Genomic DNA, 57671 nt, shown 5'->3' on the forward strand with positions numbered 1-57671 from the left:
CCCCAACTATTATCACACGATGAAATACCTCTACCATTACCTTTTTCTTACAACCAGCTTAATTTTGCTGGGCAACTGCACCAAGGACACCCTTCCCGGCACGGACACGACAACGCCTCCTTCCCTCGAAACCGATACGGGAGCAGAGGCTTTCGAAGGATGGATCCGGGTCAAATTCAAATCCGGCAACGATGAAATCGCCCCCGTTGTGACCAAAAGCGGCGCGCTCTCCACAGGTCTGGCTTCTGTCGACAATGCCGCACTGGCACTCGGAGCCAGGCAGATGAAAAGGGTCTTCCCACCCGCCGGACGCTTCGAGGAGCGTACCCGCAAGGAAGGACTGCACCTGTGGTACGACCTCTATTTCGACGAGAGTATTCCCGTAAGCAAGGCCGTCTCGGATTTTCGGCAATTGCCGGAAGTGGCGGTCGCCGAACCGATCTATAAGGCCAGTCTGATCCACCCCTCGGCTCCCGTCGAGGTTTCGGAAACAACGACGATATCCAGAGCCTCGCAAAACGCGCCTTATAACGATCCCCTGCTATCGAACCAGTGGCATTACGACAACGACGGCACCCTTCCCGATGCGCTTGCGGGAGCCGATATCAACCTGTTCCGGGCCTGGGAAATTACACAGGGTTCCCCGGAGGTTATCGTAGCCGTCGTGGACGGAGGCGTGGATTATGCCCACGAAGACTTGCAGGGCAATGTGGTCAATCCGGCGGAGCTGAACGGACAGCCCGGTATAGACGACGACGGAAACGGCTACATCGACGATTTTTACGGCTGGAATTTCATCGAAGACAACAACCAAATCGAGGTGGACAACCACGGTACCCATGTGGCCGGTACGATAGCTGCCGAAAACAACAACGGCATCGGAGTCTGCGGTGTGGCCGGCGGGCACGGCAACCATACCGGCACGCGAATCATCAGCTGCCAGATTTTCGGCACCCGGAACGGACAGGAGGTTTCGGGCAATTCGGCCCCGGCGATCAAATACGCCGCAGATGCCGGAGCGGTTATCTGCCAGAACAGCTGGGGTTATACCAACGCCACGAGCATGCCCCGCTCGGACCAAGAAGCGATCGAATACTTCATCAAATACGCCGGGACCGACGAAAACGGGAACCAGACCGGCCCGATGAAGGGCGGCATCGTGATTTTCGCGGCAGGCAACGAAGACCTCGACTACAAGACCTATCCGGCCTGTTACGAAAACGTCCTTTCGGTGGCGGCCATCGCCCCTGACTTCACCAAAAGCTGGTACTCCAACTATGCAGACTGGGTCGATATAGCGGCCCCGGGCGGCACTTATACCAGCGGCGGCAAGTATGCCACCGAATGCGCCGTTTACAGTACCATTACGAACAACAAATACGGTTACCTGCAGGGAACGTCGATGGCTTGCCCGCATGTATCGGGGATAGCCGCGCTAATCGTTTCGAAATTCGCCGCTCCCGGTTTCACCCCCGATCAGGTATGGGCGCATCTGACCAAACGCACCAGGGCGATCGGGCTCTACAACCCGTCTTATTTGAACAAACTCGGATCGGGACTGGCCGATGCATACATGGCCCTGGCCGAAGACCAGGGAATAGCCCCGGAGAAAGTAGCCCGCCTCGAATGCAGCCAAACAGCCGGGGCTATGGCCGTTACCTGGCCCGTATCGGCCGATGAGGACGATGGTACGGCGGATCACTACCTGCTCTATTGGAATACCGTTCCGCTGGAAAACTTTGACCCCGATAATCCGCCCGCAGGTACCCAATCGGCCTCTGTTCCCGGGACGCGGAACCTGCAACCCGGAGAATCGATGTCGCATACCCTGACCGGAATTGCAGGAGAGACCCGCTATTACGTAGCGATCATTGCTTCCGACGCATGGGGCAACCGCTCGGCCGCAACGACGACTTCAGTCGTCACACCGGTCAACGAACCGCCCGTCATCACGCGAGAAAGCGGAGACGGGATCATTGCGGTCGGATACAACCAGACCCGAAGCGTCACTTTCCGGTTATCCGATCCGGAAGGATACGGTTGCACGTACACGCTGGACGATCCTTCGGGCAGTTCCACGTCGAAAGAGGAGAACGGACGCGTACGCATCACGATCACCAATTACAAACGTCCCCCCGGCACCTATACGATGCGGCTGACCGCTACGGACCTGGGGGGAGCCGTTACCACACTCGACATTCCGTTAACGCTGGAAGCCAACCAACCTCCGCAGCTCACCGCTCCGCTGGAGAATGTCTATTTCAGCTCTTTACAGGAGGTGCAAACCCTCTATTTTTCATCGAATTTTTCCGATGAACGGGGTGCCGCTGCCATTACATACACGCTCGATTATGACGACCAGGCGCTCTATATCACCCCGCAAAACAGAGGTTTCAAAATCGCTCCGCTGAGGTACGGACCTGCCGAAGTGACTGTCACGGCACGCGACGAAGAGGGACTCACGAGCACCGCCTCATTTCAGGTTATGTCCCGCGACTATACCCGCGAAGTGGATCTCTATCCGAATCCCGTACAGGATAAACTCTCGATCCGCATGGGTAAGGAGGTTTCGGGTGAGATTCGCATACGGGCCGTCGCTCCCTCCGGACAGATCGTCTGGGACGGACAGGCCGCCATTTCGCCGTTCGCGCCCGCTTCGGTCGACCTTTCCGCACTGAGCGGCGGCAGCTATACGCTTTGGATCGAATACCAGGGCTCCAAAATTTCCCGGAATATCATCAAATTGTAACCTGACAAAACAGACCCGACGACAATGACCCGATCGATCTTCATACCCGGTATCACCTTATTGACGACTCTCTTGTGTACACTACCCGCACCGGCCCAAACAGGCAGCGGTTCGTTCCTGGAAATCGTTCCCGACGCACCGAGCGCCGGTATGGGCGGAACCGGAACGGCTTTACCGGCAAACGCCTTTTCTGTTTTCCACAATCCGGCCCAAACTCCGCTGACGGAGAAACAGGGGGAAGTAGGCTACAACATCGCCCCCTGGCTGCGCGACCTGGGGACAGGTCGAATCCAGCATACAGTCGGGGGATTTTACCGCCTCGGTGACAAGCAGGCCCTTTCGGCCGGTGTCCGGCTGCTGACCCTGCCGTCGAGCGACCTGACCGATGATTACGGGAACCAGCTCCGTACCACGCATCCGTACGATCTCTCCGTAAACGTCGGCTATTCCCGCACGGTAGCCCGCAATCTGGCCGTAGGGGCAACGGTCGGGTATATCCGTTCGTCGCTTGGTGAAAACCTCTCGGCAAACGGAGTAGCATTCGATGCAGGCGCCTATTACCGGCACGCGATCAGGGGATTGGGTGGCGAATCGAATTGGGCGCTGGGGCTCACCCTCGACAATATGGGAACGGCTCTCGATTACGGCGGCGGGAGTGCCCCGCTCCCGTGGAAACTACAACTCGGCGCAGCGGCCACTCTGGAGTTCTCCCCCCGGCACAGGCTTGAAGCGACGGCCGAAGGAGGTTACCGCTTCCGGCCTTCCGGCAACCGGAGTTTAAGCGGAGGCGTGGGTGCCGGTTATACCTTCGCCCGGCTGGCCACGGTACGGGCCGGTTATCATTTCGGCGACCAGGAGAAGGGAGACCCCCGGTACACGTCCTTCGGATGCGGTATCCATTTCTATCATTTCCATCTGGATGCCGCCTATTGGCTCAGCGGCACCGACTCCCCGGTACGCAACACCTGGATGCTGTCGCTGCGGATCGACCTGGGGCGGCGAAGCCGGCCGTAATCCCGGTCGCAATACCGATCCCGACGCTCCTACTTGGCGGCACTGATCCAGGTGCGACAGAACGATTCTGGCGGCATATTTGCAGGTTAGCGGTGATTACACACCGGCCGCCCCATGAAAAACGCTTTTACCCAAGAGGTCAACCAACTGCTCGTCAAACTCGGACTGCATCCCAATGCGGCCGACCTGCTCGACCGCCTCGTAATCATCGTGATTATCCTGCTGATAGCCTGGCTGGCGGATCTGTTCTGCCGCTTCGTGATCGTGGGAGGGATCGGGCACATTATCAAACATACCAAAGCCAAATGGGACGACGTTTTGCTGCATCCCCAGGTACTGCGCAAACTCACCTATCTAATACCGGTACTGATCGTTTACATGCTGCTGCCGCTGGCCCTTTCGGACAAGGCCGAAATCCTCGGCTGGCTCCGCAAGCTCTGCATCATTTACGGCATCGTCGTCGTACTGGTTTTCATCAACATTTTCCTGAAGGTACTTTTCGGCATCTTCCGCAACCAGGAAGCTTTCCGCGACAAACCGCTCAAAGGACTGGTACAGATCATGCAGGTAGGACTGGTCTGTATCGGCATTATCCTGACCATAAGCACCCTGCTCAACATATCGCCGCTGCACCTGCTGGCCGGACTGGGGGCTTCGGCCGCCATCCTGATGCTGATTTTCAAAGATTCGATACTCGGTTTCGTATCCGGCATCCAATTATCCATCAATGACATGCTCCGGGCCGGAGACTGGATCAGCATGCCCAAATACGACGTCGACGGCACCGTCCTCGACGTCTCGCTGACCACCGTCAAGATCGAGAACTTCGACAACACGGTGACCACCATCCCGCCCTACACGCTCACCAGCGATTCGTTCAAAAACTGGCGGGCCATGTCCGAATCGGGCGGACGGAGGGTGATGCGCTCGGTAAACATCGACATCAACAGCGTCCGTTTCTGCACGCCCGAAATGCTGGAAAAATACAAACGCTTCGCGCTGGTACGCGATTACATCGAACAGGAGGAAAACAAGCTGGAGACGCAACGAGCCAAGCTGAACCTCGATCCCGCAACGACATTCGACACACTGCGGCAAAGCAATATCGGCATTTTCCGGGCTTACCTGAACCTCTATCTCAAAAACCTAAAAGTGGTCAACCACGACCTCACCTGCATGGTGCGGCAATTGCAACCCACCGAAACAGGTATCCCGATACAACTCTATTTCTTCTCAAATATCAAGGAGTGGGTCGCTTACGAAGGGGTACAGGCCGACGTATTCGACCATGTAATGAGCGTTATCCGCGAATTCGACCTCTATATCTACCAAGGCTTTTCGGGGCAGGACCTGCAACAATCCATCTCCGGCACAGGTTTCGCAACCGCCCCCGCCCCGTCCCGGAGTAGCGCACTGTCATCCGCTCAGGCGACGGTCACCCCGGCCGATTCTTCCGGAACTTCACCCGCCGAGATATCCCGACCTGCGCCGCCGGAAACGAAATCTCCCTCCTCGTCCGATCCATCTCCCGCACGGACTTAAAACCGGAATAAAATCGTATCTTTGGATAGTGTTAACCCAAAATCCAAAACATATGAACCGACTATTCCCTCCCGTGACCTTACTGGCATTCTGCCTGTGTACCGGCGCTACCGCACAAACGGCAGCAAAGACATCCGCAACACCCTCTCCGAAAACAGCTCCGGCCGTGGTCACTCCCGCCCCCGGCGACGTGCTGATCCCGGCACCGTCCGATGCCCAGGTACTGTTCGACGGCAAAGACCTCGCGCAATGGTGCCGCAAGGACGGTTCACCCGCGGCATGGACCGTCGAGAACGGCGATATGGTCGTCAAGGCCAAAAGCGGAAATATCCAGACCAAACGCAATTTCGGGGATTGCCAGCTCCATATCGAATGGTGTACGCCCGAAAACGTATCGGACACCGGCCAATTGCGCAGCAACAGCGGAGTTTTCCTGCAAAGCCTTTATGAAGTGCAGATCCTGGACAGCTACCTCAACGACACGTACTGGAACGGACAGGCCGGCAGCATCTACAAGCAATACGCGCCGCTGGTCAACGCAACCAAAGCGCCGGGCCAGTGGAACGTCTACGACATTATCTATACCGCCCCGCGTTTCAACGCCGACGGTTCGCTGCTGTCGGCCGCCCGGATCACCGTCCTGCAAAACGGCGTTCTGGTCCAGAACAACACCACGATCAAAGGCACGACTTTCCTCGAACATCCCGCCTACACCGCACACGGCGATGCTCCGATCATGCTGCAGGACCACGGCAATGCCGTCCGCTTCCGCAACATCTGGATCCGGGAACTGTAGCCCCCGGACAGGGATAAACGTTCCGCGAACGCGTATAATCCAGACCATCACACCCGGCAGGCACCTATGTAATTTTTCACCCCGTTAACCTTCAAACCCGATTTCCGATGAATATCAGGCCGATTGTTTTTTATCTTTTTCTCCTGACCCTGATCCTCACTTTCCCCTGTCTTTCGCAAGCCCAAACCATCGGCGACTACGATGTGGTGTGGCGCTCTCCCTCCTCCGATGCTTCGGGAGCCATGCCGCTGGGCAACGGCGAACTGGGAATCAACCTGTGGGTGGAACCTTCGGGCGACCTGCTGTTCTACCTCTCCCGGACCGATTCGTGGAGTGAAACGGGCCGCCTGCTGAAATTGGGTAAAGTCCGGGTCAGCCTGTCGCCCAATCCGTTTGCAGCGGGTTGCGCTTTCACTCAACGGCTCAACCTCCAACAGGGAACGATCGAAATCACCGGCGAACAGGGAAAAGAGCGGACGAAACTCACGGTCTTTGCCGATCCCGGCGCGCCAGTATTGCACCTGCTCTGCACATCGAGCCGCCCGGTAAATGTCACGGCCACTTCGGAACCGTGGCGCACCGCGCCGTACGACATTCCCAAAGAGGACAGCCTGCTGGGGATCAACTCTGCATGGCCGCGCACAGGTACCTACGATTACACACAGGCGGTAGAATCAGCCGACCAGACCCTGTCCGATCCCGATGCCGTGGTGTGGTACCACCGCAACGAACACTCGACCTATCCGCTGACGCTCGACCTGATGGAACTGCATTCGCTCGCGTCCCGGTTCGACGATCCGCTGCTGCACCGAACTTTCGGGGTGCGGATGAGCGGCGCGGGATTCGTCAAGCGATCGCCGCTGGAGATCGCCACCGCCTGGCCGGTCAAGCATTTCGACCTGCGGCTGGTAACCTGTACCGCACAAACACCCGATATCGCGACCTGGGAACAGCAGCTCCGGGCAACCGAGCGGAGTGCGGCAAACGGCAGGAAGGCTCTGGCAGCCAACCGGCAATGGTGGAAAAATTTCTGGGACAAAAGCTTCATCTTCGTCGAAACGCCGGACATAGACACGGGATTCCGCATCACACAATCCTATTTGCTGCAAAGCTGGATGTCGGCCTGCGGCGGCCGGGGAGCCTACCCGATCAAATTCAACGGGGGTATCTTTACGGTCGACCCGGTCTTTACCGACACGAAAATCAGGGCGAATGCCGATCACCGCAACTGGGGCGGCGACTACTGGTGGCAGAATACCCGGCTGATGTACTACCCAATGCTCGCCTCGAGCGATTTTGAAATGATGCTGCCGCTGTTCAGATTCTATCAGGACCGCCTGGCCTCTTTCCGCACGATTGCAAACGAATATATGGATGCCGAGGGTGCGGTAATCCCTGAAACGTCGTCGATCTTCGGCCTCTACCGTCCCGGCGACTACGGCTGGGACCGAACCGGACGGCAGAAAGGCGACATCCGGAACATGTATGTCCGCCATGCCTGGAACGGCAGTCTGGAATTGGTATCGATGATGCTCGATTACTACGACTATACTGGCGATACGGCATTCGTCCGGACACGACTGGTTCCGGTAGCCACCGAAGTGCTGCGCTACTTCGACACCAAATTTCCCAAGGATGCCGACGGCACGATCCGCATCACGCCGACCCAGGCGCTCGAAACCTACTGGTACGACATGGTCAACGACCTGCCCTGCGTAGCCGGACTGCACGCCGTGCTGCCCCGGCTGCTGGCGCTGCCGCACGGAACGGCCGCCCTTCCGGAGCAGGCCCGCTGGAACCGGATGCAACGGCAACTGCCGCCGATGCCCGTTGAAATACGCGACGGACAAAAGCGATTCGCCCCGGCCGAACAGTACGACCCGAAAAAGAACAATACGGAAGTACCGGAGCTTTACGGCGTCTTCCCGTTCGACCTATGCAATTTCACCACGCCCGACGCACAAATCGGAATCGACACCTACAACGCCCGTACCGAACGCGGTTTCTACGGTTGGCGGCAGGACGGCCAGATGGCCGCCCTGCTCGGGCTGACCGAGCAAGCCGCCGAATGCCTCGCGCACAAGACCGAGAATTCGCACCCGAATCACCGTTTCCCGGCCTACTGGGGGCCCAATTTCGACTGGACTCCGGACCAGAACCACGGAGGCAACCTGCTCACCACCCTGCAAACTATGGTCCTGCAAAGCCACGGCAACAGCGTCTACCTGCTGCCAGCATTTCCCAAACGCTGGAACGTACGTTTCAGGTTGCACACACGGGGAAGAGGCATCGCAGAAGGCTCCTACCGCAACGGAAAATGGGAAACGGAACCGGCACTGAAAGGTGCATCCGGTTACACGTTGAAAAGCGCCCCAGGTTTCGAACGGGCGCGTGAAATCGAATGAAATATCCGACGACGATCCTCAGCCTGTGATTTTCTGTCCCCGATGAACCTTCCGTTCACCGACCGACGCGGAATCGCCAACACGATCGAAGCATCTCTCAACTGCCGGTACCGGGTTAAACCTCATGTTATAGATTTACTATAATATTAACCCCTATAGAGGTTCCGGTTCGATTCAGCGGATCCCCCGCCGGTTCAATGCACGGGCATAGGCCTGCGCATTGCGGTTGTGTTCGGCCAACGTCCGAGCAAAGGCATGCGCGCCGGACAGGTCGTCTTTCGCACAGAAATAGAGGTAATCGTGGTTCTCGAAATCGACAACGCCGTCCAACGCATCGATCGACGGCATACAGATCGGACCGGGCGGTAACCCGGGATATTTGTAGGTATTGTACGGAGAATCGACCTCGAGATGGCGGTTCAGCACCCGCCGGAGCGCAAAATCTCCTACCGCGTACTTTACCGTCGGATCGGCCTGCAGCGGCATACCCCGCTTCAAGCGGTTGACATAAACCCCGGCCACGCGCGGCATTTCATTCTTGCGCTTGGTCTCCTCATAAACAATGGAAGCGAGGATATACGCCTGCTGCCGCGTCAAGCCGCTGCGCGAAAGCTTCGCATCGCGCGATGTCCAGAATTTGTCGGACTCCTGCCGCATGCGTTGCAGGAATGTATCGGGAGAGGTATTCCAGAAGAATTCGTACGTATTGGGAATACAGAGCGTCAGGATCGTCTGTGGCGTAAGGCCGTATACCCGGGCAAGCGAATCGGAGGTCAGCGCCGCGAGCCATGCGGCGGAATCGGGTTCGAGCTTACGCGCGAGGACACCGGCCAACCGGTCAGGTGTCCGGATGTTGTTGAACGTCACACGTACCGGAACTTGCCACCCAAGACGCAGCATACGGACCGTACGCACGTAACTCATCCCCTCTTTGAGCTCGTACCGCCCCGCCTTCAGTGGCGTATCAAGCCCGTGACGGCGTGCCATACGGGCAAAAGCCGTTTCGTTGCGCAATACCTCGTGACGGCGCAAAGAGTCCATCAGCTGGGTAAAACTCGCGCCGGTCGGAACATAAACCACACCGCTGCGCTCCACCGCGGTCGCCCAGTAATAGCGGCCCAGCGAAAGCCCCGCTGCCCCCAGCACGGTTACGATAAGTATTAGGCTGCCGAGCAGCACCCACCCTTTGCGGTTCAATCTCTTTTTCATCCGTTTGTCCGTTTGTTTTTTCGTTCGGGCAACCGTTCTCCAACGCGCTGCAAAAGCCCGGCCCGGATCGGGAAATTCCGTCCACTCCCGGTTACAGGATATGACCGCCGGAATATTACCGGGCCGTTTCCGCTGCAAATGTAGGAAAAAAGAGGATTACGACGGGAAATTGTTTGGCGAATGGGATAAAATTGCCTACTTTTGTACCGGGTAAGTCTTATACGACCAGCTCCTGCTGAATCCCCCAGGGTCGGAAGACAGCAAGGGTAGGCGGTTGTAGCGGTGCGATATAAGTAGCTTACCCATTTTTTATTTCGGCAATTTGCGGTAACTTAGGGCCGTTTAACCCTGACTCCATGCTGATCAGAATTTATCCGGAAAATCCCAACGAGAAGGCGATAGCCCAAGTGGTGGATATCCTGCGCCGCGACGGTGTGATCGTCTATCCGACCGACAGCGTCTATGCTTTCGGCTGCTCGCTGCACAGTACCCGCGCGATCGAGCGCATCCGCACGCTGACCGGCAAGCAGGGCGACGATTTTTCGATCATCTGCCACGATCTGAGCGGCATCGCCGCTTATGCGCGTGTAGACACGCCCACGTTCAAGCTGATGAAACGGAATCTTCCGGGTCCCTTTACCTTCCTGCTCAGTGCGTCGAACAAAGTCCCCGACAAATTCCTCGACCGCAAAAAGACGGTCGGCGTCCGGATCCCTGCGAACGGCATCCCGCTGGCCATCGTCGAGGCATTGGGCAATCCGTTGGTGACCGCCTCTGTCAAAACCCCCGGTCCCGAAACCGAATACACGACCGATCCCTCGCTGATTTACGAACGCTACGGCGACCGCGTCGACATGGTGGTCGACGGAGGCTACGGCAACGCCGAGCCGAGCACGATCGTCGATTGCACGGGCGATGAGCCCGAGATCATACGCGAAGGGATCGGCGAACTGATATAACAAACGACATCATGACACCGAACCATACTCAAAATTCTGTCCCGGTCGATCCGAACCGCAAAAAGCTGGTCTGGAAAGAGGCCGCTACGGGCGGGCTGTACCTCGGCCTGGCACTGGTCGCCGTGATGGTGATCAGCTACCTCGGGCGCATGGACGCCACCCTCTCCTGGGTGCCGGGCCTGCTGAATTTCGCCGCACTGGTGCTCTTCATCCTTTTCTACGCGCGCAAAGTCTCCCACTATTACGCTTCGACGGGATTTTACTATCCGCAAAGCCTGGCGTTCATCCTCAAGATGATGCTCTTCGCCGGGGTCCTGGCGGGCGTCGGACAATTCATCCTGCAAAATTACGTCGATCCCGGTTACTACACCTCCGTAATCGAAACGACGCTTAAGGAGAGCGGCTTTAAAGAGGAGGACATCAGCCTGACGATGGAAACCGGCGTAATGAGAAATCCTATCGTCATGGCACTGAGCGGCGCAATCAGCATGCTGCTTTACGGCGGCATGATCGGGCTCGTCGTATCGGCATTCGTCAAACGGCCGCCGGCAGCTCCCGCACCCAAGCAGGAACCGGACCCGTCCGATTCAAATCCTGGTAATTCCACTTCCCATGGCAACGACTAATCCCGACATCTCCGTAGTAGTCCCGCTGTACAACGAGCAGGAGTCGCTTCCCGAACTGCTCGCGTGGATCCGGCGTGTGATGGAAGCCAACAGCTACTCGTTCGAGGTGATTTTCATCGACGACGGCAGCAGTGACAATTCGTGGAACATCGTCCGTTCGCTGCGGCGCAACGATCCGAACGTCCGGGGAATCCGTTTCCGCCGCAATTACGGCAAATCGGCCGCGCTCTATTGCGGATTCGAAGCCGCACGGGGGAACGTGGTCATCACGATGGACGCAGACCTGCAGGACTCGCCCGACGAAATTCCGGAGCTCTACCGCATGATCACGCTCGAGCGCTACGACCTGGTGAGCGGTTGGAAAAAGCAGCGCCACGATCCGCTGGGCAAAACCCTGCCGAGCAAATTCTTCAACTTCTGTGCTCGCACCGCTTCGGGTATCCGCCTGCACGACTTCAACTGCGGTCTGAAAGCCTACCGCAATAAAGTGGTCAAAAGCATCGAAGTTTACGGCGAAATGCATCGGTTTATTCCGCTGCTGGCCAAAAGCGCCGGTTTCCGGCAAATCGGGGAGAAGGTCGTCCAGCACCGCGCACGCAAGTACGGGGTGTCGAAGTTCGGCTGGGAACGCATGATCAAAGGGTACCTGGATCTGGTAACGGTCATGTTCATGTCGAAATTCGGCAAAAGCCCGATGTACTTTTTCGGAGGGCTGGGTACCCTGATGTTCCTCGTGGGCGGGAGTACGGCTATCGCACTGATCGCCGACAAACTTTACAAACAGGCCCATGCGCTGCCGATCCGGGGCGTAACCGACCAACCGCTGTTTTTCATCGCGATTACCGCCGTGATCATCGGCGTACAATTATTCCTCGCCGGATTTCTGGGCGAACTGATCGGACGAAACTCTGGCGAACGGAACCGTTACCTGATCGACGAAAGGATCGAGGCGGGAGAGAGTCAAGACGCCGATACGGAAACCCCGACTACGGCGCCATCCGAACGCAAAAAGTCCGGCAGCAAAAACATGGCGCCACCTCCCGGCAGTAACGATATACCATCCCCCGCACAGACAGAGCGGGACTTGTTTTCGATCTAAAAACACTAACCCATTTCCACTTAACCGGTTTTCACCATGATCCAACGAGTCCAGACCTTATACCTGCTGATCGCCGCCATCTTCACGGGTATTTTGTTATTCATGCCGATGGCCTCCTTCTGCGGCGTAGTTTTGGCAGGCGACCTTACAGCGTGGCAGATCGAATTGACCGATGCCGCCGGCAATACGCTGATTCAACCGATTCACCTTCTCGGAATCCTGTTACTTTGTGCCGCGCTACTACCCTTAATCACGATCTTTCTCTTCCGGAAACGCAAATTGCAAATGCGGCTATGCCTGATCGAAGTCTGTTTATTGATCGCTTCGTTCGGCACTTTCGCTTACTACTACACGCAGCAGAACAACGACGAAATGGAAAAAACGGTTTCACCGCTGCTGTTCCTGTTGATCGTAGCCATCGCCTCTGTGCTGATGGCACGCTGGCGTATCGCCAAGGACGAAGCGCTCGTCCGCTCGCTGGACCGCATCCGCTAAACGTTCCGGCAAAGAACCCCGGCAAAAAAATCAACGATTAGAGATTTCCCGAATTTACCGCATACAACAGGGGCTGTGCAAAATGCACAGCCCCTGTTGTATGCCAACGATAATACCGGACGGAGAAACCTGCCAAAGAAAAGGACAAAACAGGAACCATCCCCTGGCCAGCACAAACTCCTCCGGCAACGCATTACCGGAAATCGATCACTTCGACCCCTTTGTGTTTGCTTTTATCGAATGTAAAGGCGGCAGCCTGCGCCGGAACATTCGGCGTAATCTTCCGGATCGTAATGCGGGCGGCATCCGAATCCTCCATATTATAGACCACTCCCAACGGCAATTTCGTTACGGGGTCGAGCTGCAAAAGGATCGAAGCATATCCGGATCCGGACTGTTTCGGGGTCAGCCGCACCACCTCGGCATTTTTACCGCCGACAATAGCCGTTCCCTGATAAACGTGGTTGAAATCCTGATCATAAAGCCGGAAAAAACGGGCCGGATTCGACAAAATGTTATTGTCCGAAGGGTCGGGCGTCTCGATGACCACTTCGTTATCGCGCGAATTATAGGTCTGGCGCACTTTGCCGTCGAAAAAGACCTCAGCCCCGTTCACGCTCACATAATAACGATTCCCGCTCACGACGATCCTCCCCGGCATGTCACCGAACTCCTGGTCCATCCTCACCGTAAACTGCACCTCATAGCTGTTATAACCGTTCATCCGGGTAGTCAGCGCATCGAGCAGGGTTTTGGACTTGGCATCGGCATAGGCCGCACCGCAGGCCAGCGATCCGGCCAACAACAGGCAAAGGAATCGGTATAACTTCAAATACGGCTTCATCTCCGGTGCTTTTAATCGTTCATATGCGCGAGCAAATGCTCCAGCGACATGACGTCCTGAATCAACACCTCACGCGGTTTGCTCCCTTCGGCACGGCCCACGACACCCGCCATCTCCAACTGGTCCATGATGCGTCCCGCCCGGTTATAGCCGATCGAGAAACGGCGCTGGATCGACGAAGTGGAACCCTGCTGGTTCTGCACGACGAAGTGGGCTACCTCATCGAACATCGCATCGAGCTGCGAAAGGTCGTTCGCCCTATTGCCGCCCGCCGAACCGCCGTTATCCGCCGAATCGGGATTGTATTCGGGCAGTTCGTAAGCACCGAGATACCCGCGTTGGTTGCTGATGAATTCGGTGATCCGTTCGATTTCCGGCGTATCGACGAATGCACACTGCACACGCGTCAGGTCGTTGCCTGTCGAGACGAGCATGTCCCCGCGGCCGATCAACTGATTCGCTCCCGGCTGGTCGATAATCGTCCGCGAGTCGATCATCGAGGTGACGCGGAAAGCGATACGCGCCGGGAAGTTCGCTTTGATTACGCCCGTGATGATATTCGTCGTCGGGCGCTGCGTGGCGATCACCAAATGGATGCCCACCGCACGGGCCAGCTGCGCGATACGCGCGATCGGCGTTTCGACTTCACGGCCGGCGGTCATGATCAGGTCGGCAAACTCGTCGATCACGACGATAATATAGGGTAGAAACCGGTGTCCCTTCTGCGGGTTGAGCTTGCGGTGCCTGAATTTGTCGTTGTACTCCTTCACATGGCGCACTTCGGCCTTACGCAGTAGGTCGTAGCGGGCGTCCATTTCGATACAGAGCGAATTGAGCGTATAGATCACCTTGTGCGTATCGGTGATGATCGCATCGTCCTCACCCGGCAACTTGGCCAAAAAATGGCGTTCGAGCTTGCCGTACAACGTCAGCTCGACCTTCTTCGGGTCCACCAACACGAGTTTCAGTTCCGAAGGATGTTTCTTGTACAGGAGCGAAGTAATGATCGCATTGAGGCCGACCGATTTACCCTGCCCCGTAGCACCGGCCACCAGCAGGTGCGGCATCTTGGCCAGGTCGATTACGAATGTTTCGTCCTGAATCGTCTTACCCAGTACGACGGGGATATCGTAGGTCGACTCCTGGAATTTCGCCGATTTAATGACCGAAAACATCGAAACCACCTTCTTGTCCTTATTCGGCACCTCGATACCGATCGTACCCTTGCCGGGAATCGGCGCAATGATACGGATACCGAGAGCGGAAAGACTCAGCGCGATATCGTCCTCCAGGTTCTTGATCTTAGAGATCCGCACGCCGGGCGCCGGGACGATCTCGTACAGGGTAACGGTCGGGCCGATCGTCGCCTTCACCTTGTCGATCTTGATACCGAAATTCTCCAGCGTCTCCTTGATCCGGTTCTTATTCTCAACGATCTCTTCACTGGTCACGCTCACCTCCACCGTATGGTCCTCGAGCAGTTCGAGCGGCGGCCGTTGGTACGACGACAGGTCGAGCGTCGGGTCGTACAGCGCATTCTCGATCTCCTCCTCCGACAAAATCTTATCTCCCGGCAGGCGGTCGACGGTCATATCGGCCGAACTCTCGATCGCGGTATCCTGCGGCACCGCCGCGACAAAGTCGGCTCCGCCCGCAGACGGCACATTTCCGGACGCCACTCCGGACGGACTGTCCGCCGTTTCCGCAAACGGAGGAACAGGATCGGCCTTGAACGGATTATCGGTTCCGTCATTTCGCCTGACGGGATAATCGCCGGGCATCGCACCCGCCGCCGGGGCATCCGGCCAGCCTCCTGCAGACACACCTGCCGGCTGTTCCGGCTCTCCGTCTCCGGCAGCGTATTGGATGGTGAAACCGTTTTCATCCACTTTTTCGAATGCTCCGGAGCTTCCGTCCGCCGCAGTGACAGACATGCCCGATCCCGAAATTTGAGCGTCACTGCCCGTCCCGAAAATCCCGGTCAACCCGGGCGCCGATGCATCCGAATTTTCAACCGGCAGGCCGGTAATCTCGAATCCGTTCTCATCCACCCTCGTAACCGGCTGTAAAGGCTGCACGTTAGAATCAGACTCTTCAACGGGCTTAATGATCACAAAACCGTCTTCATCGGTCTGTTCGGCCACACGCGGTACCTGATCGTAAAAATCTTCGCCGACCGTGTTCGGCACCGACGCCCCCGGAATAATCACCGAAAAGCCTTCTTCGTCGGTAATCACGCCCGGTTGGCCCCCGGACGGTGCCAAAGGCGAACCGGGGCAAGACGCAGATGCCCCGGCACTCTCTCCTTCTCCTGTTTGTTTCGTTCCGTTTTTGCCGGCAGAAACATCCGCTCCGACAACATTGTCAAACGATTCATCACCCTCTTTGCGCGAGTCGTGCGGCAATAAATCCGCAGCGGTCGAAGTAATCACTTCACCGAGCTTCTTACTGTTGTCGACCATCCCTTTGCCAAGGCGGTTGATCACGCCGATCGTATTGCGGTTGATATAGACGGCATAAATTACGAAAGCCAATGCCAGCAGCAGTCCGGTGCCCAGTACGCCGATGAGCGAATTAAGCCATCGGGCGACATAGATCCCCTGCGCACCACCGAGCCCGGTTCCGAAAACGCCCCATGCATCTCCGAAAATATAGCCGAGCGCGAGCGACCCGAGAATCATCAGCACCAGCATAAGCCGCACCGACTTGCGCAGCAGCATCGGACGGTAACGCATAATCCGCAGGGAAAGGACGATCAGCACGATCGGGATACAAATCCCGAAGAGGCCGAACCATTCGCCGACGATATAATTCGCCGTTACCGCACCCAACTTGCCACCCCAATTGCTCACCGGATCCTGCGTCGCATCGAACACCTGCCCGAACCTGGCGACAGCCTGGTCTTTGCTCCAATAGATGAAATAGGAGACGACGGATACCAGTATGAACAAGGCCACGGCCAGCAATGCAAAACCGTACGACCACCGCTGGGTGTCGCTCAGTCCCTGTTGCCGGGGTTGTCTCCCCTCCGCCGCTGCGGGCTTCTTTTTTGCCGCTGTCGCCATATATTCGGTAAAAAACTAAAAGATATTTTTCGATAAATTTATGGAATACCACGCCTGTATCCGCCCATTCCGCTGTCCCGGCAAACCGTTATCCGAAGAGGTCCGCAGGTCGAGATCCATTCGTCGGAGCCCTACGAGCCCCTCAGTCGAGATCCAATGTTTTGGCCCGCTCGCTCTTGGCGATCAACCGGGAGAGGTACTCCTCGTCCGCACTGGTCATAAAACTGTACTCGGGCTCGTGATCCTCCGCGGCCGCCAACGAGAACTCCTCCAACAGCACCTCTACGCGCCGTTCGATAGCAGGTGCGGGATTGACCAGCCGCACGTCGCGGTCTCCGATCACGCGCCGCATCGCACCGGAGAGAAACGGATAATGCGTACAACCCAATACAATCCGGTCCACCCCCTGTTCGAGCATCGGCCCGAGCAGTTTCGATACGGTTTCGAACGCCTCGGGAGTATCCTCGCGATCGCTTTCGACCAACTCGACGAACCCTTCGCCCACCTGCTCGATCATCCGCGCCCGGTCCGCATATTTGCGGGAAGTCTCGCGGAAAAGCCTGCCTTTGAGCGAAGCGGCCGTGGCCAGAATCCCGACCACACCGCTACGAGAAGTGAGCACCGCCGGTTTAACGGCCGGTTCGAGCCCCACGAACGGCACGTCGTAAGTGGTGCGCAAGTGGTCGATAGCCGCTGCGGTCGCGGTATTGCACGCAATCACGACCATCTTCACTCCCGCCGACAACATGCGCCGCACGGCATAGTCGGAATATTCGACTATTCGTTCACGGGGCTGGTTCCCGTAAGGACAATTTTTGCCGTCTCCGTAATAGAGCAGCGATTCGTGCGGCAATCTGCGGTACAGCTCGCTCCACACGCTCAATCCTCCCTGGCCCGAATCAAAAACGCCTATCGGTGCATTGTTCATGCTATTTGTTCCTCCTCTGCTCAATCCATTTGCGGGCATTGACGAACGCCTCGATCCACGGGCTCACCTCATCAGCGGCCCGCTCTTCTGGATAATAGGCCCAGTTCCACGGACGCAGCGAACGTTCGATATGGGGCATCATCGCCAGGTGGCGTCCGTCGGCCGAGACGATCGCAGCGGCGGCATAGTCGCTCCCGTTGGGATTGCCCGGATACTGGTCGTAAGCGTATTTCAGCGGAATGCGGTAACGCTCCTCCTCGTACGGCAAGCGGAATTTACCCTCGCCGTGCGCCACCCAGATACCCAGGCGGCTACCGGCCATGGAATCGAACAACACCGAACCCGTCGGTTGCACCTCGACATTCACGAAGCACGATTCGAATTTGTGCGAATCGTTGTGCAGCATGCGGGGTTTCTGCTCATGGTCGGGCGTGATCAGCCCCAGTTCCGCCATCAGCTGGCAACCGTTGCAAACACCCAGCGAAAGCGTATCTTCTCGCGCATAGAAACGGTCGAGCGCCTCCTTGGCCCGTTCGTTATAGAGGAATGCGCCGGCCCAGCCCTTAGCCGAATTCAGTACGTCCGAGTTGGCAAAACCGCCGACAAAAACGATCATATTGACATCCTCCAACGTCTCGCGGCCGCTGATCAGGTCTGTCATGTGCACATCCTTGACATCCATTCCGGCCAGGTGCATACACCACGCCATCTCGCGCTCGCTGTTCGAGCCCTGTTCGCGGATCACCGCGGCTTTGATGCCGCTCGGCGTACGGCGGCTCGCCTCGAGCCCCCACTGCGACAGTTTGCCGGTGAACGTCTCCGGGAATTTATAGCTGAGTTCCTGATTTTTGTAATTCGCAAAACGCTCCGAGGCCTTCTGCACTCCGCTCTGGCGGCGATCCAGCAGGTAAGAGGTCTTGAACCACGTATCCCGCAACTGATCGATCAGCAGCGAGAACTCGACCCCGGCATTGGTCACCGTGAAGCGGCGCTCCTGGTTCACATCGCCGATCACATAGGCGTCGATCCCGTCGAACTTGAGGTTTTCGCACACCTCCGATCCGTTCTCCACCTGCAGCACTACGGCCGGTTTTTCGCTGAAAAGCACCTTGATCAGGTCTTTTTCGGCCAGCGCCGCAAGGCTCAGGTCCATACCGCTCCGGTTGTCGGCGAAGGTCATCTCCAGCAGTGCGGTAATCAGGCCGCCCGCCGACACGTCGTGCCCGGAGAGCACTTTTCCCTCTTCGACCAACTGCTGTACGGCACCGAACGCCCGGGTAAAGTAGTCGGCCGAAGTGACCGTCGGGACATCCATGCCCACGCTGCCGACCACCTGGGCGAAACTGCTGCCGCCCAAACGGAACCCGTCGCGGCTCATATCCACGTAAATCATCTGGCTGCGGCGGTGCTTGAGCGCGGGAGAGACCACTTTCTTCACATCCGACACTTCGCCCACGGAGGTAATGATCACCGTACCCGGAGCGTACACCTGTTCGCCGTCCTTGTATTTCTGCGTCATCGAGAGCGAATCCTTGCCGGTGGGAATGTTGATCCCCAAAGCCAGCGCATAGTCGCTCGCCGCCTGCACAGCCGCATAGAGACGCGCATCCTCGCCTTCGTTCTTGCAGGGCCACATCCAGTTGGCGCTGAGCGATACCGACGGCAGTCCGCCGTCGATCGGAGCGAAGACGATATTCGTCAGCGCCTCGGTGATCGCGAGCACCGATCCCTTACCGGGGTCTGCCAGTGCGGCGACCGGAGCATGCCCGAGCGCCGTAGCGATACCGCGCTGCCCCTGGTAATCGAGCGCCACGACGGCACAGTCATTCAGCGGCAATTGGACGCTGCCAGCCGTTTGCTGCTTCGCCACGCGGCCCGTCACCGAACGGTCGACCTTGTTGGTCAGCCAGTCCTTGGCGGCCACCGCTTCGAGCTGCAACACATTTTCGATGTAATGTACCAGTTTTCCGGCATCGTACTGCGGTTCTGCATAGCTCTCCCGTACGGTACGGTCGTTCAGCACCGTGCGCGGCGCCTTGCCGAACATATCCTCCAGTTTCAGGTCGATCGGCTTATCGCCCGTTTTGTTGTTGACAAAAGTAAACTGCATGTCGCCCGTCGCCTCGCCGATCACATAGAACGGCGAACGTTCACGCTCGGCAATGCGGCGCAATTTGTCGATATTCTCCTCTTTGACGACGAATCCCATGCGCTCCTGCGACTCGTTGCCGACGATCTCCTTCGCGCTGAGGGTAGGATCGCCGATAGGCAGGTTCTCCATGTCGATCCGCCCGCCGGTCGCCTCGACCAGCTCGCTGAGACAGTTCAGGTGACCGCCCGCACCGTGGTCGTGAATCGAAATAATCGGGTTTTCAGTCTCCTCCGAAGCGGCCCGGATCGCATTGTAGGCTCGTTTCTGCATTTCGGGGTTCGAACGCTGCACGGCATTCAGTTCGATCGCACCGGCATACTCGCCCGTGGCCACCGACGAAACGGCACCGCCGCCCATGCCGATGCGGTAGTTGTCACCGCCCAGCAACACCACTTTGTCGCCCGGCTGCGGTTCGTCCTTGATACTGTCCTGCTTACGGCCATAACCGACACCGCCAGCCTGCATGATCACCTTGTCGAAGCCGAACTTCTTCCCGTTTTCGAAATGCTCGAACGTCTGCACACTACCGCAGATAAGCGGCTGGCCGAACTTGTTACCGAAATCCGAAGCCCCGTTCGAGGCTTTGATCAGGATATCCTCCGGAGTCTGGTACAGCCATTCGCGCGGAGTGGTGAACTGCTCCCACTCGCGCCCGCCGTCCAACCTCGGATAGGCAGTCATGTAAACGGCCGTCCCGGCCACCGGGAACGCGCCCTTACCGCCGGCGATGCGGTCGCGGATCTCGCCGCCCGTACCGGTTGCCGCGCCGTTGAACGGCTCGACGGTGGTCGGGAAATTGTGCGTCTCGGCTTTGACCGAAATCACGCTCTCGAAATCCTTGATGCCATAGTAATCCGCCGTATCCGGCGACGCGGGGGCAAACTGCTCCACCACGGGACCTTGCAGGAAAGCGCAATTATCTTTATAAGCCGATACGACACGGCCCGGGTTGGTCTTTGTCGTCTTTTTAATCAGGCCGAAGAGGGTCGAAGGCATCTCTTCGCCGTCGACGATGAACAGGCCGTTGAAAATCTTGTGCCGGCAATGTTCCGAATTGACCTGCGAAAAGCCGAACACCTCGCTGTCGGTCAGCTTGCGGCCGATCCGCCGCGAAAGTTCGTTCAGGTAGGCCATCTCCTCATCGCTCAGCGCCAACCCTTCCTGTTGGTTGTATGCAGCGATGTCATCGATGTAAATAACCGGATCGGGCTGCTTGCGGATCGTGAAGATATCCTGATCGATAGAACGATACATACGGCGCAACATCGGGTCGTACGGTGCGTCTTCGCTCTTGACCACCTCGAATTCCTCGATACGGGCAATCCCCTCGAGTCCCATGTTCTGTGTGATCTCGACGGCATTCGTACTCCAGGGGGTGATCATCTCGCGGCGCGGTCCGATAAAAATACCGTTGAGCACCTCGGCGTCCAATTGCTTCGCTTCGCTGAAAAGCCAAGTCAGTTTGGCGATATCTGCTGCCGGGAGCGACTTGCGGGCATCGACGGCATAAATGATGTTTGCTTTCCTGAAAAAGAGTATCATTCCTGATTGGATTGGGTTATTGGAGTAATCTTAATTGTCGTGGCCGATCCTGTCTATTTTCCCTTGACTACGTCGCTGAACATCGATTTGACGTGATCGTACGGGAGCGAATAGACAAACAGGCCGAACGAATAAGGCGCGATCTCGTACTGGTTGTAGATCATCACCAACCCGACCGAATCGAAGCCCATATTCTGCGGCAAAGGTAGTTCATCCGGCGAAACAAACAAAGCCTGTTTCGGGTTGGTAATGCCTTTACCCTCCAGATAAAGATTGAAGGCCTTGCGGTTCAGTTTGCACAATTCGGCGGTATCTTTGAAAAGTTGGTCGTTGGTCAGCCGGCGTCCGTTACTGTAGTCGAAGTTGAAAAATTCCGACGGGGTCATACCGTGCGCCCCTCCGGTAAAAATGTAACGCTGTATCCAGACCGTAACCACGTTGTCGTAGCGGAAAGCGGTACCTTCCGAAACGAACGTGTAAGGCATCTTGCGCAGATATTCGTCGTTATTCTTGTAGGCCATCATCGAATCGATACTCTGGTCCAGGGTGTAATCCCCGCGCAGCGAATCCTGCTCATCGAACGAAGAACGGATCACTCCCATCACCGTCCGGTTGATCGAGTCTGCCACGGCTCCCGTATCCGTCAGCACCGGATAGACCATATGAATCAGCAGCGTACTGTCGCTCATACGCACCAGCGAGTCGGTCTTCCAGGCAAGAGAGGTCTCCTGCTGCGATCTTCCGCATGCAACCAGCATGCAGAGTGTCAAAACGATCATAACATGTTTCATAGCTGTTCTCTTTTAGGTTGACTATTCTCCATATACATCTCCACGTGCCGTGCCACATACTCGTCGCTCATCGAGTCGCATGCGACGATCAGCCGTGCACGCGAATAAAACGGCTCGCGCCGCTCGAGGTTCTCACGGATATATTCGACCAGCTCCTGCTGCGACTTTCCGCGCAGCAGCGGACGCTTTGCCTTGCCGTGTTCGAGCCGTGCGGCGAGCTTCTCGGGAGCCAGTTTGAAGTATACGGTCACCCCCGCGCCGTTCATCAGCTCCATATTGTCGAAAAAACAGGGCACGCCCCCCCCGGTGGCCACAACGGTATCTTCAGCTGAAGTGAGTTCCCGGAGCAATTCGCGTTCCAAACGGCGGAACGCCTCTTCGCCCCGGTCGGCAAAGAACTGCTGCACGCTCACACCGCAGCGCCGCTCGATCTCGGTGTCCATATCGACGAATTTCAGCCCCAGCCGTTTGGCCAGCGGCCGGCCGATCGAACTCTTGCCGCACCCCATATATCCTATCAAAAACAATAACATGCTGCGAATTCCCTCTTTCGGGCCCCGACCGCCCTGTACCGCCGTCGACACCAATCGCCCTGCGCAAACCGGCCAAGGCCGGTTTGCGCCAACTTTACAATATAATAAAAATTTTCCAGACGTTCCGTTTTCGTTTTCCGGGGATATGCAGGAAGAAGACAGACTACCCGCTCCCCTGCAGAAAGGCTCTCAGAACAACTCCATCTGCGATTGTTCGCCCTGCTCCTCATCCTCGGCGGCAATGTCGAACTCGACACTCTCGCCCGCCACATAACCTTTCGCCGGTTGCACAGGTTTCGGCGGACGCTGCGAAACAGAAGCCGCCGCAGTTTCCTGCGGACGACCGTTCCCTTGTGCGGCAGACCCGGCCCGCCGTGCCTCATCAACAGCCGTAGCCGAAACGTCCGATACACCCGGCACATTCCGCATACCAGAGTCATCCCCCGACCCGCTTGAAACAGGAGCTCCGCCTCCGGGCATCTCATCCACATCACTATCATTGCGGCCATCTCCGGGCTCTTCCGGGCCTTTATCCAGCGGCTCCACGAATGCGACGCGGTCCACGGTCAGCGTCGTAATGCGCTTGCCCCTGGCCCGGTGGCTCTTCACCCCGATAAAAGCATCGACATCGATCCTCTCGGCCGGACGTCCCGCATGCGGGCCGCCGTAGGTCACCTCCAACTGGGGATAACGGTCGCGGCTGATCGCCTTCATGACCGTCCCGGGAGTTTCGTCGACGAAATTCTGCATCTTGTCGCTCTGCTCGGCAGTAAAACGCTTGATGTAATAGTATTGTTGCTCACCGTCGTAGTAAGCCACCGAATAGATGCGCTGCGGATCGTACTTCGCCACCCGGATCGTATCTTCGGGGAAATGGAGCCCCAGGTCGTACAGCGTCGTATAGTACTGCCCCCTGGCATTCATCACGATCAGCCGGTCGTCGCCGACGAATTCGCCGAGCAACTCGCCGCGTCCGTCGGTATTGAGCCTGCGGATTTCGTCGTCGTACCAGACATTCTGCCCGGCCAGGGTCGAAGCGCCCCGCTCCTTGAGTACGATCTTGTGGATCGCATAGCGTGAGAACAGGTTGCCCTGCGACTGACGCCCCTTGATCGCCAATTCGCCGAAGTTCAGGTCGACGATCAGTTTTTTGAGCCTCGGACGCGGTTTGAAGTAGATTTTCAACACCTCGGCCTCTCCGTTCGGGTTCACGCTCATATACAGGATTTCGCTTTTGGCCGTGCCTTTGGTTATGTCGTACTCACGGTCTCGGGTAATGCCTTTGATCGCACAGCGCTTCATCATCAGCGGACCGGTGCGGCCGTCCCGGTAAAGCACGTTGTAAATCGTACGTTCGTCATTGCGCTTGAATACCCCTATATAATAGATGTTCTTTGCAAAGAACGCCTTGTCGGAGACCTTCGTGATGATATATTTACCCTCCTTGGTGATCACGATCACATCGTCGATATCCGAGCAGTCGCAAACGAATTCATCCTTGCGCATGGCCGGCCCGATACCGAAGAATCCCTCCTCACGGTCGACATAAAGTTTCGCATTGGCGACGACCACTTTGGTCGCCTCGATCGAGTCGAACTCGCGCAATTCGGTCTTGCGCTCGCGCCCTTTGCCGTACTTCTCTTTAATCCGGGTAAAATGAGCGATCGTGAACTCGGTCAGCGTCTCCAGGTTGTGTTTCACCTCCTTGATGTCGCGCTCGACACCGCGAATGTGTTCGTCGGCCTTGAAACTGTCGAACTTGGAGATGCGCTTGATCTTGATTTCGGTCAGGCGGATGATATCCTCCTGGGTCACTTCACGGCGCAGGCGGGGTTTGAACGGATCAAGCCCTTTGTCGATCGTCTCCAGGACACTTTCCCACGTGGTACACTCCTCAATATCATGAAAAATCTTCTCCTCGATAAATATTTTCTCCAACGACGACATGTGCCAGTCCTGCTCCAGTTCGCCCAGCCGGATATTCAATTCGGCCTTGAGCAGTTCGCGCGTATGGTCGACACAACGGCAAAGTATCTCCCGCACGCCCATGAAGTGCGGCTTGTCGTCCATAATCACGCACGCATTCGGCGAGATCGACACTTCGCAATCCGAAAAAGCGTACAGCGCGTCGATAGTCTTGTCCGAAGACTCGTCGTTGCTCACATGGATGATAATCTCGACCCTGTCCGAAGTATTGTCGTCGACCTTTTTGATCTTGATCTTGCCCTTGTCATTGGCCTTGATGATCGACTCCTTGATCGATTCGGTCGTCGTGCCGAACGGAATTTCGGTGATCGCAAGCGTCCGCTTGTCGATTTTGTTGATCCTCGCACGCACTTTGACCGCACCGCCGCGCAACCCGTCGTTGTAACGCGTCACATCCGCCATGCCGCCGGTCGGGAAATCGGGATAGAGCTCGAACTCCTCGCCGCGCAGGTAAGCTACGCACGCATCGAGCAGTTCATTGAAGTTATGCGGCAGGATTTTCGACGCAAGCCCCACGGCGATACCTTCGACGCCCTGGGCCAGCAGCAGCGGGAATTTGAGCGGCAGGGTCACCGGCTCCTGGTTTCGCCCGTCGTAAGAGAGCATCCATTCGGTGATCTTCGGGCTGAAGACGACATCGAGTGCGAATTTCGACAACCGCGCCTCAATGTAACGCGGTGCCGCCGCCCCGTCGCCAGTCAGGATATTTCCCCAGTTACCCTGGCAGTCGATCAGCAGCTCTTTCTGTCCCAGCTGTACCAGCGCGTCGCCGATCGAGGCGTCGCCGTGCGGATGGTACTGCATCGTCGAACCGATGATGTTCGCCACCTTGTTATAGCGCCCGTCGTCGAGCTTCTTCATCGCGTGCAGGATACGCCGCTGTACGGGTTTCAACCCGTCCTCGACATGGGGCACGGCACGTTCGAGGATCACATACGAAGCATAATCGAGGAACCATTCCTTGTACATGCCGGTGAGTTTCTTGCGCCCGGCCTCTTCGCCGGTCAGCCGGCCGAATTTGCCCTCCGAGGCCGAACGGATCTCCTTGTCGGTCATCTCCTCGGCCACAGCGGCTTCCTCCTCCACCGTCAGTTTTTCCACATCCTGCTTATTCTGCTCCCCGGCGCGGACACTCTCCTCCGAAACGGTTCCGTCAGCCTCCCGGTCTACCGGATGGCCGGCAGGTTCTCCCGCACGGGATGGATGCCCGCCGTCACCGGCAGGCACGTCCCGGTCTATCTTATCGTTCAGTTCATCGTTCATATCTGCTTGGCTGCTTCCGCTAAATCAATTCTTCCACATAATCGGCCTCGATGCGCAGGTTGCCGATGATAAATCCCTGCCGCTCCATGCTGTTCTTACCCATATAGAATTCCAACAAGTCGTGGATCGGGTCGTCCTTGGTCATGCGCACCTTGTCGAGCCGCATCTTCTCGCCGATAAACTCTTTGAATTCGTCGGCCGAAATCTCGCCCAGACCTTTAAATCGGGTGATTTCCGGATTGGGCCCCAACGCATCGACCGCCTTGAGGCGCTCTTCTTCGCTGTAACAGTAACGCGTCTCCTTCTTGTTGCGCACGCGGAACAGCGGGGTCTGCAGGATGTAAAGATGCCCCGAGCGGATCACGTCGGGAAAGAACTGCAGGAAAAAGGTCATCAACAACAACCGGATGTGCATCCCGTCGACGTCGGCATCGGTCGCGATGATGATCTTGTTATAGCGCAGGTTGTCCATATCCTCCTCGATGTTGAGCGCCGCCTGCAACAGGTTGAACTCTTCGTTCTCGTAGACGATCTTTTTCGTCAGCCCGTAACAGTTCAGCGGCTTGCCCCGCAACGAGAAAACGGCCTGCGTATTCGCATCCCGCGATTTGGTGATCGATCCGCTGGCCGAGTTACCCTCCGTGATGAAGATCATCGACTCTTCGGCGCGAGCATGCTTGTCTCCCAGATGGATACGGCAATCGCGCAGTTTTTTATTGTTGAGGCTCACCTTCTTGGCAATTTCGCGCGCCTTTTTCTGGACGCCTGAAATCGCCTTGCGTTCCTTCTCGCTTTCGACGATCTTTTTACCCAGGATATCGGCCGTCGCGGGATGTTTGTGCAGGTAGTTGTCAAGGTGCTCCTTGAGGAAATCGACAATGTAGTTACGTACCGTCGGGCCGTCCTCCTGACGCTTGTCCATCTGCTTCGAACTGAGCTTGATTTTAGTCTGCGACTCAAACTCCGGATCGAAGATCTTGACGCTGATGGCCGCAACGATCGACGTGCGGATATCCGACGCATCGTAATCCTTATGGTAAAACTCGCGGATCGTTTTGGCGATCGCCTCACGGAACGCGCTTTGGTGCGTCCCGCCCTGCGTCGTATGCTGGCCGTTCACGAACGAGAAGTAGCTCTCGCCGTAACCGGTACCGTGCGTAATGGCCACCTCGATATCCTTACCGGTAAGGTGGATCGGTTCATAAAGCGGCTCTTCTGTCATGTTCTCATTCAGCAGGTCGAGCAATCCGTTTTTCGATGAATAACTCTGTCCGTTGAACTTGATCGTGAGGCCCAGGTTGAGGTAAGTATAATTCTTGATAAGGGTCTCGACATATTCCAGGTTATAACTGTACTCGCCGAATACCTCTTCATCGACCACAAAGCGGATCAATGTACCGGTACGTTCGTTCACGCCGCTCTCCCAGATGTCGTCCTGCTGGATACCTGCGGCGAAATGGACCGTGTGCGCCTCGCCGTCGCGTACGCTGCGCGCCATAAACTCGCTCGAAAGCATATTCACGGCCTTGACGCCGACCCCATTGAGGCCGACCGTCTTTTCGAAAGCGGCCGAACCGTATTTACCGCCGGTATTCATCTCCGAGACCGCCGCAGCGAGGCTTTTCAGCGGAATACCGCGCCCGTAATCACGGATCGTCACCGCTTTGCCTTCGACCGTGATCTCGATCACCTTGCCCGCGCCCATGATGAACTCGTCGACCGAGTTATCCATCACCTCCTTGATCAGCACGTAAATACCGTCGTCGGGCGCCGTACCGTCGCCCAACTTGCCGATATACATACCCGGCCGCAACCGGATATGTTCACGCGGACTCAGGGTTTTGATGTCGTCGTCCGTATAATTTGCAATACCACTCATTCCTGTCTGCTTCCTATCTTTTCTTTTTCTATCTTCCTTTTATACCCTGCAGGCTTCCCCGCCCTGCGGAATCGCCCCGTCCGCATACAGGTCGGGATTCATGCCGCGATGCACCTCTTTCATCAGGGCTTCTACCTCCGCCGTCAGCTCGCGAACGCCTTTGGATGCAACCTCTTCGGGCGGAATCGGGTCCAGCACCTGCACACGGAAAGTGTGCGGCATCCGCAGCTTCCAGCCGTTCTGCACCTCGAAATTACCGTCGTGCACCACCGGAAGTATTCCCACTCCCGCACTTTTCGCCATCAGGAAAGCTCCCTCCTTGAAACGGCCCATACGGCCCGTTTTCGTGCGCGTCCCCTCCGGAAAGAGAGTCACCGACGTGCCGCGCGAAAGGTAATCATCAGCCTCTTCCATCATGTGCCGTGCACTGCGGCTCGAACCGCGCTCGATGGCAATGTCCCCGTGCATCTGCAGCACCCAGCCGAAAATCGGAATCCGCATCACCTCGCGCTTCGACACCCATTTGAAATTGAGCGGAAGCACGTACATCAGCGGCACATCAAGCATCGACTGGTGGTTCGTCACGATCACATAGGCCTTTCCCCGGTCGATTTTTTCCCGCCCCGCCACCTTCAGCCGCCACAGCGGACACAAGCGGTAAATACCCATCGACCAAATCCGCGACACCCGATGGAGAACCACCCTCTCCCGGTCGAACTTCACCGTCAGCACATAAAGCAACGCAAAGGGAATGAAGCAGAGGATCGTAAACAGCAGGAAAAAGAGGTAATAGAACACAGAGGCCATCGCACGACGGATTTTACCATTTTAAACTCTGCAAGTTTAACACATTTTTTCCGTTTTTCCGTCCCGGAGCCGCACCAATTATCAACAATTAATCACAGCTAAAGCCACCTATTTCGGGCTTTCAGCCCAGCCGGAGATCTCATTCCGGCACATCCGGAAACAAGCCGCGAAGCTCCACACCCCCTCTTTCCGCACAACACTCCTCACACCGGCCGGAATGCGCCCCGCACACGCTCCGGAAACACATCCCGAAACGGCATCACCCCCTCCCGGAACGCGAATGGCGAAAAATGTGTATCTTTGCTCCGGTCTCGGGGAGCCGCACCGAAAAGGCAGTTCCGGCACAACAGACTACCATTCGATCCGATAACAGCAGCAAAACGGCACCAACAGAAAAGATATTTAACCCCAAAACATCAGAGAGATGAAAGCATTCGTATTCCCGGGCCAGGGCGCCCAGTTCGTCGGCATGGGCAAAGACCTGTACGACAACGTGCCCGCAGCCAAGGAACTGTTCGAAAAAGCCAACGAAATCCTCGGCTTTTCGATCACCGACATCATGTTCGCCGGAACCGACGAACAGCTCAAACAGACCAAGGTTACGCAACCCGCTATTTTCCTGCATTCGGTGATCCTCGCCAAATCGCTCGGCGCAGAATTCGCCCCCGAAATGGTCGCCGGCCACTCGCTGGGCGAATTCAGCGCACTGGTAGCCGCCGGCGCCCTCGGCTTCGAAGACGGCCTGACCCTCGTATCGAAACGCGCAATGGCCATGCAGAAGGCCTGCGAACAGAACCCTTCGACGATGGCCGCCATCATCGGCCTGCCCGACAACGTCGTAGAAGAGATTTGCGCCTCGATTCCCGGTGTGGTCGTCCCGGCCAACTACAACTGCCCCGGCCAGCTGGTGATCTCCGGCAGCAACGAGGCCGTCGACGCCGCCTGCGCCAAACTGACCGAAGCCGGTGCGAAACGCGCGCTGAAGCTGAACGTCGGCGGTGCGTTCCACTCTCCGCTGATGGAACCCGCCCGCGTGGAGCTCGAAGCCGCCATCCAGGCCGCTCCGTTCACGAAACCGGTTTGCCCGGTCTACCAGAATGTCGATGCGAAACCGCACACCGACCCCGCCGAAATCAAGGCTAACCTGATCGCACAGTTGACCGCTCCGGTGCGCTGGACCCAGATCGCACAGAACATGATCGCCGACGGCGCCGCTTCGTTCACCGAACTCGGCCCCGGAACCGTCCTGCAGGGCCTGATCAAAAAGGTAAACCGCGAAGCACAGGCCACTTCAAAACAGTCTTTGTAAATCCTCAGCGGCCCGCCGAGGCCGCCAGAACCGGTTTATAAGTTTTTTATAAAAAACCTTTCCCCGGAACCGACCGCATCCCGCAGTCGGTTCCGTTGTTTTCATTCCAAACCCTCTTATATCGTAAATTATTTTATAAATATTTTTGCATTATTGCGTTTTTTTATTTTCTTTTGTTAAAGGAATTCAAAAAACAATTTTTCCGGCTACCACCCACCATATCCGAAACGTATGAGCTCGTTACAGGAATTTTTCAACCGTCCGGAGCACGACCACGCCAAGGGCATCGTGCAAAAAAACAACATCATCAAACGCAGCATCATCGCCTACATGGCCGTTCACGGCGAATGTACGCTGGCCGAACTGGCCCGGGAACTGCACATCAGCATTCCGACGGTCACCAAGCTCGTCGAAGAGCTCGTGCGCGAGAAGATCATCAACGACAGGGGCAAAATCGAAACTAGCGGCGGACGGCGCCCGAATGTCTTCGGACTGGCCAATTCGGCGATCTACTTCGCCGGCGTCGAGATCAGCCGCGACCAGATGGTAATGGTAATCACCGACCTGCAGAACAACCTCATCACCACACACCGCTGCGCAGACTTCGCGCTCGAGGACACCGAAGAGTGCCTCAACCACATCCGCCAGGCAACCGAGAAATTCCTCTCCACCTGCGGCGTAGACCGTTCGAAACTGCTGGGCGTGGGAATCTGCATCGCAGGCCGGGTAAATCCGGAAACGGGCCGCAGCTACAAATATTTCACGGCGAATCCGCAGTCACTCTCCGAGATGATCGAATCCTTCATCGGCCATCCGGTGCTGATCGAGAACGACACGCGCGCCAAATGCTACGGCGAATATTCGAAAGGATGCACCGGCAACGAGAAGAATATCATCTACCTGAACCTGGGACGCGGCGTAGCGATCGGGATCATTGTCGACGGTAAAATCTACTACGGACGCTCGGGTTTCGCCGGAGAGTTCGGACACACCCCCTTCTTCGAAAACGAAATCATCTGCGATTGTGGTAAAAAAGGGTGTCTGGAGACCGAAGTATCGGGCATCGCCATCGAGAACAAGATGATCGCGCAGATTCAAAAGGGGCGCAACACGATCCTGATGGACAAGTACAACCGTACGGGCAAGATCCACATCACGGATATCATCCACGCCGCGCGTAACGACGACAACCTGTCGATCGAACTGATCGAGGAGGCGGGCGAAAAGATCGGCAAGAGCATCGCCTTCCTGATCAACATCTTCAACCCGGAACAGGTGATCATCGGCGGCTACCTGGCCGGCGCGGGCGACTACCTGATGCTGCCGCTCAAATCGGCCGTCAACAAATTCTCGCTGCGGCTTGTCTACAACGATACGCTCTTCCGCACCACCAAGCTCGACGACAACATAGGCGCGCTGGGCGCGGCCATGCTCATCCGCAATAAAATCATCGGATTATAACCTGAATCATGGCAGACCTGCTTCAAAGCGAACTGATCAAACTGCGGGCGATGGAGCCCGAGGACATCGAAATCCTCTACCGGTGGGAAAACGACACCGACATCTGGAAGGTAAGCAACACGATCGCGCCGTTCTCGAAATACGTGCTGCGACAGTTCATCGAGAACCAGAGCCGCGATATCTACGAGACCCGGCAGTTACGCCTGATTATCGAGTCGCGCACCTCGGGAACACCGGTCGGGGCGATCGATCTGTTCGACCTCGACCCCTACAACCTGCGCGCCGGGGTAGGCATCCTGATTTACGACAAAAACGACCAGAAGCGCGGATTCGCCTCGGAAGCCGTCGCACTGCTGATCCGCTATTGTTTCCAGATACTGGGACTCAACCAGCTCTATTGCAATATACCGGCAGACAACATCGCCAGCCAGGCTCTGTTCAAAAGCAAAGGGTTCCGGGTAATCGGACTGAAGAAAGAGTGGATCAAAACCACATCGGACTGGCAGGATGAATATATGCTCCAGCTACTCAATCCCAAAAAATACTGACAGGTCGGGGAAATTACCCAACGGTGCGTAACGCCCCGCCCGGGCGTCCCATTCGAAACACAGGTGCCGCCTGCCGTTGGTAAGCAGCACGTAGCGCGCACCCACAACGCTGTTATAGCGTACGGCCTGGGCCAATACATTCCGGGCCACCCCTTCCTCTTCAAGCGCCACATCCGGCGCCTTGCACTCCGCCAGCAGGCACGGTTTCCCGTCCCGGCCGCACACCACGATGTCGGCCCGTTGCGACATACCGCCCAACAACACCGGGTACTCCTGCGAAACATACTGCGGCACCGCCCCCATCCGCTCGCTAAGAAACCGGATCAGGTGCTGGCGCACCCATTCTTCGGGAGTCAGCACGAGCCACATTCCCCGAAGCGCATCCCACACCTCGTATCCGCCGCTGCCGGAGCGCAGGCGAAAACAATATTCAGGGAAATTTAACACGGGAAAAGCACCCATTATTAAAAAATATTATTATCTTTCGGGGATTGTTTTTTTTTGCGCGAAAAAAGACCGCAAACCCAAGCAGGACAAGGGTTGCGGCATCTGTGTTGCAAAGATAACCAAATTTACCAAGAACGTATAAAATCAGTCAAATAAAAACGAATGATACCGGAAACTAACATGGAAACAGACAAAAAAAGCTTGAGGGACGAAGCGCTGGCCTATCATGCCGAGGGCAGACCCGGCAAGATCGAGGTAATCCCAACCAAACCTTACAGTACGCAGAAAGACCTTTCGCTCGCCTATTCGCCCGGCGTAGCCGAACCGTGCCTCGAGATCGAAAAAAATCCCGACAACGCATACAAATATACCGACAAGGGAAACCTCGTCGCCGTCATCTCCAACGGGACGGCCGTCCTGGGGCTCGGCGACATCGGAGCCCAGGCCGGCAAGCCGGTAATGGAAGGCAAGGGGCTTTTGTTCAAAACCTTCGCCGATATAGACGTATTCGACATCGAGGTAGACACGAAAGATACCGAAAAATTTATCGAAACGGTCAAGAATATCTCGGTCACTTTCGGCGGCATCAACCTCGAGGACATCAAGGCCCCCGAGTGTTTCGTGATCGAGGAGCGGCTCAAGGAGGAGCTTTCGATCCCCGTCATGCACGACGACCAGCACGGCACGGCGATCATTTCGGCCGCCGCGCTGCTCAACGCGCTCGAGATCACAGGCAAGAAGATCGGAAAGGTGAAAGTGGTCGTCAACGGCGCGGGCGCAGCAGCCGTTTCGTGCGCGAAGCTTTACATCGCGCTGGGCGTCGAGCCTAAAAACATGGTGATGTGCGACAGCAAAGGAGTGCTTTCGGTGCGCCGCAAGGATCTCAATCCGACCAAAGCCCGTTTCGCCACCTCCCGCGACGTCAACACGCTCGAAGAAGCCGTCAAAGGGGCTGATGTATTTCTCGGGCTCTCGGTGGCCGACGTACTGACTTCCGAAATGGTGCAAAGCATGGCCAAAAACCCGATCGTCTTCGCGCTGGCCAACCCGAACCCGGAAATCCGTTACGAAGTAGCCCACGCGGCCCGTCCCGACATCATCTTCGCTACGGGACGTTCGGACTACCCCAACCAGGTAAACAACGTGCTCGGCTTCCCTTATATCTTCCGCGGTGCGCTCGACGTACGGGCCACGAAGATCAACGAGGAGATGAAGATCGCCGCGGTACGCGCGCTGGCCGAACTGACCAAGGAACCGGTACCCGATATGGTAGCAGCCGCCTATAACGACAACAACATCACTTTCGGCCGCGAGTACCTGATCCCGAAAGCACTCGACCCCAGGCTGATCACACGCATCTCGATGGCCGTCGCCAAAGCGGCGATCGAATCGGGCGTCGCGCGCAAAACGATCACCGACTGGGACGCTTACAGCCAGGAACTCGAAAACCGCATGGGACGCGACGACAAACTGATGCGCTCGATCCGCTCGATGGCCCGCACGGCCACCCCGCGCAGGCTGGTCTTCAGCGAAGGAGACAGCCTCAACACGATCAAGGCGGCGATCCACCTGCTTTCGGACGGCATCGCCACCCCGATCCTCATTGGCAGCCGCAGTAAAATTCACGCACTGCTGGACGAGCACAAACTCTCGCTGGACGACAAATACATCCTCGACTTCCGCAGCGACGAAGAGGAACCGCGCCGCCAGCGGTACGCCACGCTACTGTACAGCAAAATGAGCCGCAAGGGTATCAACCACGCCGAAGCGCTCAAATACATGATGCAACGCGACTGGTTCACGCTGATGATGGTCGCTTCGGGCGATGCGGATACTTCCCTGCTCGGTTTCGGGCACAGCTACATCCAGTCGCTCGAACCGGTGCGGCAGGTATTCAGCCTCCAACCGTCGAACCGGCTGGCGACAATGCAGATCGTCACCACCAAGCGCGGCCCGATGTTCTTCGCCGATACGGCCGTAATTCCGTCGCCGAGTGCCGAAGACCTCGCCGAAATCGCACTGATGGCCGCCAAGACGGTACGCCGGTTCGGTATCGAACCGGTTATCGCGATGCTCTCCTACTCCAATTTCGGCACCGACGAGGAACCGCTCGCGCTGAAAGTGACCAAAGCGGTCGAAATCCTGCACAACCAGTACCCCGAACTGCTGGTGGAGGGTGAAATGAAGGCTGATATCGCACTCGACCGCGAATCCCGGGTCCACCTCTATCCGTTCAACAAACTGGGCGACCGCGAAGTCAATACGTTCATCTTCCCGAACCTGTCGGCCGCGAACATCTCCTACAAGCTGGTCGAAATGCTCGGAGGCGCCGAAATCAACGGTCCGATCCTGATGGGACTGAGCCGCGCAAACGTCCACCTGGTGTCGGAAACGGCCAGCGTGCGCACGCTGATCAACCTCGGCATGATCGCCGCCGCCGAAGCTACCCCGGCGAAATAAACCCGCGACGTTTTCGGAATCCATCCGAATGCGTATATTTGCAACATATCCCCACAAAGGCCCGGATGCGGGCCTTTGTGGGTAATGGCGACCACAAACGTCTCAGAAAAACGTCCGACCATGAAAGGTTTTATTTATTCGGTATGGCTCAGCTGCCTCGCCTGTACGGCGGCGGCACAGGAATCCCAATCCGCCCCGACACAGGAACTTCCGCCGTTACAGAACCCTGAACAGGTTTCGATCCACCGGGAAGCGCCCCGAACGCAACTGTACAGCTACAACAAAAAAGAGTTTGCATTGGCCGGCGATACCAGTTCCTCGACCTACATGCAAAAACTCGGCGGCGAATGGAAAGTAAAAACCTTCTCCGCCCCGACCCCGATCGATTCGGTACAGGTCACCGCCGACGCGTCGTTCTGGCCCGGCATCACACCGCCCCAGAAGGGTGATAACGGTGCATGGGCGGCCATTTACCGCCATGAATTCAAAATGCCGTTCGCGTGGATAGACCGCGAAGTATTCGCACATGTCGGTCCTGTGCACCGCGCCTATTACCTCTACATCAACGGACGGCTGGCCGGTTATCACGAGGATTCGAAAACCCCGGCCGAATTCGACATCACCAAGCTGGTCACCGAAGGTAAAAACCACATGGCGATCGTAGCCTATGCAGACCCCGTCTCGACGACGCTCGAAAACCAGATCCAGACGAAGGGAACGGCTCTTCAGGGCGACGTCTATGTTTTCGCCCAACCGAAAGTACGGATGCGCGATTACGTAATCGACACGCGCTTCGCACCCGACGGCACGAGCGGACTGTTCAACTTCGGCGTGATCGTCAAATCTCACCTGCTCAATCCCAAACAGGTGACCGTTTATTACGACCTGTACGGTCCGGACAGCACGCTGGTCCGCTCGGGCAAACGCGACGCGCGGTTCGAGATGCGCCTCGAAGACACCGTACGCTTTTTCGAAAACATCCCGAACATCGAATCGTGGAGCCACGAAAGCCCGAAACTCTACACCGTTGCGCTACGCATCCAGCATGAAGGCCGCTTTACCGACTACACCACGCTGAAAATCGGTTTCCGGGACGTACAGTTCTCGGACAAGGGCATCACGATCAACGGGCGTCCCGTCGAATTGCGCGCGATAGACTACCTCTGCCCCGACGACGAAGCGACGCTGTGCAACGACCTGCTGAAATTCCGCATGGCGGGGATCAACCTGCTCCGCGTAGAGCGCTATCCGCAAAGTAAACGTTTTTACGACCTGTGCGACCAGTACGGGATCTACGTCTGCGACCAGGCCAACCTCGATACGCACCTGAGCGGCGAATCGCTCCAGGCAGGGGGTACTCCGGCCAACGACACGCTCTGGCAGCAGGCTTACACCGACCGGGTGCTGAACATGTACCATTTTTCGAAAAACCACCCGTCGGTGATCATGTTCTCGCTGGGCGGCAAAGCGGGACGCGGCTACAACATGTACGAGGCTTACCTGGCACTGAAAGCGGTCGAAAAGAACCGCCCCGTGATTTACGGGGCGGCAGGGGCCGAATGGAACACCGATATGGTGGTGGGCACGCCCGGGGGACGCAACGCCTCGGATACACGCTACACGCTGCAATTCGGCACGCCTTCACAGTGGCAAACTTCCCCGGCTACACCGGCAGCGATCACCGTCGAGCCGATCGACATCGAGCATGGCAAAGCAGTCATCCGCAACGGCTTCACCCTTGCGAACCTGCTGAACTTCGAGGTAGCTTATACCGTTTCATCCAAATCGAAGGTGATCCTGCAGGGCCGGCTCAACCCCGACATCAAGCCCGGCAGCAGTTCCCCGGTCGAAGCGGCGTTGGATGCGTTGAAACCCGGCAAATACACGCTGACGATCTTCGTTGCGCACAAAGATGCAATGCCATGGGCTAAGAAAGGTGAACGACTGGCGGAGCAATCCTACCCGCTCGTAATCCCGAAACAGCCGAAGGGAAAATAACGGCAGGACAAACCCGGAAAAACAATGAAGCGGGAGCATCTTTCGATGCTCCCGCTTCATTTACTCCTATTTTATTCCTTGCCAGCTCTATTACCCGGACCCGCTGTTTTATTACTCGCTAGTTCTCCCCGCCCACCCGCGCAAGCGGGAGAAAGTTCACCCGTTTAATTGCGGCGTGCAAACCCGAGGTAATAAATCAGCGTTGCGATAGCCGACAGGGCGGCTACCAGGTAGGTGCGCGCAGCCCATGACAGGGCCTCGCGTGCCTGCGCAACCTGCGCCCCTTGCAGCGTATGCGTGCTCTCAAGCCAATCCATCGCGCGTGCCGAAGCATTGTACTCGACCGGAAGCGTTACAAGGCTGAAAAGCGCCGACAATGCGATCATCGCGATACCCACCCAGAACAGTGCCGGGAAAGTATTGATCAACAGGATACCTGCAATAATCACCCACGTAGACCACATCGACGAGAACTGCACGATGGGCACCAGCGCCGAACGCATCTTCAGCGGCGCATAATCGCGTGCATGCTGTACGGCATGGCCGCACTCGTGCGCCGCGACGGCGGCGGCCGAAACGCTGTTGCTGTTGTAGACGCTCTCGCTCAGGTTCACCGTCTTCGTGGCGGGATTGTAATGATCGGTCAGGTGCCCTTGGGTCGCTGTCACCTTTACATCGTAAATACCGTTGTCGTGCAGCATCTTTTCAGCCACCTCGCGGCCCGTCAGGCCGCCGGGAAACATCACTTGCGAATACTTCTTGAAGACCGATTGCAGTCTGGCCTGCACGATCATGCCGACCACTGCGATTACGATAATCAGTATAAAACCGGGATTCCACATATTTTCAAAATCAAATTAGGTTTACAATAAAACGTCCGGAGTGCAAAATTATTATTTTTTCCCTAACCGCCATACTCCGGTTACTCGACCGCCCGGTAACGTTCGCGGGCTTCGGCCCGCGTCATGGCGTTAAAATGCCACCATTCGCTGCGCAGCGGACGGAAACCTGCCTGCCGCATCACCTTGCGCAACAGCAGCCGGTTGTCGAGTTCCTGCTGTGTGATCCGGCCCTGAGCAACCAGTTCGTCCTCGCGGTCGATATGCGCCTCCTGACCGAAATAGTCGAAAGGCGTTCCCATCGGCAACGGGGCACTGTTCCCATCAGCCAGCGTCAGGTCTACGGCCGCGCCATAATTGTGGAGCCCCCCGCCGTTTGCAGGATTCGACACGTAAATGTATTGCGGAGTCCCTTTGACCAGGTTCCACATTTCACGCTGGACCGACATCGGACGTGCGGCATCGTATATCAGCAACCGCAGGCCGGGACGCTCGCGCCGCAAACACTCCGAAGCCCGGTACAGCATCCGCGCCGCTTCCGGCAGCAGGTAGGCGCGCCGCAGGTCGGTATACAGAACTTTGCCCGTAAAATTCTCAGGGGTAGCATAAACCAAATGCACCAGTATCGCGGTATCGTCCGGAACGATCTCAGTCAGTCCCGCCTCCGCCAACCGCCGTTCGGTCGGCGAAAGTGCCCCTGTTTCCCGTTCAGGTTCAGCACCGATAGCAGAAACTGTATCATAATCATAGCCGGTAACAGCCTCCACCGGCACCGTATCCGCCGAACTGGTGAGGGCAGTATGGATCGCACCGCGTCCGCGACATGAAATCAATAGTACGACGCATCCCAGCGCCAACAGTGATACAGGACGGCCGTAAAAAAACTCCCGATGAAAAACCTTCATCCGCGGTTACGGTTTACGGTCCGTATAGTGGGCGTCCGCCTGCTGGGTCGGCATCACCAGGATATCGTTGACGTTGACGTGCGGCGGAAGCGACACGATCCAGCCGATCACGTCTGCGATATCCTCCGCACTAAGGGGCTTCACCCCTTCATAGACCTTATCGGCCCGTTGCCGGTCACCGTGAAAACGAACGACCGAAAATTCGGTCTCGACCATACCGGGACGCACCTCGGACACCTTAATACCGTGCTTCAGCAAATCGATCCGCATCCCTTCGCTCAACGCATGCACGGCATGCTTCGACGCACAGTAGACCGCCCCGTCGGCATAAGTCTGGCTTCCGGCAACCGAACCGATATTGACGATCAGCCCTCCCTGGCCGCGCTCGATCATCATGCGCGAAACGACCCGGGTGATATAGAGCAATCCCTTGACGTTCGTATCGATCATCTTGTCCCAGTCCAGCGGATCACCCTCGTCGATCGGTTCAAGGCCCGAAGCCAGCCCCGCATTATTAATCAGGACGTCGATCGCGCGGAAATGCGCGGGCAACGCCTCGATCGCAGATTCGGTCTGGATGCGCTCGCGGATATCGAATCCCAGCGCATGTACTTTGATGCCGTACTTCTCTTCGAGTTCGTCGCTCAGTTTCTGCAGGCGGCCGCTCCGCCGCGCCGTAATGACCAAATTGTACCCCGCAGCGGCAAGTTTCCGTGCGACAGCTTCGCCGATCCCCGACGAAGCGCCCGTAATCAATGCTGTCTTACCCATAACATTCTCCTTTCGGTATAAGGCAAAAGTATGGATTTTTTGCGTTACTTTGCACGGGTTTCCCCGGAAACTTCTATCTTGCAGCAACGATGAGCCGAATCAACCTGGAATACTTTCTCGCCCGGCGGATTGCCTTTACCCGCGGCGGCCGCAAAAACAACGTGATGGTCCGCATCGCGACGCTAAGCGTAGCCGTAGGCATGGCCGTGATGATCGTTTCGCTGGCGGTGATCTTCGGTTTCAAGCACGAAATCACGGCGAAGCTGACCGGTTTCGGCTCGCATGTGCAGATCGTCAACCTCGACGGCAACACCTCTTACGAGACCGTCCCGATCTCGAAAAACCAGCCGGTCGTGCCGTTGATCGAGAAACTGCCCGCTTGCGGAGAAATTCATCCGTACGCGATCAAAGCGGGCATCCTGCGCGGCGAAGAGGCGATGCAGGGCGTCGTGCTGAAAGGGGTGGGCCCCGACTACGACTGGTCGTTTTTCCGGGAGAATCTCTCCGAAGGTTCGATTCCCGTCCTCTCCGACTCGGTCCGCAACAAAGACGTACTCATTTCGCACAGGCTCGCCTCGATGCTGAAACTCCGGGTGGGCGACCCGCTCGAAATGCTCTTTATCCAGAATCCGCCGCGGCGGGACCGTTTCCGCGTAAAAGGCATTTACGACACGCAGTTCGATGAACTGGACAAAGTGATGGTGCTTACCGACATCCGCAATGTCCAGCGGCTCAACGGCTGGGATTCGACCCAGATCACCGGCTTCGAAATCACGACCACCGATTTTCCCCGGCTCGAAAAATTCACCGATGCCGTGGACGAGCTGATATTCGACACCCCGCCCGCCGAAGGCAACACGCTGCGGGTGATCAACGTCCGCGAACGGTACCCGATGATTTTCGACTGGCTTGACGCGCACAACGTCAATGCCGGGGTCATCATCACCGTCATGCTGATCGTAGCCCTGTTCAACATGATCGCCGCGCTGCTGATCATCCTGCTCGAACGCACGTCGATGATCGGCGTACTGAAAGCCCTGGGCATGGGCAACCGTTCGCTGCAAAAGATGTTCGTGATCCGCTCCTCGTTCATCATCCTCAAGGGAATGTTCTGGGGCAACCTTTTCGGCGTGGGACTCTGCCTGCTGCAGCATTGTACCGGCCTTGTCCGGCTCGACCAGGCCGGTTATTTCCTCACCACGGTGCCGATCTTCATCGACTGGGGATGGTGGGCGCTCTTAAACCTGATCACTTTCGCCTTTATCGTCTCGCTGCTGGCTTTGCCGACGATGATAATTTCACTAATTTTGCCGGAAAAGAGCATCCGGTTCGAATAGCCCAGCATGAAACCTTACAACACGACAGAAAGCAAAAAAGAGCAGGTACGGTCGATGTTCGACGCGATCGCATTCCGTTACGACGCACTGAACCACCTGCTCTCGATGGGCGTGGATCGCTCATGGCGGCGCAAAGTGGTCCGCCGCGTACACGCGGCAAAACCGGCAACGATCCTCGACCTGGCCACCGGCACCGGCGACCTGGCAATCATGCTCGCACGCAAATGTCCGCAGAGCGCCGTTACCGGCATCGATCTGTCCGAGCAGATGCTCGCGATCGGGCGCCAGAAAGTCTCGCAGGCCGGGCTGGAACAGCGCATTACACTCATGCAGGGAGATGCCGAAAACCTGCCGGCGGAAGACAATTCGTTCGATGCCGTGACCGTCGCCTTCGGCGTGCGCAATTTCGAAGATATCGCCCGGGGAGTCGCCGAAATCCACCGCATCCTGCACCCCGGCGGAATTGTCTGCGTACTGGAATTCGGCATGCCCCGAAACAAGATATTCGGTACGCTGTACCGTTTCTATTTCCACAGGATACTCCCCGCAGTCGGACGGATGCTTTCGCACGACAAGAGCGCCTATACATACCTGCCGCAATCGGTAGACGAGTTCCCTTACGGCGAAAAGTTCCGCGGCATGCTCCTACAGGCGGGATTCACGGACTGCCGCATCACGAACCTCTGGAGCGGAATCGCCCAGATTTATTACGGACGGAAACAGGCATGAAAAAATTATTATTACTGGCCGCCCTCGGTGCGGTGACACTGTTGGGCTCGTGCATCAGGCCCGAAAAACTGTCGTTCGAGGGCATCGAATCGATCCAGGTGAAGGGAGCCACCACCTCGCAGGTGGGTATCGACCTGGGCATCAAAGCCACGAACGCTTCGGGCAGCAACCTCACACTGACAGACATGCAGCTCACGATCAGCAAAGAGGGGCGCAGGATCGTCGACATCGTACTGCGCGACAAGGCGCGGCTGCCGCGCAAGAGCAGCGGCGTCATGACCTTGCCGCTGGCCATCCGCTTCGACGGCCCGCTCGGCGCATTGGGGGTCTATTCCGCATTCTCGAAAGGATTGCAGAACACCACCCTGTCGGGCTACGTGACAGCCCGGGCGGGCTGGGGCAAAAAAAAGATCGAAATCCCGGAAATGCCGCTTGACCAGATGGCCCGCCAATTCGGGTTCGATCCGGCGGAACTGCTCAAAAACATGTAACGACCGTAACCGAAAAAACAGCCGATGATGAAAAAATTTGGATTTGGGTGCATCGCCCTGTTGCTCGCTCTGGCATCCGCCCCGCTCAGCGGGCAGACCCTCGATCAATTCAAACGGCAAGCCGCACAGGCCGATCCCTCCTACAACAGCCGCGTCGTAGCGACCGAACACGGCAGCGCGGCAACTGTCGTACATTCGATGCAGGCACAGCCTTCGGGAACCAAAATCCCGGGGTACCGCGTCCGGATTTTCCTCGACAACGGACAGAACGCTCGTGCGTCGGCCAACGGGGCCATCGCCCGTTTCCGCGAAATATATCCGGATATTCCGGCCTATTTGTCGTATGAGAATCCCTATTTCAAGGTGACGGTAGGCAATTGCCTCACGTCGGAAGAGGCGATTATCCTGTTGGGAAAAATCAGGGATGCTTTCGACCGTGCGTTCCTCGTACGCGAAGAGATCTCGCTGTCGCTTTTCGGCGAGACAGCCTCGTCAATTCCCACCAGCAACGGCACTTCGGAGCCGGCAATCTAATCCGGCACAGCCTCATTCCCGCTGTATTTTGTGGCAGCATCCGAACCCGGCGACACAATTCCCGGACGGGCGGAATACTGCCTCGGCTTATAATAAACGAAAAAAAAACGTCATTTGCAAATCTCAGGACAAGAAAAAGCATTTTTCAGTAAAAGTTTCTCGAAAAAAAGTTTCTTTTCTTGATAAACATTTATACCTTTGCCCCGAATTAAATAACTAACTAATTTTCTTTTACTATGAAAACTTTTACTAAATCTGTACTGATGCTGGCCGTTGTTGCTGCATTCGTTTCTTTCGCTTCTTGCGGTAACGCCGGTGCCCAGAAAGCCGCTGAGGATTCTATCGCCGCTGCAAAAGCTGCTGATTCGATCGCACAGGTTGAGGCTGCTGCCGCTGCCGCCGCTGCTGCTGATTCGACCGCTGCTGACTCTACCGCCGCTGCCGCTACGAAATAATTCAGCGACCGACAGATTTACAGACAAAAATAGTAAGAGGCTCCCGATGGAGTCTCTTACTATTTTTATACCCGTTACCCTTCTTATTTTATCTTACAGTATTCTCCTATTCCCCTCATATCTTATCACCATATATATCATCATCCTTAATTATTTTTTCCGCTTCCCTGTGTTCCTCTTTGCTGTTTACCGCCTCTCCAACGGTTCGCAAATCACCGGATCACAATAAAAAACCGCTCCCCGAAGAGAGCGGCGATCTTTAATCCTTATCCGTTACCCGAAATTCGCATCCGGCATTCTCACACGATCGGAGAGCTGCCTGCGACACTTTGGAACAACCTCAATCCCCGGATATTCCCCCATCCAAACACATTCCGAGTGATCCGGATTATTTCGTATAGCGATATTCCGCACCATCCTTGCGGATCGTAACCTGCGCGCGGCCGGACGCTTCGACCCGGCCGATCACCTGCGCATCGACGTCAAACGAACGCGAGATGCGGATAATGTCGTCGGCTACCGACTCATCGACATAAAGCTCCATGCGGTGCCCCATGTTGAAAACGCTGTACATCTCGCTCCACGGAGTCTGCGACTCCTGCTGAATCAACTGGAACAACAGCGGGGTTTCGAAGAGGTTGTCCTTAATCACATGCAAATTGTCGATGAAGTGCAGCACTTTGGTCTGTGCCCCGCCGCTACAGTGAATCATACCCAGGACATGTCCCCTGTAATCCTTCAGTACCTCACGGATAATCGGCGCATAAGTGCGCGTCGGAGAGAGCACCAGCTTACCCACCGTCAACGGGCATCCCTCGATGCGGTCGGTCAGGCCGTAACGGCCGGTATAGACCAGATCGGACGGCAGTCCGCCGTCGAAACTCTCCGGATACTTCTCCGCCACGGCTTTCGAAAAGACGTCGTGGCGTGCGGACGTAAGGCCGTTACTGCCCGTTCCGCCGTTGTACTCGCTCTCATAAGTGGCCTGCCCCGACGAGCTGAGGCCCACGATGCAGCACCCGGCTTTGATATTCGCATTGTCGATCACATCGCTGCGGCGCATACGGGCCGTCACGGTACTGTCCACGATGATCGTACGCACCAAATCCCCCACATCGGCCGTCTCGCCGCCGGTAGAATAGATCCCGACACCCAGGTCCCGCATACTTTGCAGGAACTCCTCGGTTCCGTTGATCACGGCCGAGATCACCTCGCCAGGCACCAACCGCTTGTTGCGGCCGATCGTCGAGGAGAGCAGTATATCGTCCAGCGCACCGACGCACAACAGGTCGTCGGTATTCATCACCACGGCATCCTGCGCAATTCCTTTCCACACCGACAGGTCACCCGTCTCGCGCCAGTAGGCGTAGGCCAGCGAGGATTTGGTGCCCGCCCCGTCGGCGTGCATAATCAGGCACGCCTCAGGATCCCCCGCGAGGCGGTCGGGGATAATCTTGCAAAAAGCTTTGGGATAAAGGCCCTTATCGATATTCTTTATCGCGGCATGCACGTCCTCTTTGGAAGAGGAAACGCCGCGTCCGGCATAGCGGGACGAAGTGGACATAATGACTCTGGATAATATTGGAATTTAGTCCAAAGATAGGGATTTTATTTCGTTTGTTGCCATTTTTTAGGTATTTTTGCTCAAATCGAAGCACCCTAACATGGCAGCGACCCCAAACAAACAGGAACCGGTATTCGAACTGATTCGGAGCATGAGTAAAGCCGAAAAGCGGAACTTCAAGCTCTATGCCACCCGTCTGGCCGGAAACCAGGAAGCGAAATTCCTCACGCTGTTCGACTGCCTCGACTCGCTGGACGAATACGACGAAAAGCGCATACTGCAGCGCTGCCCGATCAAAAAGGAGCAGCTGCCCAACATGAAGGCGCATCTTTACAAACAGATACTGGTGAGCATCCGGTTGCTCGACGTGCAACGCACGGTGCCGATGCAATTGCGCGAACAGATCGATTTCGCACGTATCCTCTTCGACAAGGGACTGTATCGGCAGAGTTCGAAACTGCTCGACAAAGCCGCCGAACTGGCACTCACCAATGAGCAGTACACGATGGCCATCGACATCGTCGAAATGCAGAAAAAGATCGAAACGCTGAACATCTCGCGGGGCATCCTCTCCAAAAGCGAGAGCCTCAGCCGGCTTGCCGGCACGATGTGCGACAAGATCGTCCGGATCAACGACCTGTCCAACATCTCGATGCAGCTCTACGGGCTCTACCTCAAACTGGGTTACACCCGCACGCAGAAAGATATCGACCTGATCATTCAGGTTTACGGCCAAAAACTGGCCAAGTACGAGGCCTGCGACGAAGGGGAGCTGTCATTCACCGAGCGTTTTTTCCTCTACCAGGCCAATGCCTGGTACAACTACATTCTGCACAACCTGCTGCTGTGCTATAAATATGTCTGCCGGTGGATCAGCCTGTTCGACGAACACCCGCACATGAAGCAGTTGATGTACGATGCCTACCTGCGGGGCTATTCGCGCCTGCTGGACAGCCTTTTCCTGCTGCGCAGCCACAAACGGTTCGTCTCCACGCTCAGGGCTTTCGAAAAGGAGATCGGGGAGATCGGGAACATCAGCGACAACGCCCGCATGATCGCCCTGCAAATCCTCTACACCAACCGGATCAACAACTATTTCCGCGAAGGACTCTTCAGCGACGGAATCAAGATTATTCCCGAAGTCGAAGAATTTATCCGCAACTATTCGAATCAGCTGGACCTGCACCACCGCATGGTGCTTTACTACAAGATCGCCTGCCTCTACTTCGGCAACGGCAACTACGGCCCGTGCATGGAGTACCTCAAACGGATCATCAGCACGCGTGATCCGCAAATCCGCCGCGACCTGCAATGCTATGCGCGCATCCTCAACCTGATCTGTTCCTACGAATCGGGAATCGACTACAACATCGACTACCAAATCCGCTCGGTGTACGTATTCCTCGTAAAGATGAACGACATGCAGCAGGTGCAGCTCGAAATGATGCGTTTCCTCAAACGGCTCAACACGATCTATGCCGGCGACCTGAAAGAGGAATTCCGCAAACTTTACGAAATCCTCAAGCCGTACGAGCAACATCCGTACGAACGGCGGACTTTCTATTATCTCGACGTCCTTTCGTGGCTGCAAAGCAAGGTCGAAGGAATCCCCGTAGCCGAAGTGATCCGCCGCCGTTTCCTGTCCGAAAACAAATAACGCCCCGCCGAAGCCGCAGCTTCCGGTTCAGCCAGTCGGTCGCTCGTTCCCGATTCACCGCTTGCATCGCTCCCGTTACCCACCCTCTTACCAGTCCTGATTCACCGTTCCCAAGCCTCCGACTTCATCGTCCTGATTACCTTATTCTCCCACATCCGGTTCGCCTGCTCCGATCGGCCGGATCCGCCCCGCCCTTTCCCAAATCCACCGGATCGGAGAGATCCGTTAAAATCTTTCCTAAAAATTTTTACGAATTACAATCCGGGGCGATCGGACCCTTGTAACTTACAGTTTCGAAGCAAACCACCGGACACACACGCTATCCGTTAATATTTCTCGTGTGCAAATTTTAACATTAATATGCATTTTAATTGTTTTATAAAACATAAATTTGCAATTCCTAACGCTTTATTTTATTTTTGTCAGCATCCAATCGAAAAATTAAGAGGAGTTATGGAAAAACATGTTCGTCAGTACGTGGATGATTTCATGGCCGGAATCATCGCGAAAAACCCCGGGGAGAAAGAATTTCACCAAGCCGTACACGAAGTGATCGAATCACTGGCCCCGTACATCCTGGAAAATCCGGTTCTCGCCAAGATGAAAGTTCTCGAACGGATCGCCGAACCCGAGCGCGTGGTAATGTTCCGCGTGCCGTGGCTCAACGACAAGGGCGAGATCGAGATCAACCGCGGTTACCGCGTACAGATGAACAGCGCGATCGGTCCCTACAAGGGCGGACTGCGCTTCCATGCTTCGGTAAACCTCAGCATCCTGAAGTTCCTCGCGTTCGAACAGGTGTTCAAAAACAGCCTTACCACGCTGCCCATGGGGGGCGGCAAAGGAGGTTCGGACTTCAACCCGAAAGGCAAGTCCGACAACGAAGTGATGAAATTCTGCCAGTCGTTCATGACCGAATTGCAGCGCCATGTAGGACAGGACACCGACGTTCCTGCCGGTGACATCGGCGTAGGCGGCCGCGAAATCGGCTTCCTGTTCGGCCAGTACAAACGGCTGCGCAACGAGTTCACCGGCACACTGACCGGCAAAGGGCTCGGCTGGGGCGGCAGTCCGCTCCGCCCGGAAGCGACCGGCTACGGTGTCTGCTATTTCGCACAGGAGATGCTCGCCACCAAAGGCGAAAGTTTCAAGGGCAAGACCGTGGCCATCTCCGGTTCGGGCAACGTCGCGCAATACGCTGCCCAAAAGGCTACCCTGCTCGGCGGCAAGGTGGTTACGCTCTCCGATTCGTCGGGTTATATTTACGACCCGGAAGGAATCGACGCCGAAAAGCTGGAATACGTACTGGAACTGAAAAATATCTTCCGCGGCCGCATCAAAGAATACGCCGAGCGCTACCCGGCAGCCACCTATTACGAAGGCCAGCGTCCCTGGAGCGTCAAATGCGATATCGCACTGCCGTGCGCAACCCAGAACGAAGTGAGCGGCGAGGAGGCGAAAATGCTGGTCGCCAACGGCTGCATCTGCGTCGCGGAGGGGGCCAACATGCCTTCCACGCCCGAAGCGATCAAAGCCTACCAGGACCATAAAATCCTCTATGCGCCGGGCAAGGCGGCGAATGCCGGGGGCGTAGCCACTTCGGGCCTCGAAATGACGCAAAACTCCGAAAGGCTCCTTTGGACGGCCGAGGAGGTGGACAACAAGCTCCACTCGATCATGCGCAACATTCATGAAGCCTGCGTCAAATACGGCACTGAGCCGGACGGCTATATCAACTACGTCAAAGGAGCGAATATCGCCGGCTTCATGAAAGTGGCCAACGCGATGCTCGCACAAGGCTGCGTATAGCGGAGCGACGATACCGGGAAAATAATCCGGGACACATGCGAGCATGGTTGCCTTACATCCTTTTGAGGCATTATTTCCCTGCACCACGAATATTCCCCGGATACCCGATACCGAAATATCCCTGTCCACACCCGGATGCATGCGACTGACAAACGGGGAAGAGTGATTATAGCGCTCTTTCCCGTTTTTTTATTACCTTTAGTCCCCGGCCGGATGCTCCACGGACATACGAAGCCGCTGCAATTATCCCATGCAAAAGCCCCCGGAAGATTACCGCAACCGGCCGTAACACCCGCTATCGACCGACCATCAACCGATTAACTGCAACCTGCCAGCCATGATGAAACCTTATGCACTCCTGCTTGCGGCACTGTTGAGCTGCCCCGTTCTTTTTGCCCAAAAGCCCGACCGCGTCCCGCCCGAAGTGATGCGTCAAACGTACGAAGAGGTTAAAACCCCGTACAAATACGGACTGATCATGATCCCCGAACCGGGTAAGATGATCGACAGCCCGTCCATCTTCCGCGACAACGGCAAATGGTTCATGACTTATATCGTTTTCGACGGCAAAGGTTACGAATCGTGGCTGGCCGAGAGCGCAGACCTGCTGCACTGGAAAACGATCGGCCGGATCATGTCGTTCACCGACGGCACCTGGGACGCGACGCAGAAAGCGGGCTACATCGCGCTACAGGATACCGAATGGGGCGGTCGCAACGCTCCGGAACCCTTCGAAGGCTATTACTGGATGTCCTACATCGGCGGATCGGCCACGGGCTATGAAGCGGGCAAACTCGGCATCGGCATCGCCCGCACCAAGACCCCGGCCGAAGCCCGGGAATGGGAACGGCTGCGCGGCCCCGTACTCAGCGCCGAGGATACCGACGCCCGCTGGTTTGAAACGGACGTCCTGTACAAAAGCACGATTATCCGCGACCCCGACCTGAATACGGGCCATCCGTTCGTAATGTTTTACAATGCGAAAAGCAAATTGCGTCCCAACAACCGCGGTATCGAACGGATCGGCATGGCCGTTTCGAACGACATGCGGCACTGGAAACGTTTCGGCGACCAGCCGGTAATCGACAACGGCGCCGGCATTACCGGCGATGCCCAGATCGTCCGCATCGGCGACCTGTGGGTGATGTTCTATTTCGGCGAAGGATGGCGCCCCGGCGCATTTGACCAGTTCGCCTGCTCGTACGACCTCAAGAACTGGACCCGCTGGGAAGGTGAAAACCTGATCTCCCCGTCGGAATCCTTCGACAACCAATATGCGCACAAACCGATGGTACTCAAATACGACGGGGTGGTCTACCACTTCTACAACGCTGTGGATAAGCAGGGCAACCGCGGACTCGCACTCGCCACGTCGCAACCGGTCGGCAAAAGCGAATTGTCTTATTGATTGCGGCAGGCTTTCACTCGCGCTCACAGCCTTGGCTATACAAACATACCGCATCAAATACATAAAGATTCGTGCATCTAAAGATTTATGCATCGAATAACGCCGTTCGGTTTTCACGCCAAACAGAAGCCTGCAACGGATTCTCGCGTACGGGCCGACCTGCTTGAAATATATTCCATGAAGTTCATTTTTCATCGTCTATAGGCTGCTCCGTGCAGCGAATTTCAGAAATAGTCCTATCTTTGTAACACGATTGCGGCACCGGCACATGCATGTTAACCACCGGCACCGTAATCGCACCGTTTCCGCCGAATCCCCTAACTGGCAATGACGCGGAAAAGACATACTATACGAGCAGCAGCTTGTGTTCCGTGTTTGAAAATCTACCCAATTCTTAAACCTCTTGGAGCATGCGCTTGCCTGTCGGAGTTGCGTGCGGCGGTTGCCGCCGCGACTACGGCATGGGGGCATTTGTCAAGAGAAGGGTATTGGGTAGTACCTCAAGCACGACGAATCGTTCCCATGCCCTTTTTTTGGGTTGTCCGCCTATCGCAGGATCCCGGATTTACAGGCATGGAACGGAAACAGCCTACCCCCAATTCCCATGCAAACGCCCGATCACAAACAAGACGAGAAATCCGGCTGGAGCCGGCTCAAACAAGTCATCGACTGGAGTGGCATGTCCGTGAACCGCTTCGCCGGAGCAGTCGGCCTGCAGAGAAGCGAAAGTCTCTACCAGATCAAAAAAGGAAAAAACGGTATCAGCCGCCGCCTCGCCTCCCGGATACTGGAGCATTACCCGCAAATCAATTTCACCTGGCTAATGACCGGTAAGGGGCACATGCTCGCCGAAGAAAAAACCGATTTGTTCAAAATTCCCATTACGTTGCGGCTGACCTCCGAGGAAGCGCACGACCTGCTCGACCTGCTGAAAGAGATGTTGGAAAAACCGGCGCCACCGGATGACCGGCCGCTTTAGTACGCCTGCCTGCATCTTCCCGACCGGTTACCTGCCCCATCAACAAAGCGCTATTCGACTTATTTTCAACTACATTTGAATTTTTAAAAATATTTATTTCTCATACTGGATGCAAAAACATTTACGCTATCGATTATTGTAATTATATTGTATTCTACAAACCTATAATACAACCCTATCATGATGAGAAAACTTCTTTTACTACTCAGCGTCGCTGCGATCGCCGCAGTTGGGTATTGCATGACTACCCATTCAGACGGAGCAAACATCCAACCGACCGACCAAAACACTCAGGTTGTTTCGGACAGCAACCAAGCCGCCCAGTCAATCGAAAACCGGCTTTGGTTCTCACTCGAAGACGGAGCATGGTATCTGAATGCCACTTACCCCGTCGCCACCCATTTGATAATCGATTACAGCGGCTACCCGATCCCCGGCACCCAAGTCGACTTCCCCTACGGATACTCCAGAATCCCGATGAACCTCAGCTCGGCGATAACCGACCTACAAATCGAATTGATAGAACCCCGCTCGGACGGTGTTTACAATTATACTTTCTGATTTGCGATTCTATAGGCAGGCGTCCGATTCCGCCCGGATGCCTACCTGTAAACGGAGAAACGACTGTTTCTCCGTTTTAATTTATCCGGACCTATCTTATTTTGTAACCTGTAACTTACTTTTCTGTGAATGTCCTGCACGACCAGATTACGTAAATCAAGTTCTGATTCATCAAAAAAATGAAAATCAGGAAACCGTATCCTACTCCCCCTTTCGGCCGTGCGAAAACACTCGTCGCGCAGGCAACGTTGTATGGATAATAAACAGCCAGGGAACAGCATGCTGTTCCCTGGCTTTCGGTTTATCTTTTCGGCAAGTAACTGACCTCGCGTCAAAAATCACCCTGCGCCAAATACATCAGTCAAGCTACGCCGATCCCGCTGCAATGGCTTGCATCCGAAGCCAACCTCTACAAAACGATCTTGTCGATCTCGTCAAAAGAGAATGGCCGGATCAGGCAGTCGCCCACCCCGTTCATCAGCACGAAATTGACCGATTTGGACTCTTTCTTTTTGTCCAGTTTCAGGGCTTGCAGCAAACGCGGCAGTTCGATACCGGAGGCCAACGGAAGCCCCATTTTTTCCACTACGGTCCGGATTCGCGCGGCATCGGCAGGCGAGAGCATGCCGTTCTGCTCAGACAGCGCGGCGATCATCACCAGGCCGATCGCCACCGCCTCACCGTGCAGGAACTCGCGCGAACTCTTCTCAACAGCATGTGCGAACGTGTGGCCGAGATTCAGTTTGCGACGATCACCATGTTCCTGCTCGTCACGCGCCACAATATCGGCTTTGACATGCACAGCCCTTGTGACCGCGTCAAGCAAAAGGGCCCGGTCTGTGCGGAACTCCTGCAACGTATGCCGCTCGAACAGTTCGAACAAACCCGGATCGGCAATCAGCCCGGCTTTGACGATCTCGGCCAGCCCGGCCCGGAATTCGCGTTCGGGCAAGGTTTGCAGCAACGAAAGGTCGCACAGTACGAAATCAGGCTGGTTGAAGGTGCCCACCATATTCTTGTATCCCTCGAAATTCACGCCGTTTTTGCCGCCGACGCTCGCATCCACCTGCGCCAGCAGCGTCGAGGCCACGAAGCCGAACGGCAACCCGCGCATATAGGTCGAAGCGACGAAACCGGCGATATCGGTCACGATTCCGCCGCCGAAACCGAGGATGAACGTACTGCGGTCGGCCCCGAGCGCCAACAATTCGCCGTAAAGCTTCTGGGCCGTGGTCAGCGTTTTGTTCGTCTCGCCCAATCCGATCAGGCAGTAATCGTACGCGCCGATGATCGGACGGTAGGCATGGAAAACATGTTCGTCCGCAATGACAACCACGCGCTTGCCTTCGGGCAGATAGTTCTCGAGCGAGTTGATCACGTCGCCGATCACGACCCGCGACGGGCTCTTACCCGGACGTTGAACCTCAATGGTCTGTTTCATATCAATGTTTTTAAAGGCCTATCCACTCGCAAAGATAAATTTTCCCCATTTATTTCGTACCTTTGCAACCGTTAAAAACATCATTATATGCAGAATTTACGCAATATTGCGATCATTGCCCACGTCGACCACGGCAAAACAACGGTGGTTGACAAGATGATCCTCCAGGGGAATCTTTTCCGGGACAATGAGAAGTCAGGCGAACTGATCATGGACAACAACGATCTGGAACGCGAACGAGGAATCACGATCCTGTCGAAAAACGTCTCGGTCGTTTACCGCGACTACAAAATCAACATCATCGACACCCCGGGCCACTCCGACTTCGGAGGCGAGGTGGAGCGGGTACTCAATATGTGCGACGGCGTACTGCTGCTGGTCGACGCGTTCGAGGGCACGATGCCGCAAACCCGTTTCGTACTGCAGAAAGCGCTCGCGCTGGGGAAAAAGCCGATCGTCGTAATCAACAAGGTGGACAAGCCCAACTGCCGCCCCGAAGAGGTGCACGAACAGGTTTTCGACCTGATGTTCACCCTCGGAGCCACCGAAGAACAGCTCGACTTCGTAACGATCTACGGCAGCGCAAAACAGGGCTGGATGTCGCACGTCTGGAAAGAGCGCACGACCGATATCACCCCGCTGCTCGACGCCATCATCGACAATATCCCGGCTCCGCAGGTGATCGAAGGCACTCCGCAAATGCTGATCACCTCGCTGGAATACTCCCCGTACGTGGGCCGTATTGCAATCGGCAAGGTTACGCGCGGCACCCTGACTTCAGGAATGCCCGTTACACTGGCCAAGCGTGACGGCGTCACGATGGTCAAAACCCGCATCAAAGACCTGATGGTTTTCGAGGGACTGGGTAAAACCAAGGTGGACAAGGTGGAGTGCGGCGAAATCTGCGCTCTGGTAGGCATCGAAGGCTTCGAGATCGGCGACACGATCTGCGATTACGAGAACCCCGAACCGCTCGAACCGATCGCCATCGACGAACCGACGATGAGCATGCTGTTCACGATCAACGATTCGCCCTTCTTCGGCAAGGACGGCAAATTCGTCACTTCGCGCCACATCAAGGAGCGCCTCGACCGGGAGCTGGAAAAGAACCTCGCACTGCGGGTAGTACCAGGCCCTTCGTCGGACAGCTTCGTCGTTTACGGCCGGGGCGTGCTTCACCTCTCGGTACTGATCGAAACGATGCGCCGCGAAGGTTACGAATTGCAGGTAGGCCAACCGCGCGTGATTATCAAAGAGATCGACGGCAAGAAATGCGAACCGGTCGAAGAACTGACCATCGACCTGCCCGAAGAGGTGGCCGGCAAGGCGATCGAGCTAACGACCAAACGCAAAGGTACGCTTACCGATATGCAGACGATACACGACCGCCAGCGGCTCACTTTCGACATTCCCTCACGCGGCATCATCGGTCTGCGAAGCAACCTGCTCACGGCCACTGCCGGCGAAGCGGTGATGTCGCACCGGTTAAAGGGTTTCGAGCCCTACAAAGGCGACATCGAAATGCGCACGAATGGCTCGCTGATCGCGATGGAGACCGGAACGGCCTACGCTTATGCGATCAACAAACTACAGGACCGCGGCACTTTCTTCGTCTCTCCGCAGGAAGAGATCTACTGCGGACAGGTAGTGGGGGAAAGCACCCGCTCGGAAGATATCGTCATCAACCTGACCAAGTCGAAAAAGCTGACCAACATGCGCGCCAGCGGCTCCGACGACAAAGTATCGATCGCACCGCCGGTCATCTTCTCGCTCGAAGAGGCGCTCGAATACATCAAAGAAGACGAATATGTGGAGGTAACGCCGAAACACATCCGGTTGCGCAAAATCCTGCTCAGCGAAATCGACCGCAAACGCCAGGCAAAATAAATGCCCGGCAGCAGCCGTTTTTACTGTAATCCGGCCGGATTCGACCGATATTGAGGAAGGCAGTCCTCCCTCTTCGCGAACTGGCACTGTTGGCTGGCGGATAACAGCCGGGAACTACCGGAGCCGATACAGGCGGACATGTCGTGTCCGATCCTTCCATACGACGGCGACGCGACCGCACTTACAGATACGGCATCGCCCATGACCGGCCAGCAAACGGAAACCCGGCCGAAACCGGAGATATACAAGGGCCGGTTCAAACAGGAAACAGGAAAATGAAAGCCGGAACACCCCGGAATAGCGACACAAACGATAACAGATAACTAAAACTTTCAAACCGACTGACTCATGAAACGATTCCGCCTCGGAGCCCAGGCATTGGCATTGACTTGTGCCCTGATTGCGCTCCCGACGACGCTTTCGGCCGCAAAGCCGGAGACGAGACCCGCAGTTTCGACCGCGGCGATCCCGACAGATTACAAGGAAATCTGCAACGCCCTGCCCGCGAAAGGCCTGCAACACCCCTACCTCGTATTCAACGAAGCCCAGAAACCGGCTATCCTCGAATACATCAAAACCAACAAACGCGCCGGGGACATCTACCGGATGCTGCAACTCGAAGGTGAGCGCTACCTGCGCGTAGACGCCGATCCGGCTCCAGCGATGAACGACATCAAGAGCCGTTTTTCGGGCAAAGACGACCACGCCGCCTACCAGAACTACTACCAGTACGGCAGCGTGGTGTGCGCCCTGCTCTACCAGCTTACGGGCGACACCGCCTACGCGAAACGCGCATACCAGCTCGCCGAGAAACTATGCGAGATGGATACGTGGCGGCTCAGCGCGCACTATTTCGAAAATATCTACACGCGCGTATGGCCCTACGGGGTTAAAGACGACCAAGTGGCTTTCCCGTTCGATATCTGGGTAGGCGACTGTGCGGCCGACCTCGCTCTGACTTACGACTGGATCTACCCGACCCTCACCAAGGCACAGCGCGACCGCCTGCGCAGCGGGCTGCTCGAACAGGCGGTTTTGCGCGTGAGGGGCAACTACGACTACCAATGGTGGGCGAATGCCTACAAATGCAACTGGTCCGGCATCTGCTTCAACGGATTGGGCATGGCGGCGCTGACGCTGCTGAACGAAGACCCGCAACTGACCGACGTGGTGATCCGCAGTATCGAGGGTATCGGCGGCATGGTGAGCAACATCACGCACGAAGGCGGCTGGCAGGAAGGACGCCACTACTCGGTATACGGCCTGTGCCAGTCGATGATGTTCATGGATGCGATCAAGCGCCTTTCGGACGGCAAGATCAACATGTTCCTGATCGACGGTGTGAAAAATGCCCCGGCTGACTTCGCGCTGTTCGGCATGACCGGCAACTTCAACGACGGCACGTTCCGCGACAAAGGGATAGGCGGTCCGATCGGCTCGCCGGGTATGTACGGCAAACTGGCCGCCGAAACGGGCAACACCAATGCGATGTTCTACATCAAAACGTTCCTCAACAGGCCCAATGCACTCTTCGGCGGTATCCGCAACAACGCGACCAACACGATCTGGGACCTGATCTGGCCTATGCCGACGGATATTCCGGCCACCAAACCGGCCGACGCGTCGAAACATTTTCCGGAAATCGACTGGGCTTTCATGCGCAAGGATTTCGGCGACGACTACATGCAGGTCGCTACCAAATGCGGCCCGCTGGACGATCCGCACCACGGCCATCTCGACGCCGGCACATTCAACCTCACCTGGAAGGGCGAGTCGGTCATCGGTGAATTCTCGCAGGAGTTCTACGACCAGTTCATCTTCAACGACGACCGCTGGGACTACCTCAACATCCGCAGCCTCGGCCACAACGTAGTGCTCGTGGACGGCGAGGAGCAGATCATCGCCAAACGCAAAGACCAGCCCTGGAAAGAGGGTATCGGCGGCAAGATCACCAAGTTCGAATCGTTGCCGGGTTTCGCCTACACGCAGATGGACGCGACCAACGCCTATCCCGGCGAGCACCTCAAGGGATGGAAGCGTACGCTGATCCTCGACAAGGAGAACAATATCGTGCTGGTGCTCGATAAGGTCCAGAGCGCAAAGGGAGCACAGATCGACCTGCTGTTCCACCCGAACGTTGAGGCGACCGTGTCGGCCGACGGCACCTACGCTGCCCTGAACGGCGACTCGACGCGCATGGAGATGAAGTCGATGAGCAAAGCGCCGCTGTCGTTGACCAAGCAGAACCAACTCTATTACCGCATCGTGCAACAGGCTCCCTATGCATGGGTTCCGTGTCTCTACACCACAGTAAAGGCTCCTTCGGAAACCACTGTAATCGGCACGGTATTCTATCCGACCGAACTGAAATCAGGTGCGAACCAATTCACACTGGACGAAAGCGGCAAGAACCCGGTCATCCGCTATACGGCCGGAGGCAAAAATTACGCTTACGAAATTTCTGACACACAAGTAAAAGCGATCTAATAAGTCAGGCAAGCGACAGGCCGGGTTCGGACAAATCCCAAGGCCTGGACTGCTGAAACGACGAACGAATCCGATGAATGAAACACGCGGCCTTCCGGGGCCGCGTGTTCTGTTTTCACCGATGACCATGACGGCTTGTATAGGGATTACGATGCCGCAAGACAAGGCAAGGCAAGGCAAGACAAGACAAGACAACTCTCCCCACAGGATATAACCGGCCCCATCCGTCCCTTATAAGCACAGAAAGTGCAGGAGAAAAACGGACGCGTAAAAAGCGTAATCAATCGGTAAAAACAAAAGGGAAGTAGGAATAAGGGCAAGCGAGAATACCGGAGAGAGGGGAAGGCTACTTCGGCGCCTTACGGTAGAGGTAAACGGCGATAAAGGCGTAGAGGATATTGGGAATCCACACCGCAATCCCCGGCGGGAGCAGGCCGCCTTTGGCAAATTCGTCGGTAAACTTGCTAAACAGGATAAACGAGAAGCAGAGCACGATGCCCATTCCGATATGCAATCCGGTACCGCCGCGCACCTTGCGGGAAGAGAGCGACACGCCGATCAACGTTAAAATAAAGGTCGAGAACGGGGCTGAAAAACGCTTGTGCCACTCCACCTCGAAATGCGGCACCATATCGGAACCCTTCGCCTTCTGCTGCTTGATAAACCGGCCCAGTTCGGAAATGTTCATCGTCGTAACCACATCCTGCATCCGGCCCAGTTCGTTGAGCCGCAGGTTAATGACCGTATCGAGCGGCTGCGTATTCGTAAAAGTCTCCTTTTCGCCATCGAAATGCCGGACGATACTCTTCGGCGCGCTCCAACGGCCCGTCTCCGTGTCGAATTTCACATTGGCCCCTTCGAGCGACGAAACGATCGCGCCGTTCTCATAGGTCTCGAGCACGAAATAGCC

Annotated in this window: 42 protein-coding genes, 1 other RNA gene and 1 pseudogene (1 of these 44 cut by a window edge); 27 read left to right on the forward strand and 17 right to left on the reverse strand. The window is 56.4% G+C overall.

Annotated features, from left to right (window positions below; all coding sequences use genetic code 11):
- Nucleotides 1-64: 64 nt before the first annotated feature.
- From NQ495_RS05180 to NQ495_RS05200, 5 genes are all read left to right on the forward strand, one after another.
- Nucleotides 65-2749, forward strand: a complete 2685-nt coding sequence (locus NQ495_RS05180; protein WP_259801980.1) for a S8 family serine peptidase — start codon at nucleotides 65-67, stop codon at nucleotides 2747-2749.
- Nucleotides 2750-2773: 24 nt separating this feature from the next.
- Nucleotides 2774-3763, forward strand: a complete 990-nt coding sequence (locus NQ495_RS05185; RefSeq protein WP_009134010.1) for a PorV/PorQ family protein — start codon at nucleotides 2774-2776, stop codon at nucleotides 3761-3763.
- Between the two features lie 114 nt (nucleotides 3764-3877).
- Nucleotides 3878-5305, forward strand: a complete 1428-nt coding sequence (locus NQ495_RS05190; protein WP_009134009.1) for a mechanosensitive ion channel family protein — start codon at nucleotides 3878-3880, stop codon at nucleotides 5303-5305.
- Nucleotides 5306-5357: 52 nt separating this feature from the next.
- Nucleotides 5358-6101, forward strand: coding sequence for a 3-keto-disaccharide hydrolase (locus NQ495_RS05195; protein ID WP_009134008.1), 744 nt, complete (start codon nucleotides 5358-5360; stop codon nucleotides 6099-6101).
- Nucleotides 6102-6208: 107 nt separating this feature from the next.
- Entirely contained in the window at nucleotides 6209-8506 is a 2298-nt protein-coding gene (locus tag NQ495_RS05200; RefSeq protein ID WP_009134007.1) for a DUF5703 domain-containing protein, read from the forward strand.
- A gap of 174 nt (nucleotides 8507-8680) precedes the next feature.
- On the opposite strand, the gene mltG is transcribed toward NQ495_RS05200, so the two are convergent.
- Nucleotides 8681-9715 carry an endolytic transglycosylase MltG gene (gene mltG, locus NQ495_RS05205; RefSeq protein ID WP_009134006.1) on the reverse strand — a complete coding sequence of 345 codons (1035 nt, stop codon included), beginning with the start codon at nucleotides 9713-9715 and terminating at the stop codon, nucleotides 8681-8683.
- Nucleotides 9716-9923: 208 nt separating this feature from the next.
- Here mltG and ffs point away from each other — a divergent pair.
- From ffs to NQ495_RS05230, 5 genes and pseudogenes are all read left to right on the forward strand, one after another.
- Nucleotides 9924-10021, forward strand: an RNA gene (gene ffs / locus NQ495_RS05210) — signal recognition particle sRNA small type.
- A gap of 50 nt (nucleotides 10022-10071) precedes the next feature.
- Entirely contained in the window at nucleotides 10072-10674 is a 603-nt protein-coding gene (locus NQ495_RS05215) for an L-threonylcarbamoyladenylate synthase (protein WP_009134005.1), read from the forward strand.
- Between the two features lie 11 nt (nucleotides 10675-10685).
- Nucleotides 10686-11300, forward strand: coding sequence for a DUF4199 domain-containing protein (locus tag NQ495_RS05220; protein ID WP_009134004.1), 615 nt, complete (start codon nucleotides 10686-10688; stop codon nucleotides 11298-11300).
- A pseudogene (locus NQ495_RS05225) lies at nucleotides 11287-12246 on the forward strand (glycosyltransferase family 2 protein); the annotation flags it as partial. The gene NQ495_RS05220 and the pseudogene NQ495_RS05225, both read left to right, overlap by 14 nt.
- A 189-nt stretch (nucleotides 12247-12435) precedes the next feature.
- Complete coding sequence (locus NQ495_RS05230; protein WP_009134002.1) at nucleotides 12436-12894, forward strand: DUF4293 domain-containing protein; 459 nt, start codon at nucleotides 12436-12438, stop codon at nucleotides 12892-12894.
- Nucleotides 12895-13087: 193 nt separating this feature from the next.
- Here NQ495_RS05230 and NQ495_RS05235 read toward each other — a convergent pair whose 3' ends face one another.
- The 9 genes from NQ495_RS05235 to NQ495_RS05275 all read right to left on the reverse strand — a co-directional run bounded on the left by NQ495_RS05235 (nucleotide 13088) and on the right by NQ495_RS05275 (nucleotide 28684).
- Entirely contained in the window at nucleotides 13088-13738 is a 651-nt protein-coding gene (locus NQ495_RS05235; RefSeq protein WP_009134001.1) for a LolA family protein, read from the reverse strand.
- A gap of 11 nt (nucleotides 13739-13749) precedes the next feature.
- A complete protein-coding gene (locus NQ495_RS05240) occupies nucleotides 13750-16803 on the reverse strand; it encodes an FtsK/SpoIIIE family DNA translocase (RefSeq protein ID WP_009134000.1) in 3054 nt (1017 codons plus the stop codon).
- 142 nt (nucleotides 16804-16945) lie between these two features.
- Nucleotides 16946-17731, reverse strand: coding sequence for a glutamate racemase (murI, locus tag NQ495_RS05245; protein WP_009133999.1), 786 nt, complete (start codon nucleotides 17729-17731; stop codon nucleotides 16946-16948).
- A gap of 1 nt (nucleotide 17732) precedes the next feature.
- Nucleotides 17733-21425: a phosphoribosylformylglycinamidine synthase gene (gene purL / locus NQ495_RS05250; protein ID WP_009133998.1), complete on the reverse strand. Its 3693-nt coding sequence runs from the start codon at nucleotides 21423-21425 to the stop codon at nucleotides 17733-17735.
- A gap of 53 nt (nucleotides 21426-21478) precedes the next feature.
- Nucleotides 21479-22216 (reverse strand): DUF3298 and DUF4163 domain-containing protein, encoded by a 738-nt coding sequence (locus tag NQ495_RS05255; protein WP_009133997.1) that lies wholly within the window; start codon nucleotides 22214-22216, stop codon nucleotides 21479-21481.
- The gene (locus NQ495_RS05260; RefSeq protein ID WP_040294212.1) at nucleotides 22213-22749 is read right to left on the reverse strand and encodes a shikimate kinase; all 537 of its coding nucleotides are present in this window, start codon (nucleotides 22747-22749) and stop codon (nucleotides 22213-22215) included. The genes NQ495_RS05255 and NQ495_RS05260 overlap by 4 nt, the downstream gene beginning before the upstream one ends.
- Nucleotides 22750-22938: 189 nt before the next feature.
- A complete protein-coding gene (locus NQ495_RS05265) occupies nucleotides 22939-25998 on the reverse strand; it encodes a DNA gyrase/topoisomerase IV subunit A (protein ID WP_009133995.1) in 3060 nt (1019 codons plus the stop codon).
- 19 nt (nucleotides 25999-26017) lie between these two features.
- Nucleotides 26018-27877: a DNA topoisomerase IV subunit B gene (locus NQ495_RS05270; protein ID WP_009133994.1), complete on the reverse strand. Its 1860-nt coding sequence runs from the start codon at nucleotides 27875-27877 to the stop codon at nucleotides 26018-26020.
- Nucleotides 27878-27916: 39 nt separating this feature from the next.
- Complete coding sequence (locus NQ495_RS05275) at nucleotides 27917-28684, reverse strand: lysophospholipid acyltransferase family protein (protein ID WP_009133993.1); 768 nt, start codon at nucleotides 28682-28684, stop codon at nucleotides 27917-27919.
- Between the two features lie 424 nt (nucleotides 28685-29108).
- Between NQ495_RS05275 and fabD the strand changes: the two genes are divergently transcribed.
- From fabD to NQ495_RS05290, 3 genes are all read left to right on the forward strand, one after another.
- Nucleotides 29109-29993, forward strand: a complete 885-nt coding sequence (gene fabD, locus NQ495_RS05280; protein ID WP_009133992.1) for an ACP S-malonyltransferase — start codon at nucleotides 29109-29111, stop codon at nucleotides 29991-29993.
- Nucleotides 29994-30224: 231 nt separating this feature from the next.
- The gene (locus NQ495_RS05285; RefSeq protein WP_009133991.1) at nucleotides 30225-31454 is read left to right on the forward strand and encodes an ROK family transcriptional regulator; all 1230 of its coding nucleotides are present in this window, start codon (nucleotides 30225-30227) and stop codon (nucleotides 31452-31454) included.
- 8 nt (nucleotides 31455-31462) lie between these two features.
- Nucleotides 31463-32002 (forward strand): GNAT family N-acetyltransferase, encoded by a 540-nt coding sequence (locus NQ495_RS05290; RefSeq protein ID WP_009133990.1) that lies wholly within the window; start codon nucleotides 31463-31465, stop codon nucleotides 32000-32002.
- Here NQ495_RS05290 and NQ495_RS05295 read toward each other — a convergent pair.
- A complete protein-coding gene (locus NQ495_RS05295) occupies nucleotides 31979-32464 on the reverse strand; it encodes a type I restriction enzyme HsdR N-terminal domain-containing protein (RefSeq protein WP_009133989.1) in 486 nt (161 codons plus the stop codon). The genes NQ495_RS05290 and NQ495_RS05295 overlap by 24 nt on opposite strands.
- Before the next feature lie 165 nt (nucleotides 32465-32629).
- Between NQ495_RS05295 and NQ495_RS05300 the strand changes: the two genes are divergently transcribed.
- Together NQ495_RS05300 and NQ495_RS05305 are read left to right on the forward strand one after the other, a co-directional pair.
- Nucleotides 32630-34909: an NADP-dependent malic enzyme gene (locus NQ495_RS05300; RefSeq protein ID WP_040294211.1), complete on the forward strand. Its 2280-nt coding sequence runs from the start codon at nucleotides 32630-32632 to the stop codon at nucleotides 34907-34909.
- Nucleotides 34910-35029: 120 nt separating this feature from the next.
- Nucleotides 35030-36907, forward strand: coding sequence for a glycoside hydrolase family 2 (locus NQ495_RS05305; RefSeq protein ID WP_009133987.1), 1878 nt, complete (start codon nucleotides 35030-35032; stop codon nucleotides 36905-36907).
- 164 nt (nucleotides 36908-37071) lie between these two features.
- On the opposite strand, the gene NQ495_RS05310 is transcribed toward NQ495_RS05305, so the two are convergent.
- From NQ495_RS05310 to NQ495_RS05320, 3 genes are all read right to left on the reverse strand, one after another.
- Complete coding sequence (locus NQ495_RS05310; RefSeq protein ID WP_009133986.1) at nucleotides 37072-37749, reverse strand: zinc metallopeptidase; 678 nt, start codon at nucleotides 37747-37749, stop codon at nucleotides 37072-37074.
- 80 nt (nucleotides 37750-37829) lie between these two features.
- Nucleotides 37830-38651 carry a M15 family metallopeptidase gene (locus NQ495_RS05315; protein ID WP_009133985.1) on the reverse strand — a complete coding sequence of 274 codons (822 nt, stop codon included), beginning with the start codon at nucleotides 38649-38651 and terminating at the stop codon, nucleotides 37830-37832.
- 6 nt (nucleotides 38652-38657) lie between these two features.
- Entirely contained in the window at nucleotides 38658-39422 is a 765-nt protein-coding gene (locus NQ495_RS05320; RefSeq protein WP_009133984.1) for an SDR family NAD(P)-dependent oxidoreductase, read from the reverse strand.
- Nucleotides 39423-39511: 89 nt separating this feature from the next.
- Between NQ495_RS05320 and NQ495_RS05325 the strand changes: the two genes are divergently transcribed.
- The 5 genes from NQ495_RS05325 to NQ495_RS05345 all read left to right on the forward strand — a co-directional run bounded on the left by NQ495_RS05325 (nucleotide 39512) and on the right by NQ495_RS05345 (nucleotide 42968).
- Entirely contained in the window at nucleotides 39512-40759 is a 1248-nt protein-coding gene (locus tag NQ495_RS05325) for an ABC transporter permease (RefSeq protein ID WP_009133983.1), read from the forward strand.
- Nucleotides 40760-40765: 6 nt separating this feature from the next.
- The gene (gene ubiE / locus NQ495_RS05330) at nucleotides 40766-41488 is read left to right on the forward strand and encodes a bifunctional demethylmenaquinone methyltransferase/2-methoxy-6-polyprenyl-1,4-benzoquinol methylase UbiE (protein WP_040294210.1); all 723 of its coding nucleotides are present in this window, start codon (nucleotides 40766-40768) and stop codon (nucleotides 41486-41488) included.
- Nucleotides 41485-41979 (forward strand): hypothetical protein, encoded by a 495-nt coding sequence (locus NQ495_RS05335; protein ID WP_009133981.1) that lies wholly within the window; start codon nucleotides 41485-41487, stop codon nucleotides 41977-41979. Before ubiE ends, NQ495_RS05335 begins: the two co-directional genes overlap by 4 nt.
- A gap of 24 nt (nucleotides 41980-42003) precedes the next feature.
- Nucleotides 42004-42513 carry a hypothetical protein gene (locus NQ495_RS05340; protein ID WP_181982304.1) on the forward strand — a complete coding sequence of 170 codons (510 nt, stop codon included), beginning with the start codon at nucleotides 42004-42006 and terminating at the stop codon, nucleotides 42511-42513.
- 236 nt (nucleotides 42514-42749) lie between these two features.
- Nucleotides 42750-42968 (forward strand): hypothetical protein, encoded by a 219-nt coding sequence (locus NQ495_RS05345; protein ID WP_040294209.1) that lies wholly within the window; start codon nucleotides 42750-42752, stop codon nucleotides 42966-42968.
- Nucleotides 42969-43356: 388 nt separating this feature from the next.
- Here NQ495_RS05345 and NQ495_RS05350 read toward each other — a convergent pair whose 3' ends face one another.
- Nucleotides 43357-44532, reverse strand: a complete 1176-nt coding sequence (locus tag NQ495_RS05350; RefSeq protein ID WP_009133979.1) for an AIR synthase related protein — start codon at nucleotides 44530-44532, stop codon at nucleotides 43357-43359.
- A gap of 100 nt (nucleotides 44533-44632) precedes the next feature.
- On the opposite strand from NQ495_RS05350, the gene NQ495_RS05355 reads away from it, so the two are divergent.
- From NQ495_RS05355 to NQ495_RS05375, 5 genes are all read left to right on the forward strand, one after another.
- A complete protein-coding gene (locus NQ495_RS05355; RefSeq protein ID WP_009133978.1) occupies nucleotides 44633-46189 on the forward strand; it encodes a hypothetical protein in 1557 nt (518 codons plus the stop codon).
- 453 nt (nucleotides 46190-46642) lie between these two features.
- Complete coding sequence (gdhA, locus tag NQ495_RS05360; protein ID WP_009133977.1) at nucleotides 46643-47998, forward strand: NADP-specific glutamate dehydrogenase; 1356 nt, start codon at nucleotides 46643-46645, stop codon at nucleotides 47996-47998.
- Between the two features lie 337 nt (nucleotides 47999-48335).
- Nucleotides 48336-49406: a glycoside hydrolase family protein gene (locus NQ495_RS05365; RefSeq protein WP_009133976.1), complete on the forward strand. Its 1071-nt coding sequence runs from the start codon at nucleotides 48336-48338 to the stop codon at nucleotides 49404-49406.
- Nucleotides 49407-50010: 604 nt separating this feature from the next.
- On the forward strand, nucleotides 50011-50385 hold the full coding sequence (locus NQ495_RS05370) for a transcriptional regulator (RefSeq protein ID WP_009133975.1): 375 nt from the start codon (nucleotides 50011-50013) through the stop codon (nucleotides 50383-50385).
- Between the two features lie 180 nt (nucleotides 50386-50565).
- Entirely contained in the window at nucleotides 50566-50946 is a 381-nt protein-coding gene (locus NQ495_RS05375) for a hypothetical protein (protein ID WP_009133974.1), read from the forward strand.
- A gap of 409 nt (nucleotides 50947-51355) precedes the next feature.
- Here the strand turns inward: NQ495_RS05375 and aroB are convergent, their stop codons facing one another.
- Complete coding sequence (gene aroB, locus NQ495_RS05380; protein ID WP_009133973.1) at nucleotides 51356-52387, reverse strand: 3-dehydroquinate synthase; 1032 nt, start codon at nucleotides 52385-52387, stop codon at nucleotides 51356-51358.
- Between the two features lie 87 nt (nucleotides 52388-52474).
- Here aroB and typA point away from each other — a divergent pair, with 87 nt between their 5' ends.
- The gene (gene typA, locus NQ495_RS05385) at nucleotides 52475-54274 is read left to right on the forward strand and encodes a translational GTPase TypA (RefSeq protein WP_009133972.1); all 1800 of its coding nucleotides are present in this window, start codon (nucleotides 52475-52477) and stop codon (nucleotides 54272-54274) included.
- 348 nt (nucleotides 54275-54622) lie between these two features.
- The gene (locus tag NQ495_RS05390; protein WP_009133971.1) at nucleotides 54623-56761 is read left to right on the forward strand and encodes a heparinase II/III domain-containing protein; all 2139 of its coding nucleotides are present in this window, start codon (nucleotides 54623-54625) and stop codon (nucleotides 56759-56761) included.
- Nucleotides 56762-57107: 346 nt separating this feature from the next.
- On the opposite strand, the gene NQ495_RS05395 is transcribed toward NQ495_RS05390, so the two are convergent.
- Nucleotides 57108-57671 carry the 3' portion of an LptF/LptG family permease gene (locus NQ495_RS05395; RefSeq protein WP_009133970.1) on the reverse strand. Its footprint extends 537 nt past the window's final position, so 564 of the gene's 1101 nt are visible here — the last part of the coding sequence; its start codon lies beyond the right edge, outside the window; the stop codon is at nucleotides 57108-57110.

Origin of the sequence: Alistipes indistinctus YIT 12060 (assembly GCF_025144995.1) — a bacterium.
Lineage (GTDB): Bacteria > Bacteroidota > Bacteroidia > Bacteroidales > Rikenellaceae > Alistipes_A > Alistipes_A indistinctus.

Coding starts and splice junctions, on each gene's coding strand:
- NQ495_RS05315 (WP_009133985.1), bottom strand. CDS start 38,651: ATGAAGGTTTTTCATCGGGAGTTTTTTTACGGCCGTCCTGTATCACTG.
- NQ495_RS05310 (WP_009133986.1), bottom strand. CDS start 37,749: ATGTGGAATCCCGGTTTTATACTGATTATCGTAATCGCAGTGGTCGGC.
- NQ495_RS05355 (WP_009133978.1), top strand. CDS start 44,633: ATGGCAGCGACCCCAAACAAACAGGAACCGGTATTCGAACTGATTCGG.
- NQ495_RS05390 (WP_009133971.1), top strand. CDS start 54,623: ATGAAACGATTCCGCCTCGGAGCCCAGGCATTGGCATTGACTTGTGCC.
- murI (WP_009133999.1), bottom strand. CDS start 17,731: ATGAACAATGCACCGATAGGCGTTTTTGATTCGGGCCAGGGAGGATTG.
- NQ495_RS05220 (WP_009134004.1), top strand. CDS start 10,686: ATGACACCGAACCATACTCAAAATTCTGTCCCGGTCGATCCGAACCGC.
- NQ495_RS05325 (WP_009133983.1), top strand. CDS start 39,512: ATGAGCCGAATCAACCTGGAATACTTTCTCGCCCGGCGGATTGCCTTT.
- NQ495_RS05255 (WP_009133997.1), bottom strand. CDS start 22,216: ATGAAACATGTTATGATCGTTTTGACACTCTGCATGCTGGTTGCATGC.
- NQ495_RS05300 (WP_040294211.1), top strand. CDS start 32,630: ATGGAAACAGACAAAAAAAGCTTGAGGGACGAAGCGCTGGCCTATCAT.
- NQ495_RS05305 (WP_009133987.1), top strand. CDS start 35,030: ATGAAAGGTTTTATTTATTCGGTATGGCTCAGCTGCCTCGCCTGTACG.
- NQ495_RS05365 (WP_009133976.1), top strand. CDS start 48,336: ATGATGAAACCTTATGCACTCCTGCTTGCGGCACTGTTGAGCTGCCCC.
- NQ495_RS05200 (WP_009134007.1), top strand. CDS start 6,209: ATGAATATCAGGCCGATTGTTTTTTATCTTTTTCTCCTGACCCTGATC.
- NQ495_RS05370 (WP_009133975.1), top strand. CDS start 50,011: ATGCAAACGCCCGATCACAAACAAGACGAGAAATCCGGCTGGAGCCGG.
- fabD (WP_009133992.1), top strand. CDS start 29,109: ATGAAAGCATTCGTATTCCCGGGCCAGGGCGCCCAGTTCGTCGGCATG.
- NQ495_RS05235 (WP_009134001.1), bottom strand. CDS start 13,738: ATGAAGCCGTATTTGAAGTTATACCGATTCCTTTGCCTGTTGTTGGCC.
- NQ495_RS05260 (WP_040294212.1), bottom strand. CDS start 22,749: ATGTTATTGTTTTTGATAGGATATATGGGGTGCGGCAAGAGTTCGATC.
- NQ495_RS05240 (WP_009134000.1), bottom strand. CDS start 16,803: ATGGCGACAGCGGCAAAAAAGAAGCCCGCAGCGGCGGAGGGGAGACAA.
- NQ495_RS05215 (WP_009134005.1), top strand. CDS start 10,072: ATGCTGATCAGAATTTATCCGGAAAATCCCAACGAGAAGGCGATAGCC.
- aroB (WP_009133973.1), bottom strand. CDS start 52,387: ATGAAACAGACCATTGAGGTTCAACGTCCGGGTAAGAGCCCGTCGCGG.
- NQ495_RS05275 (WP_009133993.1), bottom strand. CDS start 28,684: ATGGCCTCTGTGTTCTATTACCTCTTTTTCCTGCTGTTTACGATCCTC.
- typA (WP_009133972.1), top strand. CDS start 52,475: ATGCAGAATTTACGCAATATTGCGATCATTGCCCACGTCGACCACGGC.
- NQ495_RS05320 (WP_009133984.1), bottom strand. CDS start 39,422: ATGGGTAAGACAGCATTGATTACGGGCGCTTCGTCGGGGATCGGCGAA.
- NQ495_RS05195 (WP_009134008.1), top strand. CDS start 5,358: ATGAACCGACTATTCCCTCCCGTGACCTTACTGGCATTCTGCCTGTGT.
- NQ495_RS05340 (WP_181982304.1), top strand. CDS start 42,004: ATGATGAAAAAATTTGGATTTGGGTGCATCGCCCTGTTGCTCGCTCTG.
- NQ495_RS05345 (WP_040294209.1), top strand. CDS start 42,750: ATGAAAACTTTTACTAAATCTGTACTGATGCTGGCCGTTGTTGCTGCA.
- NQ495_RS05190 (WP_009134009.1), top strand. CDS start 3,878: ATGAAAAACGCTTTTACCCAAGAGGTCAACCAACTGCTCGTCAAACTC.
- gdhA (WP_009133977.1), top strand. CDS start 46,643: ATGGAAAAACATGTTCGTCAGTACGTGGATGATTTCATGGCCGGAATC.
- NQ495_RS05285 (WP_009133991.1), top strand. CDS start 30,225: ATGAGCTCGTTACAGGAATTTTTCAACCGTCCGGAGCACGACCACGCC.
- NQ495_RS05290 (WP_009133990.1), top strand. CDS start 31,463: ATGGCAGACCTGCTTCAAAGCGAACTGATCAAACTGCGGGCGATGGAG.
- NQ495_RS05265 (WP_009133995.1), bottom strand. CDS start 25,998: ATGAACGATGAACTGAACGATAAGATAGACCGGGACGTGCCTGCCGGT.
- NQ495_RS05335 (WP_009133981.1), top strand. CDS start 41,485: ATGAAAAAATTATTATTACTGGCCGCCCTCGGTGCGGTGACACTGTTG.
- NQ495_RS05375 (WP_009133974.1), top strand. CDS start 50,566: ATGATGAGAAAACTTCTTTTACTACTCAGCGTCGCTGCGATCGCCGCA.
- ubiE (WP_040294210.1), top strand. CDS start 40,766: ATGAAACCTTACAACACGACAGAAAGCAAAAAAGAGCAGGTACGGTCG.
- NQ495_RS05350 (WP_009133979.1), bottom strand. CDS start 44,532: ATGTCCACTTCGTCCCGCTATGCCGGACGCGGCGTTTCCTCTTCCAAA.
- NQ495_RS05230 (WP_009134002.1), top strand. CDS start 12,436: ATGATCCAACGAGTCCAGACCTTATACCTGCTGATCGCCGCCATCTTC.
- mltG (WP_009134006.1), bottom strand. CDS start 9,715: ATGAAAAAGAGATTGAACCGCAAAGGGTGGGTGCTGCTCGGCAGCCTA.
- NQ495_RS05185 (WP_009134010.1), top strand. CDS start 2,774: ATGACCCGATCGATCTTCATACCCGGTATCACCTTATTGACGACTCTC.
- NQ495_RS05295 (WP_009133989.1), bottom strand. CDS start 32,464: ATGGGTGCTTTTCCCGTGTTAAATTTCCCTGAATATTGTTTTCGCCTG.
- NQ495_RS05270 (WP_009133994.1), bottom strand. CDS start 27,877: ATGAGTGGTATTGCAAATTATACGGACGACGACATCAAAACCCTGAGT.
- purL (WP_009133998.1), bottom strand. CDS start 21,425: ATGATACTCTTTTTCAGGAAAGCAAACATCATTTATGCCGTCGATGCC.